The following is a 48524-nucleotide window of genomic DNA, read 5'->3' as shown; positions in this document are numbered from 1 at the left end:
TCCTCCGGCCGCCTGGGCGCGGCTGATTCACAGGCGGTTCTACTACGCCTTGATTTCCGGATTGGAAGGTCGCGTCTACAGCAGAAAGCGGCTGCGGGCGGCCGCCCCGTCGGGGAAGGTGCGTGACGAAATCCAACGTCATTTCCCGGGTGGCGCTGTGGTCAGATTGGTTCGCAACGCGGTGGATGGTGCGGCGTTCCAACCTGAGCTGCGGGAGCGGCGCAGGCTGGAGGCGCGGGAGGCGCTCGGTATTGGGCCAGAAGAGCTGGTGCTTCTGCTCATTGGCAACGGGTGGATGAACAAGGGGGTTCCCTGTCTGTTGCGCGCCGCCTCGCTGCTCCCGGATGTGCCGCTCAAGGTAATGATAGTGGGGCGGGATGATCGGGCGCCGTTTCGCCGCTTGCTGGCGGCTCTCGAGTTGAGTGGGCGCGTCCTGTTCCTCGATCCTTCGCCTGATGTGCTGCGCTTTTATGCCGCGGCGGACGTCTACGTGGGCCCGTCGGTCTATGACGCTGCTGCGTTTCCGCCCCTCGAGGCCATGGCCTGCGGGCTGCCAGTGATCACGTCTTTGGGCAATGGCGGCTCGGAGCTGATCACGCACGAGGTGGACGGTCTCGTCCTGAGCGATCCGACGGATTCCGCGGCCCTCGCGGCGCTAGTGCGCAGGCTGTATCGGGACCCGGGTCTGCGCAGCCGGCTGGGCCGGGCGGGCTGGGAGACGGCTCGGCGCTACGACTGGGACACAAACGCTGCGGAGATGCGCGCGCTGTTCGAGGCGGTGCTGGTGGAATGTTCTACCTGATGGCGAGCTGGCTGCTCCTGCTAGCGCTCTGTGCGCCGGTCGGGCTGGCCATCTTGGCTCTGTGCCAGGCAGGCAGTTTGCTCGACCGCCTCGCGGACCGGCTGGTGCTGGCCGCGTGGCTGGGTGTGGTGGCGCTCTCGAGCCTGCTGCTGGCTGCCGCTCTTGTGGTGCCGCTGACGCCACTGGTGGGTGGCAGCCTGGCGACCGGCCTGGCGGCGCTGAGCCTTGTTGGGGCGCGGACCCGAAGCGCCGCGGCAGAGCTGTTGGCTGCTGCTTCGCCAGGCTTCGTGGTGGGCGGCGCCCTGCTGGCTATGGTACTGGCCGTCCTGGGCAGTCGCGAGCTCAGCTTCCAGGAGATCGCGCTCTACGATACCGGCGTCCACCACTACGGCGCCATCCGCTGGCTGAGCGAATTCGGTGCGGTGCGGGGGTTAGCTCTGACGTACGCCGCGCACGGGTATGGTTCGTCCTGGTTCGCGCTGGCCGCGCCGTTCGATTTTGGCGTTTTCCAGGGCCGCAGCCACGGCGTGACCGGCGGCTTCGTCACCTGGTTGGCAACGCTGCACGCGGCGGTGTTGGTCGCGCGGGTGCTCGGCTCCCGTGCCCGCCCAGCCGACTGGTTCCTGCTGGTCGGCTATGGGATCCTGCTGGCGGTCATGGGCCGCTGGGGTATCCTGGTGACGCCGGTGGCCGACCTTCCGTTTCTGCTGCTGACGGTCGTTGTTGCGTGGAGCTTGCTCGTCTTCTCTCAGCCGGACCCGAAGATCGGCGGGCCGAGCCAGCAGCGGACGTTTGCCTGGCGAGATGGCAGGGTGGTACCGCTGCTGCTGGCCGGAGGCGCGGCCAACTTGAAGCTAAGCGCACTGCCCCTTCTGGGCATTGCTGCCCTCTTCTATGCGTTTCGCCCGCGGGCGTCGCTGCGGCGGTTCTGCCTGGCGGCCCTCGTCTCTGCCCTGCTGCTTTCACCTGTGGCATCATACGGCATGATCAGCTCGGGCTGCGCTCTTTATCCGGCGTCCGTATTCTGCGTGGACGTGCCGTGGGCGGTAGTGCCGGCCGACGCCCATGCGCACGCCAGCGTCATCCGGGACTGGGCGCGCTGGTCCGGTGCCGCACCGGCGGGTGCGAGTGCCTGGAACTGGCTGGGGCCCTGGACCAGCACTCACCCCGGCACGGCGGGTCTATGCCTCGCCGCCCTGCTGGCAGGAGCGGCGCTGCTCGTCATGCCCGGCGCCGAGTCGCCCCGGGGGCGGCTGTGGGTCCTGGCCGTGGCTGGCACTGGCCTGGCCTTCGTTATGGCGCGCGCGCCGGAGGCGCGGTTCGGGCTGCTTTCTTACGGGGCTCTGCCCGTTGCGCTGCTTGCTATCAGATGGCGGTCCACCAGGCGGCGGGCGCTCTTGCCGGCGTGGGCCGCGGCGTCACCAGCTTCAACCTTCGCCGGTGTCGCCGTCCTGGCTGCGGGGCTCAGTGTCCCGGCATTTCTGTTGCCCGGCTTTCCCTTCAATCCTGGGCACGCGCTGCGGGTGATGGCGGCTGCGGTTCAGGGCGATCGCTCGGCGGGGCGGGTCGCCGGCTTCCACTTCTGGCTGCCCTCCTCGATGCCGGCGGCCGTGCCGTTGGAGTACCGGACGATCAACGGCGTGCGCTACGCCCGTCCGGCGCGGGGGGACCAGTGCTGGGGCGTGGAGCTGCTTTGTGCCCCGCACTTCCCCTCCAGTGATGTGCACCTTCGCAACGCTGCTCGCGGATTCAGCGCCGGCTTCATGCGCAGGAGCGCGTCGCCATCCGCTACATCCGACTGAGTCGTCGCGTGGAACCCCGGGGGCCCATGGCCGAATTCGGCTCGGCGACGTCGTTCCCCGCGCTGGTAACGGGGCTGTTTCCGGAGCTGTCATCCGGGGGTGGCGTGCAGCGGGCCAGCCGCCACATCGCTGCCGTCCTGGCCCGATTTGCCGAGCAGGGCCGTATCCCCTACCGCTTCCTCAGCCTGAACGACCCGCGGGGGGGGCGCCGGCTGCAAGTGGGGGGACGGGGGTTTGAGGTCCGAGGCTACGGCCGATCCAAAGTCCAATTCTGCGCTGCTGTGTTAGCGCTGGCGCGGCAGAGGCGGCAGCTCGTGGTGGCAACCCATCCCCACCTGGCGCCGGCGGCGTGGATGATTCAGGTGCTGAGCCGACCCGCTTACTCGATAGTGTTCAGCCACGGGATCGACGTATGGGAAACGCTGCCCTGGTTCCGCCGCTGGACGCTGCGGCGTTCCGACCTCCTGCTTGCTCCCAGCCGCGACACCGCGCGCCGGCTGACCGAGGTGCAGGGAGTGCCGGAGCGACGGGTGCAGCGCCTGCCCTGGGGACTCGATCCGGGGTTCGACAGTTCCACGGCGAAAGGCGGGCGGCTCGCCTTCCGTCTGCCTAGCGGGCGCATTGTTCTGACCGTGGCTAGACTGGCGGCCAAGGAGGTGTACAAGGGGGTGGACACCCTGATCCAGGCCCTTCCCACGGTGTTGCCCGAAGTGTCGGACCTGCAGCTCGTAGTCGTGGGAGACGGCGATGATGGGCCCAGGCTGCGCAGGCTTGCCGCGGAGCTGGGTGTGGCGGAACGGGTTCATTTTCTGGGCAGTGTCGGTCCGGAGGAACTGCTGGCCTGCTATCAGGGCTGCGATCTCTTCGCCCTGCCCAGCCGAGCTGAGGGGTTCGGTCTGGTCTTCCTGGAAGCGATGGGTGTGGGCAAGGCCGTTGTCGGAGGCGCGCACGGCGGCACCCCGGACATAGTGGAGGACGGTGTGACGGGGTGCCTGGTGCACGACGGTGATGTTGGCGAGCTGGCGGGCGTGCTGGGAAACCTGCTGAAGCACGCCGAGCTGCGTTCGGAGCTGGGGCGGCGAGCTCAGGAGCGGGTTCGCAGCCACTACCTGTACGAGCATTTTCAAGCTGACCTGACCCGGATCCTCGAGGAGAAATGCGCGTCCTTAAGGTGACGCAGTTCTATTACCCGTATCTGGAAAAGGGGGGCCCGGCCCTGAAGGTGCGGGCCCTGAGCCGGCATCTGATGCGGCGGGGCCACGCCGTCACGGTGCTGACGGCGGACTTCGGCGCCCGCCGTGCGGCGCCTGCGGATCCGGCCGAGCCGGAGACCATTTACTTGAGCACGCTGGTGCGCTACCGCACGAGTACAGTGAGCCCGAGCGTGGTGGGCTTCTGCCGACGCCGGCTGGCGGAGTTCGACGTTGTGCATCTGTACGGGCTCTATGACCTGCTGGGGCCGGTGGTGGCGGCGTTTTGCCGCGCGCGGGGCACACCCTATGTGCTGGAGCCGCTGGGCATGTACCGCCCCATTGTGCGGAGCCTCTTGAAGAAGCGGCTGTACCAGAGACTCGTGACGCGGCGGCTCGAGGCAGGTGCGGCTCGCCTGATTGCGACCTCGGAGCAAGAGCGCTGGGAGCTGATCGAGGCCGGCGTAGCTGCGGAGAAGCTGCTTGTACGGCGGAACGGCGTGGAGCTGGAGGAGTTCGTCAATCTTCCGCCGCGCGGTGCCTTCCGGCGGGTGCATTCCATCAGTGAGAGCGAGCGGCTGGTGTTGTATCTTGGCCGGCTTTCCCGCAAGAAGGGGCTGGACCTGCTGCTGCGGGCCTTCGCCGGTGTGTCGGCCCACGCTCGACTGGCCATCGCCGGCCCGGATGACCGCGACGGCTGCCTTGCCGGGCTGCACCGGCTAGCGCGCGAGCTGGGCCTGGGTCCGGACCGGTTGTTGTTATGCGGGCCGCACTACGGCCGGGCCAAGCTCGAGGCGCTGGTAGACGCGGATGTCTTCGTGCTCCCTTCCCAAAACGAGAACTTCGGGAACGCCGCCGCGGAAGCGATCGCCTGCGGCACGCCTGCGCTGGTCACTGACCAGTGCGGGATTGCGCCCTGGATCGATGGGCGCGCCGGTCTCGTGGTGGCCCACGATGTCCAGGCGCTGCGGAACGGGTTGGCCTGCCTGCTGGAGGGGGATACGGTGCGGCGCCGGCTGAGGGACGGCTGTGACGAGGTGGCGCGCATGCTCTCCTGGGACGCGCCGGTAACGGAGATGGAGGCATTGTACGCTTCTGTGGCGCGCCAGTCCGGGCCGAGACGCGTCCAAACGGCTGCCGCGGCGCCAGCCGGCCATGCCGGGAAGTCCGAACCCGCGGAAGAGTTCCCGCCTCCCGCCAATTCGGCCTAGCTGCTGACATGTGTGGCATTTGTGGCGTGGTGGACGGCCGCGGATCGGAAGACGGGGCGTGGGGGGTGGGGCGGATGATGGATGCTATGCGGCACCGTGGCCCTGACGACCAGGGCACGCACACAGCGCCGGGCGTCATCCTGGGCATGTGCCGTCTGAGTATTATTGACCTGGAGGGCGGCCGGCAGCCGATGGCCAACGAGGACGGTCGCGTCGTCGTCGTGCAGAACGGTGAAATCTACAACTTCCACGAGTTGAGGCGCGATCTCACGGCGCGCGGGCACGTCTTCCGGACAGAGTCGGATACGGAGGTCATCGCTCACGCCTACGAGGAGTGGGGAGCTGACTGTGTGCACCGGTTGCGCGGCATGTTCGCGTTCGCGGTGCACGACTCACGGCCGACCGGACGGCTGAGCAGCGGTCACGCGGCCGTTCCCGGTTCAGGCACTCGAGTATTTTTGGCCCGCGACCGCTTCGGGATCAAGCCGCTCTATTACTACCATGCGGCAGGCCGGCTGGCGTTCGCTTCGGAGGTGAGGGCGCTGTTGGCCAGCGGGTGCGTGCCCCGGCGTCTTTCGCCGGCGGGGCTGCGCCACTACTTGCTCTTTGGCTCGGCCGGGGAACCTACAACGCTGGTCGAGGGGGTGTACTCGCTGCCGCCCGGTCACAGGATGCTCGTGGAGGTAGGCGAGCTGCAGCGGTCGGTCTCGCCGCAGTGCTACTGGGATGTGCTGAATGCGGCGGGCGACGGAGAAGCAGGCGAGGAGTCGGTGGAGCGGGGTGGCGCCGGGGCCGCCCGGGCCGATGTGGTGGCGCGCATCCGCTCGATCCTGGAAGAGAGTGTGAGACTACACCTGATCGCGGACGTGCCGCTCGGGATCTTCTTGAGCAGCGGCATCGACTCGACGGCGCTTGGCGCGCTTGCGGCACGGCACAGCTCGCAGGTTCGGACGCTGACCGTGGCGTTTCCGGAGCTGGAGTTCAGCGAGTCCAGGCTGGCGAGTCAGACGGCCCGCGTGCTGGGGACGACGCACCAGGAACTGGTGCTGGACGCGGACGAGATGCTGAGCCGGCTGGATGCGGCTGTTGCAGCCCTGGATCAGCCGAGCATGGATGGCGTGAACACCTACTTCGTCTCCTGGATGGCCCGTCAAGCGGGGCTGAAGGTAGCGCTGTCAGGACTGGGTGGGGACGAGTTGTTTGGCGGTTACCCCACCTTCCGGTGGACTCTGCAGTTGGACCGTCTCGCCCGGTTCAGGCGTGCGGTGCCGGCCGTGGCGCAGCCTGCAGTTGGCCATATCCTGGCTGCGGCCGGGGGCCGCATCGGCGCCAGGGGCTCGGGTCGAAAGTTAGCGGAGTTCTGGAGTGAACCTCAGGCGTTGCCGCACCCTTACTTCTTCAACCGGCTGGTGTTTACGCCCCGCCAGGCTGTGCGCTGGCTGGGCCAGGCCGATGGCGAGACCTTGCTCTGGTGGGAGTGGTTGGCTGGCGCCGCGAAGGCCGTGCAGCGCGCGGGGCTGGATGCCTTCACGACTGTCTCCTACCTGGAAAGCCGCTCGTATCTCGTGAACACCCTATTGCGGGACACCGACTCGATGAGCATGGGCCATTCCCTCGAAGTGCGAGTCCCCTTCCTGGATCACGAGCTGGCGGAATTCATGGCGCGGGCGCCGGGCCGGCGGCTGTGGACGCGTCGGGCGGCGGGGAAGAGCCTGCTGATCGAGGCGCTCAGGGACATCCTGCCCCGCGACGTGGTCCGCCAGCGCAAGCGAGGCTTCAACTTGCCATGGGAGCGGTGGCTGCGCGGGCGGTTGCGAGGCAGCGTCGAGGCCGGCTTGCACGATCCGCCCGCTGCGGTCACTGAACTGTTGGATGCAGGGGCCGCGCCCTGGGTCTGGCGCGCATTCCTGGGCGGCCGCACGGGCTGGTCCCGCCCCTGGAGCCTGTACGTCTTGAACGCCTGGACACGCCTGCACCTGGAGGCCGCGCCGGCCAGCGGCGCGGGCCACTTTTACGGCGGCGTGCGCGGGACTGCGAGCCAGGGACACGCTGGCGTATCGACGGGTTAAGAACAGGAAGGCTCGTCCGAACATGCATGTTCTGGGGATTAATGCTTACCATGGCAATGCCTCCGCGGCCCTGTTCTGCGATGGCCAACTGGTCGCCGCGGCGGAGGAGGAGCGCTTCAATCGGGTGAAGTACGCGGCCGGCTTCCCTATCCGCGCCATCCGCTACTGTCTCGCCGAGGCCGGCGTGGGCGTCCACGAGGTCGACCACATCGCGATTCCCCGCGACCCCTGGGCCCGGCTGGGGCGGAAGGCGCTGTACGCGCTGCGCCTGCCGCGGATGGCCTTCGAGCGCTCGAAGGTGCTGGTGCGCTTTGCGGGTATTCGCGAGGAACTGGCCCGCGGACTGGACGTGGACCCGGCACGCGTCACTGCCCGGTTCCATCGCGTCGAGCACCACCTGGCGCACCTGGCCAGCGCGTTCCTGGTTTCGCCGTTCGAGCACGCGGCCGTTTTGTCCGCTGACGGGCTGGGCGATTTTGCCAGCACCATGTGGGGGATGGGTCGTGACCGCCGGATGCTGGTGCTGGGCGTCATCTCTTTTCCCCATTCGCTGGGGTTGTATTATTCTGCGCTGACACAGTACCTGGGCTTCTGGAAGTACGGCGACGAATACAAGGTCATGGGGCTGGCCGCGTACGGCGAGCCGGTGCACCGGGGCGAGTTTCGTCGCATTCTGCGCTCGGGCGACGGGTCCCGCTTTCGGCTCGCTCTGGAGTTTTTCCGGCACCATCGCGAGGGTGCGCCCATGACCTGGCGCGAATCGGACCAGACGCCGGAAATGGGCCCTTTGTTCGGGCCGCGGCTGGAGGCGTTGCTCGGGCCTGCGCGGCGGCCGCGGGAGCCGCTCGAGCAGTGCCATAAGGACGTCGCCGCCACACTGCAGGCCCGGCTCGAGGAGGTGCTCTTCGAGCTGCTCAACGAGCTGCACCGCAAGACGGGCAGGACGGCGTTATGCCTGGCGGGCGGCGTCGCCTTCAACTGCGTGGCCAACGGGAAGATTTTCGAGCACACGCCGTTCCGCGACCTGTACGTACAGCCGGCGGCGGGGGATGCGGGGTTGGCGGTCGGCGCGGCGGCCCAGGTTTATCACCAGGTACTCGGCCAGCCGCGCCAGTTCGCAATGCGGCATGCGTACTGGGGGCCGAGCTTTTCGAATGAGGAAATCCGGCGCGCGCTGGAACGACGCCACCTCCCCTTCCGCGAGTTGCCGGAAGAGGCGCTGTGCAGGGAAACGGCGCGCCACATTGCCGCAGGCCGGATCGTGGGGTGGTTCCAGGGGCGGATGGAGTGGGGGCCGCGCGCGTTGGGGAACAGGAGCATTGTGGTGGACCCGCGCCGCCCCGAGATGAAAGATCTGCTGAACCGGCGAGTGAAACACCGGGAGTCGTTCCGGCCGTTCGCGCCGTCCGTGCTCGAGGAGGCGACGGCCGACTACTTCGAGCGGACGTATCCTTCGCCCTTCATGAACCTGGCGTATGCGGTTCGACCCGCCAAGCGAGATGTGATTCCGGCAGCGACGCACGTAGACGGCACGGGTCGTCTTCAGACGGTGAGTGTTGAGACGAATCCCCAGTATTGGCGCCTGATCGAGGCGTTCCAGCGCGAAACTGGCGTGCCCGTGCTCTTGAATACGTCCTTCAATGACAACGAGCCGATCGTCTGCACGCCGGAGGATGCCTTATCCTGCTTCTCGCGTACCAAGCTGGACGTGCTGGTTTTGGGCAATTACCTGCTCACCCGGGACGGAGCCGCTTGAGGCGCGGCTCGTGGCCCGGGCTGGCGTGGTCGCTCCGGGCGGGCACTGACCCGGGCGACGCCTGAGGGTACGGCATGCACGTACTGCTGCTCAACCAGTATTTCCCGCCGGACACGGCCGCGACGGCCAGGATGGCGCGGCTGGTCGCTGATGCACTGGCTCAGCGACACCGTGTTACTGTCCTGGCTGGCCGTCCGTCCTACGACCCCGCAGAAGAGCACCCCTTTTATGTAAGGCGGCGGCAGGAATCAGGTAACCTGGTGATCGAGCGGCTGGGCTCCACGGCTTTCCCCCGCTACCGCCTCTGGCGCCGGATTTCGAATTACCTTTCCTACCTCGCCCTGGCCGTGCCGCGCGCTCTGATGATCCGGGCCGATCTGGTTCTGGCGATGACGGATCCGCCAATGGCCGGGATTGCCGGCGCCGTGGTGGCCACGCTGCGGCGGCGCCCATTTGTCTACAACATTCGGGACCTCTACCCGGATATGGCCCTGGCCAGCGGAGTGGTGCGCGACGCGTGGTGGGTACGCGTCTGGGACGTGGTACACCGCTGGGCGCTGCGGCGCGCGGATCGCGTCATTGTACTGGGCGAGGACATGCGCGAGCGCGTGGTGCAGAAGGGGGTGCCCGCCGAGCGCGTCCAGGTCGTGCGCGATGGCGTCATCGAGCCGCCGCCTGCGATCCGGCGGGACCACCCCGTAGTGCAGGAGATCCGGAGCGGCTTCCGCTTCGTCGTCCTGCACGCCGGTAACCTGGGGTTTTACGGCGCCTGGGAGACCTTGCTGCGTGCTGTCGAGCTGCTGGAGGGCGATCACGTGGGGGTGGTGTTCATTGGGGATGGCGCGGAGCGTGAGCGCCTCGAGCTGCTCGCCAACGGCTCCAAGCGGGTCCGCTTCCTACCCTACCGGCCGCCCCAGGAGGTACCGTACGTACTGGGCGCCGCGGACCTCCATATCGTGACCGTGCGGCGTGGTTTTGAGGGGGTGGTCGTGCCCAGCAAGCTGTACCCGATCCTTGCCGCCGGGCGCCCGGTGCTGGCGGTAGCGCCCGCGGGTAGTGACCCCGCTCGCATTGTAAGCGAGAGCGGCTGCGGCCTGGTTGCAGATCCGGACGAGCCCGCTTCGGTAGCTGCCGCCATCGGTCAGCTCGCGGCCGACCCCGGGCGACTGGATGAGATGGGGCAGCGCGCGTTCCGCATTGCACCCCATTACGATGGTGCCGCGCAATTGGCCGAGTTCGTACGTGCGCTGGAGGAGGTTCAGAGCCTGTGACGGCCTGGCCTGATTTGCCTCTGGCGCGCAACTCGGGGTAGTCCGACTCTGAACAAAAGAGAAAGCATGATGAGCATGCCCCAGAACGGGCCGCCCGTTGGTGCGGCCGACCGTGGCGGCGCCTCCGCTGAAACAGTCCCGTCCGCCGAGCCGGAGGGGATTTCCCTTCTCACGCTTGTCAATCTGTTGTTGCGGCGACGGCGCATGGTCGTCGGCTTGCCGCTGGTTGCGTTCGTCGCCGGCGCTCTTTTCACGGCAGCGCCGAGCCGGCAGTTTGTGGCCCAGTCGATGTTCGTGACGGGTGAAGGTCAAAGCGCCTCGCGCGTGAGCGGGATCGCTGCCCAGTTGGGCTTCACGGGTGGCGGCCCGAGAGATCAGTCTCCCGACTTCTACAAGTGGCTGCTAAGCTCGCGCGACCTGCTGCGGCAGGTTGCGCTGACCGAGTACACGATACCAATGGTGCGCGAGACAGGTGCCGTCGATACGGTGCGGGGAACGCTGCTCGAGATACTACACGGTCCGGGCGGTCAGTTGTCTCAGGAAGATGAAAAGGCGCAGCTTGCAGGGGCGGCGAAGATGATCGCCGGCGGCGTCGAGATCAAGGTAGATGCGGCCACGGGCTTCCTGGTGCTCATCACCAGGGCGGCCTGGCGGGAGCTGGCCGTGCAGTTGAATCGGCGGCTGCTAGAGCTGGTGCACCAGTTCAATCTGGACCGACGCCGCTCTCAGGTGGGGGTGGAGCGCAAGTTCGTGGAGGAGCGTCTGGAGATTGCGCGGGCTGAGCTGGAGAAGGCGGAGGCAGCGCTGCAGCAGTTCCTGGAGGAGAACCGCGGCTATATCGGCGCGTCCCACCTGGCCTTTGAACAGAAGCGGCTGGAACGGAGGGTGGACCTGCGGTTGCAGATCTATTCCTCGCTGGCGCAAAGCAATGAGCAGATGCGTATCGAGGAGGCGCGCAACACCCCGTTGATAACGGTGATCGAACAGCCGGAGAACACGGTTGAGGCCGAGATCCGTGGCGGGCGCTCTCCCGTTTCCAATGGCGTGTTGGCTGCCCTTGCCGCACTCGTGTTTTCCGTAGGGCTGGCTTTCCTGCTGGAGTTCCTGAAGCGCCAGTTGCAGGCGAACCCGCGCGAGTACTCCGAATTGCAGGAGCTTTCCAGGGAGGCCGTGGGCGATCTCATTCCTGCCCGTCTGTTGGCTTGGGCACGGGGACTGCGCAACGGTGCGGCCCCCCCGGAGGCTGAAGCACCCCCGGTCAGAGTTGCGGCGGGCGTTGGCGAGCCCGAGGATCGCCCGGAGTAGCCCGCGACGCTGGCCGCGCCGCCAGTCTCTTTCCCTGCACCGCCTCATGCTCGACCAGTTGCTGGAGCGGACGCCCGTGTCATGCCGCGCTCGGTCGACGGCGCCGTCAAGGGGCTGACTGGTCGATCCTCGCCTTTGAATGGAAGCACCTGCTTTCTTACAGCGCTTTTTCAACTTCGCCCGATCCCGGGCCTCTGGCTGGCTCGGCAGCCGCTCCCCGCAGCGTGCCGCAGATTCTACGCTGCGCGTGGTGGTGGGCGCGGGTGGCGTCTTCCAGCCGGGCTGGATAGCCACCGATATCGATACCCTGGACGTGCGCAGCGAGTCCGACTGGCGGAGGCATTTCGCGCTCCGCCCGATAGATGCCGTCCTGGCGGAGCACGTCTGGGAGCATCTGGCGCCCGAGGAGGCGCTCGAGGCGGCGCGCAACTGTTACCGCTATCTGCGGCCAGGAGGGTATGTGCGAGCGGCCGTGCCGGACGGGCTGCATCCAGACGCTGGGTATCGGGATTGGGTGCGACCCGGTGGTAGCGGGCCGGGTGCCGACGACCACCAGGTCCTCTACACCTATCGCGGGCTGAGTGACCTCTTCCAGGCGGCGGGGTTCCGGGTCGAGCTATTGGAATATTTCGACGAGAACGGTCACTTCCACTATCGCGATTGGGATCCACAAGACGGGATGATTCGCCGCTCCAGCCGCTTTGACGAGCGCAACCGGGACGGCCGCTTGAACTACACCTCTATCATCCTCGATGCACGGAAGCCCCATCCGGTGCGGCCCAGGGTGGCCGATGCCCGTGCAGCGGATCGCAGCGATCGGCGGTAGTGAACAGCCGGCTGCCAGCCGGGCCAGGTCGGGAAAGCCATGAAGCTCTCCATAATCGTCCCTGTCTATAACGAGGAGACAACGATAGCCGAGGTGCTGGACCGGGTGATAGCTACGGAGATCCCCTTGTTCGAGAAGGAAGTCATTGTCGCGGATGACGGGTCAACAGACGGTACGGCTGGCATTGTGGATGAGTACCGTAAGAGCTACGGTAACGTCATGCGCGTATACACCTCGGACATCAACCTGGGCAAGGGCGCTGCCGTGCGGCTGGGGTTGCATCATGCCAGTGGGGAGGTAATGCTGATTCAGGACGCTGATCTCGAGCTGGACCCAGCCGAGTACGCCCGTCTGCTTGCTCCCATCGCGTCCGGTTCGGCACTGATCGTCTACGGCTCGCGCTTCGCGGCCAAGAATGCGAGCGTGCCCAGGCGGCGAGCGGTGGCCAACCGGTTTCTCACCTGGCTGACCAATCTGTTGTACCGCTCCAGCCTCACGGACATGGAGACGGCCTACAAGGTATTCCGGCGTGAAGCCCTGGCGGGGATCCGGCTGCGTTCGGTGCATTTCGATTTCGAGCCGGAAATCACGGCGAAGCTGCTCAAAGCGGGTCACCGGATCCACGAGGTGCCGATCTCCTATCGACCGCGGACAGCGGAGGAGGGGAAGAAGATCTCTTGGGTTGACGGGCTGGATGCGATCTGGGCGCTTCTCAAGTACCGCTTCTCCGACTAGTCCTTCGTCATGATCACGAACGGCTAGCCGATCTGGCATGGCTCGACCCCCGGCGCTGGCAGTGAGCTGCCGTTCGTGAGATTGATCCCTGCTTTCCTGAGCGCGCTACTCGCGACCCTGATGCTCACGCCTCTGGTGCGTGTGGGTGCGCGGGCGGCAGGGGTCCTGGCGCGACCGTCCAGCGACCGCTGGCACCACCTGCCGACGGCGCTGCTGGGCGGGATCGCCATTTGTGCGGGCGTGAGCCTGGGCGTAGCTGTCTCCGGCATCGAGAGATCCGGTCCCTTGCTCCCGCTAACGCTGAGCCCCGCAGGGCGCATCATGGCGGGCATCTTCGCTGCCGGCCTCATCATGTTCCTGGCCGGCGCAGCGGACGATGTCTTCAAGCTGAGGCCTACCTCGAAGCTCGTGTTCCAGGGGTTCGCCGGGTCGGTGCTGATCAGCTTCGGTGTAGTCTATCCCTTAACCCCGTGGGCGTGGGCGAATGCAGTGTTCACGCTCTTCTGGTTCGTCGCCCTGACCAATGCACTGAACCTTCTGGACAACATGGATGGCGTGGCCGCGGGCATTGCGGCGTTGGGCGCGCTGTGCTTTGCCGGGGTTTTTGCGCTGGAAGGCGCCTGGCCGCCGGCTGCGCTGGCCATGGCTGTGGCCGGCGCGGGCATCGGCTTCCTGCCCTTCAACTTTCGACGGGCCTCGATTTTCATGGGCGATTCCGGGAGCCTTTTCCTCGGTGCGCTGCTGGCCGGGCTGGGCGCGGCTTGCGCGGGCAGCACCTCGATAGGCGGAATCTCCTATCTGCTGGTGCCGATTTGCATTCTGGCGATTCCCATATTCGATACCACACTGGTGGTTTTTACCCGCACTCTGGCGGGGCTTTCCATTTTCCAGGGCGGCCTGGACCACACCACACACCGCCTGGTCTCGCTCGGCCTGCGGGAGCCACAGGTAGCGGCTGTGCTGTATGTGCTGGCGGGTGTGGGGGGCGTGATCGGCCTTTTGATGGCGCAGGCCGCCGGCGGGCTGGGGCTCGGCCTGGCCGGCGTCTACCTGGTCGCTCTGGTGGCGTTGGGGTTCTATCTCAGCCGGCTTCACACCTACACACTGGACGAGGCCAGGGCGTCCGGGCGCCTGCTGGTGCTGCTCTCGAACGTGCTGTCGCGCGGACGTGCACTGGAAGTGCTGCTCGATCTGGTGGTCTTCGCCGTGGCGTATTACGGCGCCTTCCTGCTGCGTTTCGATACTGTGCTGCCGCCCGCGCAGACGGCGCTGTTCGAGCGCACGGTCGCGGTGGCGGTGGCCGGCAAGCTGATGGCTTTTGGACTGTTCGGCGTATATCGCGGTTTCTGGCACCAGAGCAGCATCCCGGACCTGCACCGCCTGGTCAAGGCCACAGTAGTGGGGGCGTTGCTCACGGCGGCGCCGGTGATGCTATTCTTCCAGGGCGGGGAAGTTTCGCCCGCGGTCTTCGTCATCGACGGGATGCTGGTGGTTCTGCTCGCCGCTGGTGCCCGCGCCTCGTTCCGCTGGCTCGATCTGGTTCGGATCTCTCTGGATCACGCGGGCTCTCGAACCTTGATCTATGGCGCAGGCCGAACGGGCGAGCTGGTGTTGCGCGAGCTGCAAGGCAACCCCGAGCTGGGCCTCAAGCCGATCGGCTTCCTGGACGATGATCCCGGCAAGGCGGGGTGCCTGGTGCACGGTGTGCCGGTGCTGGGAACTGGCCGCGACCTGCCCCAGGTTGCGGCACAGCAACGAGTGCAGAAGCTGGTCATCGGCACGAAGAAGCTGGATGCGCAGCGCATGCATTCGGCGCACCTGCTCTCGCGGGGCACGGGCGTGGAGTTGCTGCAAATGGAGCTTGATCTGCGGGCCGTAGAGGTTACAGAGCGGCGGCGGGTCGAGTCCAGCGTCGGCTAGCAGCTAGAGCGGGCGCGCCACGGCCCCCCTTTCCACGACCAACTTCTGAAAATACGGGATGGTTTGCCTTAGCCCCTGCTCGAGCGAAACGGCAGGGCGCCAGTCCAGTTCACGCGTGGCCAGCGTGATGTCGGGGCGGCGAACTTTGGGGTCGTCCACGGGCAGGGGCCGGCGCTCGATGGCCGCTTGCGTGCCAGTGAGCTCCCGGATGCGCTGGGCCAGCTCGAGAATGGTGAATTCGTCGGGGTTCCCGATATTCAGCGGGCCGACGTACGAGGAAAGGAAGAGGCGATAGATGCCCTCCACCTCGTCACTTACGTAGCAGAAGGAGCGGGTCTGGGAACCGTCGCCATAGACGGTCAGCGGCTCCCCGCGCAGCGCCTGCACGATGAGGTTGGAAACGACGCGGCCGTCGGAAGGACGCATGCGGGGGCCGTAGGTGTTAAAGATGCGGACAATGCGCGTGTCCACGCCGTGATAGCGGTGATAGGCCATGGTCATGGCTTCGGCGAAGCGCTTGGCCTCGTCGTACACGCCGCGCGGCCCCACAGGATTGACGTGCCCCCAGTAGGATTCGGGCTGAGGATGGACTTGCGGATCGCCGTATACCTCGGAAGTGGAAGCGAGCAGGTAGCGCGCCCCCTTGGCTTTGGCCAGGCCCAGCGTCTTGTGGGTGCCGAGGCTGCCTACCTTGAGCGTCTGGATGGGCAGTTCCAGATAATCGACGGGGCTGGCCGGGCTGGCGAAGTGGAGGACGCCATCGAGCGGCCGCTCCACGTAGATGAATTCAGTGACGTCGTGCTCGACAAAGCGGAAGGCTCGGTGCCCGATGAGGTGGGCGATATTGTCCGGACTGCCGGTAATGAAGTCGTCCATGCCGACGACTTCGTGTCCGTCGGCCAGGAAACGGTCGCAGAGGTGGGAGCCGAGGAAGCCGGCGGCGCCGGTGATGAGGACGCGCATATCTCTGGCAACGTACGGTGCACGCTGATGCGGCACAACCCTGAAGGGGCCGAGCGGCGGGAGGCAAGGCGGTGCGTGGCCTGAGTAGTCGAATTCGACCACTGAGGGAGAGGCCGGTGCGGGCGCTGGTGGTTCTTTTCCTGGTGACCTTGCCCTTCATCAATCCCTACCTGCGGGGGGATGGCGTGGGTTACTACGCCTATGTGCGTTCGCTGGTGATCGATGGCGACGTGCAGTTCGAGAACGAGTACCGCCGTGGCGACGCGGCGTGGCTGGAGGCCAAGTTCGAGGCGGGCGAGCTGGTGCCCGAGATGTGGACGGCGACGGGGCACGCCGTCAACTTCTGGGCAGTGGGGCCTTCGCTGTTGTGGAGCCCGTTTTTCCTTGCCGGCCACGCCGTTGCCCTGGTTCTGCACCGATTTGTCGGTTCGCCCGAGCCGGACGGGTTTTCCTGGCCCTACCTCTGGCTTTGTGCTGCGGGCACGGCGCTGCTGAGCTTTGTTGGCTTGTTGCTGGCTTATCGCACTGCCCGGCGATTCGTCTCAGCGGGCGCCGCGCTCCTGGGCACTGCGGGAGTCTGGTTCGCCTCCTCACTGCCGGTCTACATGTACCTCCTGCCCTTTCAGGCACACGCTCTGGCCGGCTTCACCGTGTCACTTTTCCTCTGGTACTGGCTGCGGCGGGGCGCGCACTGGGGGGCCCAGCAGTGGCTGCTCTGGGGCGCTGCGGCGGGCCTCATGGTGGGAACCTATCTGGTGAACGGAGTGCTGCTCCTGGTCGCCCTGGCCGAATGGGTGCACGGCGCGCTGCGGCAGGGTTCGGGGCGGCTGCTGGGACACGCAGCCCTGGGCATGACGTTCGCCGCCGGCCTGCTGGTGGCCATGATGCCTCAGTTCCTGATCAAGTGGCGGCTCTACGGCTGGCCCTTCGAGAGCGGCTATGGCCTGGCGCACGGCCAGCTCTTCTTCTGGGGTAGTCCGCGCCTCTGGCAGCTTGGCTTCTCGGCGGAGCACGGCATGTTCCTGTGGACGCCCGTTCTTCTCGCCAGCTTGCTGGGGTTGCCGCTGCTCTGGCGGCGGGAGCGCTGGGTGGGCGGTGTGGTGCTGGCCGTATTCGCCGGGTTCTATTACGTGATCGCTTCGTATCACACCTGGCACGGCCTTTCGGCATTCGGCAGTCGCTTTTTCGTCTCCTGCACCCCTGTCTTCGTGCTCGGCCTGGCGACAACCGTAGAGCATGTCCGGCCCGCCCTGGCCCGGGCGCTTGGCGCAGCAACGCTGGGGCGGTCAGCCGCACGGCTCGCCCCGGCGCCAACGACGCTAGTGGCGGCTCTGCTGCTTTTGCTTGTGAGCTGGAACCTGGGGTTCGTTTTCCAGTGGAGCAGCAACCTGATCCCCAACCGGGGGCCGGTGGATCTCGGGCTGGTCGCACGGAACCAGTTTCAGGCGGTTCCGCGGCAGGCCGGGAGCTTTCTGGTCCGCTACCTGACGAAGCGCGGCGAATTGATTGGGGAGGTGGAGCGGGGCGACTTGCGGGAGCTGCCGGAGTACGAGTTCCGGAGGTAGCGACCACTCAGTCGGCTGATCCACCTGCGCTGGCAATGTCGCGCAATTGGGCTGCACCGGCTGGCTCGCCTCCCGGCCCGGGCTGGGCACGGAGCCAGGCGACAAAGCGGGGAATCCCGGCCTCGACCGGCGTGCCGGGCGCATACCCCAGAAGCTGTCTGGCCTTGCTTACGTCGGCACAGGTGCGGAGTACGTCACCCGGCTGAAAGGGGTGCTGCTCGATGCGTGGCTCGAGCCCGAGTGCGCCGGCAATGAGCTCGATCAACTTGCGCAGGCTGGTGGTCCGACTCTCCCCCAGATTCACGATCTCGAACTCGGCCGGGGCGTTGCGGGTGCGGTCTATCGCCGCGAGCACACCCTGGAGGATGTCCTCGATCCAGGTATAATCCCGCTCCGTGCTCCCGTCCCCGTACATGGGGATCGGCTCTCCTCGCAGCATGAGCGTAGCGAACTTGCGGATCGCGAGGTCGGGGCGCTGCCTGGGGCCGTAGACGGTGAAGAAGCGGAGCGCCAGGACGGAGATACCGTGCAGATGATGGTAGACGTGGCACAGGATCTCGCCCGCCCGCTTGGTCGCGGCGTAGGGAGAGATGGGGCGGTCCACAGGGTCGGCTTCTGAGAAGGGCAGTTTGGGGTTATTGCCGTAGACCGATGAGGACGAGCCGAAGATGAAGCGGGTCACGCCGCGGCGCCGCGCCAGCTCGAGAATGGACTGCGTTCCCAGCACGTTGGCCCGCGTGTAACCTATGGGATCGCGGATGGATGGCCGGACTCCCGCCTTCGCTGCCAGGTGCACGATCACGTCGATGGTTTCGCCTGCGAGCTCCCGATCCAGAGTCTCGAGGTCGGCGCAGTCGGCTTCGACGAGCCGGAACTCATTGTGTCCCAGGGGTGCGGACAGGTTCCTGCGCTTCTCGGCGGGGGAGTAGAAGGCATCGAGGTTGTCGACGCCGATCACGCGTTCCCCGCGCTCCAGCAGTTTTTCTACCAGGTGGCTCCCAATGAAGCCGGCGGCGCCGGTCACCAGGATGGCGCGGGGGCTGGCCTTCATCGCGTGTTGCGCTCTCCATGCTGCAGGTTGGGGTTCGACCTCGGCCAGCTGGGCATTCTAGTATCGGGGCAAGGCGGGCGAAAGACGGGAGCTCATGGGCGCGAGTGCCGTTCCGTCGGAGGGGTGATGCTCCATGGCATTACGCGTTTGGTAAAGGGAGCCGCCGAGCGTTTCGGTTTCTTCCTTGATCGGTACCCGCCAGCGAATTCGCTGGAGCGGCGGCTCCGAGCCGTGCTGAAGGGAAACGAGATCAACTGCGTGCTAGATGTGGGCGCACATTGCGGCGAGTTCGGGCTGAAGCTGCGCCGACTTGGCTATGATGGAGACATTATCTCGTTCGAGCCAGTTCCCGAGAGCTTTCGCGAGCTTTGTCGGAGGTGCGCTCGGGATCCCAGGTGGCATGCCCGACAGGTTGCGCTGGGTGCTACCAACGGCAGCGTGCTCATAAATGTCATGGGGGGAACCAATTTCTCCTCTATTCTGGAACCCACGGAATACGCCTTGACCCAATTTGGAGACAGAGCCGGCGTGGTGCGAACGACAATCGTACCGATGCGTCGTGTTGAAGTCATTCTGAATGAATGCGCCGCGCGCTTTGACCCCTTGTCGCTCTTCCTGAAGATCGACACCCAGGGATACGACTTCCAGGTTCTGGAGGGGGCGGGCTCCCGAATCGAGGCGATTCAATTGTTGCAGATCGAGATTTCGGTGAAGCCGCTTTACAAGGGCGTGAAGGGGTTTCTCGAGTCGATCGGCTACTTGAACCAGCTCGGATTCGAGATTAGCGGCTTTTTCCCCGCTGTGGAGGATGATCGGCATCGCGTGATTGAATTCGATTGTCTTTTGCAGCGTATCGCCTGATGAATGAATAGAATGACGCGGATCACTTTCCTGAACCCGCCGGGCGCCTGCTGCGTGCGTTGGCAGAGCTCGCGACTCCCCCGCTCCTGGCAGGTCGCTCGGCGTCACTGGCGGACCGAGGGGTGGCGGATGCTGCCGCTGACCATCAGGAAGCTTGGTTACTTCTGGCTGAGCACCGCCCAGCTTTTCTCGACGCAAGGGTTGACCCGGGCGGTACGCGCGGGGCGCGCCCTGGCGGTGCTTGCCTACTGGCTGCTCCTGGTGCTGGCTGTGGCTGGCGGATGGGCGCTATGGCGGCGGAATCAGAAGATCGCCGGCCTGTTGGGGACTTATGTCGTCCTGCTCACGCTCATGCATGTTCCCTTCGTCATGAACGCCCGCTACCGCGCGCCCTTGATGGACCCGCTGCTGGTCACGCTGGCGGGCGGCGGGCTGCTCGGAGTCTGCGGGTTGTGGCGGGGCCGCGGGCAACAGGCGTTGGCGACAGGCGGTGGCCGCCTGCCGCGATAAGGAGCGAATGAGGAGGACGGGCAGCTTCCTGGCGGCCGTGGGCGTGGCCCTGCTGCTGCGGGCGCTGGTTGTGGCCGTGCCGGGAACGCGACTTTACGCCCCGTGGAGCGGCGGCAGCGACACGCCTGCGTACCTCACACTGGCGCAGAATCTGAATGAAGGGAAGGGGTATACGTACGCCGGACAGCCGACTGCGTACCGCCCGCCGGGCTACCCGCTGATCCTGGCCACGGCCATGCGGCTCTTCCCCGTGCGCTACATGGCGGCCGTGCGCTGGCTGCAATTCCTGCTGGGGCTCGTCACCGTGGTGGTTTGCGCTGGTCTCGCCGCTCGGCTGTTTGGCGGGGTGGCGGGCCGGGCCGCGTTGCTGATCGGGCTGTTCACGCCCACACTCGTCTATGTCACGGGCGAGGTCCATTCCGAGACCATTGCGGCACTGATCACGGCGGCCTTCCTGTTCGGGGTGGTGGCGCAACTGGAGCGGCCGGGCTGGCACTCCGCGGCCGGCCTTGGATTGCTGGTGGGAGTGGGTGCGCTCTTCCGCTTCAACAGCGCTGGCTTCGCAGGTGTCGGTCTGCTGGCGGCCGCGCGGCCCGGAACGGGGCGTGCAGGCGTGGGGCGGGGGTTGCTTCTGCTGGCACTGGTGGCGTTGCCGCTCGTGCCCTGGGTGGTGCGCAACGTGCGCGTGTTCGACGGGAAAGTGCTCTACTCGACGCAGAGCGGCCCGAACGCGGCGATCGCATTGATCACGCCCGGGGGCCGGACCCAGTTTGATGGGCCGGCCAAGATCGTGGACGCGCTGGGCTGGACGGCGCTGCACCTGGAGACCAACCGGCCCGAGCACCGCCTGTCCTTGCCCTCGGAGTCCGAGCTGCAGGAGCACGCCTGGGCGGTGGCCAGGCAACTCTGGCGGGAGAATGGGTGGGGCATGGCTTCTCTTAGCTTGAAGAAGCTGAGCGATTTCTGGCTGAGCACGGACCAGCTCCTGGCGACGCAATCCTTCCCACCTGCGCAGCGCGCACTCCGCGCGGCCGGCGTGCTGCTACACTGGCTGCTGCTCGCCCTGGCGGCGGCAGGCGGTTGGGCGCTCTGGCACAGCAAGCAGACCGCCGTGCGACTGCTGATCATCTACGCCGTGCTTCTCACGCTCGTGCACCTTCCGTTCATCATGATCACCCGGTACCGCGTCCCGCTGATCGACCCCTTGCTGGTGACGCTGGCTGGCGGCGGCGTAGTCGCGCTGGCCCAGGCACGGGGCCGGCGTGCGCGAGGCTCCTCGGCCTTGCCTGCCCTGGAGCCGGCCCCTACCTTCGCCGGCCGCTCTGACGGGTCCTGATCAAGTTACGTGGGGCTGGCGATTGATGCGTTACCTGGTCACAGGCGGGGCCGGCTTCATCGGCTCGCATCTGGCGGAAGAGCTGGTGAACGCGGGGCACCGGGTGGTGGTGCTGGACGATTTCTCGACCGGCACCCGGGAGAACCTGGCCACTGTGCTGGAGGCCCTCGAGCTGGTCGAGGGAAGCATCGTGGATCCGGAGGTGTGCGCCCGCGCGAGCGCAGGTGCGGACGTGGTGTTCCACCAGGCGGCACTGCCCTCGGTGCCGCGTTCCGTTCGGGAGCCGCACACGACCCACGAGGTGAATGCCACGGGCACGCTGAATCTTCTGGTCGCCGCCCGGGACGCCGGCGTGCGCCGGGTGGTATACGCCGGGTCCTCGTCCGCGTACGGCAATGCGCCCGAGCTGCCCAAACGCGAGGACATGGAGGCCGCCCCCCTTTCCCCCTACGCGGCGTCCAAGTTGGCCGGTGAGATGTACTGCCGGGCGTTCTATGAGGCCTACGGCCTGGAGACGGTCGTGCTACGCTACTTCAACGTCTTCGGGCCGCGGCAGGACCCGGCGTCGCAATACGCGGCCGTGGTACCTCGCTTCGTCAGTGCGGCGCTGGCGGGCGCGCCGCCCGTGATCTACGGCGATGGCGAGCAGACGCGCGACTTCACATTTGTGGCCAATGTGGTGCGTGCGAACCTGCAGGCGGCGGCCGCCGCTGGCGTAGGGGGCGAGATATTCAACATCGCGTCCGGCGAGCGGATCAGCGTGAACGAGCTGTGGCGGCGGATCCGCGAGCTGACAGGTGCTGAGCTGGAGCCGGTGCACGAGCCGCCGCGGGCCGGTGATGTGCGCGACTCGCTTGCCTCGCTGGACAAGGCGGAGCGCCTCGATTACCAGCCCGCGGTCGGGCTTTCGGAGGGCCTCGAGCGCACCATCGAATTCTTCGCTGCGGCGCCGGCGCGCGGTTGACTGCGCGGACCCCAGCCGCCTAGCCGCATGCCCGTTCCGCTGCTGGATCTCGAGGCACAATATGCGGCCCTGCGCGACCCGCTCGAGGAAGCCATCGCCGAGCTTCTGGCTTCCCAGAGCTTTATCCTGGGGCCGGCGGTGCAGCGCTTCGAGCGCGGAGTGGCCGCTTTCGTCGGTGTTCCACACGCCATCGGCTGCGCCAGCGGGACGGACGCGCTACTGCTCACGCTTCGGGCGCTGCAGCTCGATCCAGGCGACGAAGTCATCGTTCCCGCGTTCACCTTTTTTGCCACCGCCGGCGCGGTATGGAATTGCGGATTGCGCCCGGTCTTCGCCGACATCGATCCGGAGACGTTCAGCCTCGACCCGGCGGATGTTGAGGCCCGGCTCACGGATCGGACCCGTGCCATGGTAGCCGTCCATCTCTTCGGGCAGATGGCTCCCATGGAGCCGCTGCTCGAGCTGGCGGCGCGGCACAGCATGACGGTGATCGAGGATGCCGCGCAAGCTTTCGGCGCCCGCCAGCAGATCCAGGGCGAGTGGCGGCACGCCGGCACGGCTGGCGCGGCCGGCTGCTTTTCCTTCTACCCCAGCAAGACACTGGGCGGGTTCGGCGACGGCGGCATGGTGGTCACGCGGGACGGCGCGCTGGCGGACCGGCTGCGCAAGCTGCGAGTGCACGGCGGCCACAAGATGTACCACCACGAGCTGGTAGGCACGAACTCCCGTTTAGACGCGCTGCAGGCCGCCGTGCTGAGCGTCAAACTGCCCCGCCTCGCGGGCTGGCTCGAGCTGCGGCGGCGGCACGCCTCGGCCTACCACGATCGGCTCGCCGGGCTGGCTCCCGAGCTGACGGTGCCGGCGTGCCGCGCGGGCACCGAGCACGTCTACAGCGTCTACACTGTGCGGGTCCAGCGGCGCGATGAGCTGAAGCGATTTCTGGACGCGCACGGCATCGGCAACGCGGTGTACTACCCGATGCCGCTGCACCTTCAGCCCTGCTTCGCGGCATTGGGCTACCGGGCAGGGGACCTGCCGGCCAGTGAACAAGCTGCGGCGGAAGTTATCAGCCTGCCGCTTTATCCCGAGTTGACGCGGGCGCAGTTGGAGGAGGTGGCACTGCGGGTGGAACAGTTTTATTCTATTTCTTGATGGCGCGCTGTCGCAGGCCATTTCGCGGGGCTGGCCAGGGCCGCGATCGGCACTCGCGCTTGTTGCTTGCCCTGCGATCGGCGGGCGCGTGGCGGCCGCCTGGCGGGTAACCCGGTAGAGAGAATGTTGCCATGCATGTCGGAGTGATCGGGAGCGGCTACGTCGGTCTGGTAGTGGGAGCCGGCCTGGCCGAGACGGGCAATGACGTGATCTGCGCCGATATCGATGCGGCCAAGATCGAGCGTCTGGGCAAGGGCGAGATCCCCATCTATGAGCCGGGCCTCGAGCCGCTGGTGCAGCGGAACCTGGAGGAGGGGCGGCTGCGCTTCACCACGGATGTGGGGCTGGCTGTGCGCGAGTCGGCGATCATCTTCATAGCTGTAGGGACTCCGCCGGACGAGGACGGCAGCGCGGATCTGCAGCACGTGCTCGCGGTCGCCGAAGCCATCGGCGAGAACATGAACGGCGAGAAGGTGATCGTCACCAAGAGCACGGTTCCGGTGGGCACGGCGCGGCGCGTGCGCGAGACCATCGAACAACGCACCAGGTTCCGGGTCCACATCTGCTCGAACCCCGAGTTCCTGAAGGAAGGCGCGGCGGTCGACGACTTCATGAAGCCGGACCGCGTGGTAGTCGGGGTGGATTCCGAGTACGCGCAGGAGGTGCTGGAAGAGCTGTATGCGCCCTTCGTGCGCACGGGGAATCCGATCCTGTTCATGGACATCGCTTCCGCCGAAATCACGAAGTACGCCGCGAACGCCATGCTGGCCACCCGCATCTCGTTCATGAACATGATCGCCCGGCTGTGTGCAGAGGTAGGCGCTGACGTCGACCTGGTGCGCAAAGGCATGGGCACCGACGCGCGCATCGGGCCGGCATTCCTGTTCGCGGGGTGCGGGTACGGCGGGAGCTGCTTCCCCAAGGATGTGAGGGCGCTGACCCGCACACTGCAGGAGTACGGCGTGGAGGCCGGCATCCTGGAATCGGTGGAGCGGGTGAACGAGCTGCAGAAGCGGTGGGCACTCGAGGCGGTGAACCAGCGCTTGGGTCGCGATCTCTCGGGGCTGACCGTGGCGGTGTGGGGGCTCAGCTTCAAGCCGGACACAGACGACGTGCGCGAGGCGCCGTCTCTGCTGGTCGTAGCAGGGTTGCTCGAGCGGGGCGCGCGCGTTCAGGTGCACGACCCGCAGGCGCTGAGCGCCGCCAGGCAGCACTTCGGGCCCCGCCTGGTCTACGCCGAGCATAACTACGACGCCATTGACGGCGCCGATGCGCTTGTGATTCTGACCGAGTGGAAGCCGTACCGCCGGCCAGACTTCCAGCGCATGCGGGCGCTCATGCGCCAGCCCGTCATTTTCGACGGACGCAACCTGTTCGAACCTTTGCGGATGCAGGAGCTGGGCTTCGAGTACTCCAGCATCGGGCGGCGCAACGCGACGCCGCGTCGGGCCGTGGCGGTTGCGGACTGAGTGCTGGCGAGGCTCCGCCTCCCAGCAACGAGTTGTAGGCCAACGGACGTGTACGTGCATGAGCAGGGCTATGTGCACGTGCACGTTTCCGGCTTAGCGGTTTCTTGCGTGACCGGACTCGTGCACGTCTGTTGCGACGGCGGCTGTGGCCTGAAACTTGACTCAAACGCTGCAACTTTTTCGGCCCTAGTCTGACCTTCCTGTTCTCCCCAGCCCAAGAGAGTTCCCCATGAAAGGCGTCGTGCTGGCCGGAGGCCTGGGCACACGGATGTATCCGCTGACCCGGGTGACCAACAAGCACCTGCTGCCCGTGTATGATCGCCCGATGGTCTTCTATCCCATCGAGAAGCTGGTCGAGGCGGGGATCGAGGATATCCTGGTGATCACGGGCGGGAATCACGCGGGGGAATTCTTGCGCCTGCTGGGTAACGGCAATGAGTTCGGGTTGAAGCACCTGAACTACGCGTATCAGGAAGGGGAGGGCGGGATTGCGGCGGCGCTCTCGCTGGCGGAGCATTTTGCCGACGGCGAACCGATTGTCGTTATCCTGGGGGACAACCTGTTCCAGGACTCGATAGCTGGGGCGGTGCGCCGATTCCGGGAAGAGGGGGGCGGCGCCCTGGTCGTGCTCAAGGAGGTGGACGATCCGGAACGGTTTGGCGTGCCCGTGCTGGACGGCGGGCGTGTGGTGCGCATCGTCGAGAAGCCTGCGGTCGCGCCCTCGCGCTACGCCGTGACCGGCGTGTACCTGTATGACGCCAGGGTGTTCGAGATCATTGGTACGCTCGAGCCTTCACGGCGGGGCGAGCTCGAGATCACGGATGTAAACAACCGCTACATTGAATGGGGCAGCCTGAGCTACGAGGTGCTGGAAGGCTGGTGGACGGATGCCGGCACGTTCGAGAGCCTGTACCGTGCCAGCAGCCTGGTTCGGCAGCATCGGCTGGAGCAGGCGGCTGGCGCGGGCAGCATCGAGTCAGCGGGGGCAGCCGCGGGTATTGCCGTGCCCGCCAAGGGGGGAGCATGAGCGAGGCTGTCGTGGACGCCCGCGGGACTCAGCTCGGCGAGCGCGGCGCCGAGGAGAATCTGCCGCCGGCGCTCGAGCGCGGCGCGGCGCGCCGCATCGCGGGGGTCGAAATCAAGCCCTTGCGCGTGATCCCCGACGAGCGGGGGCGGCTCATGGAGATGCTGCGCTGCGACGACTCCATGTTCCGCAAGTTCGGACAGGTCTACATGACCACGGCGTATCCTGGTGTAGTCAAGGGGTGGCACTACCACGGGGTCCAGTGGGACTACTTTGTCTGTGTGCGCGGCATGATCAAGCTGGTGCTGTACGACGCCCGGGAGGGCTCGGCCACGCGGGGAGTGGTGAATGAATTCTACATGGGCGAGCACAACCCCGTGCTGGTGCAGATCCCGCCCTACGTGTATCACGGATTCAAGTGCATATCGGAGACAGAAGCGATCGTGATCAACACGCCCACGGAGCCGTACGACCGGGAGCAGCCGGACGAGTACCGCGTGTCGGCGCGTTCGCCTGAAATCCCCTACGACTGGAACCGGCACGATGGCTGAGGCGCGCGTGTCGCGGAGTGTCTCGGATTCGGCCAGCGCGGCGGCATTGCGTGTGCTATCGAGAAGCGGCTGCGGGGCATGCGGACCGCTGCCCGGGAGCCGCCGTTGAACGTTTTGGTGACGGGCGGCTGCGGGTTCGTTGGCAGCAACCTGATCCACCTGATCCGCGTGGAGCGCCCCGGATGGCGTGTGGTCAACCTGGACGCGCTCACCTACGCGGCCAACCCGGCCAACCTCTCCGGGGTGGAGGAGGGCGCGCACTACCGCTTCGTGCACGGCGACGTGGCGGACCGCGCGCTGGCGGCCAGGCTGTACGGGGAGGAGCGCTTCGAGGCGGTCGTGCACTGCGCGGCCGAGACTCACGTGGATCGGTCCATTGAAGACGGCAGCGACTTCCTGCGCACCAACGTAGAGGGCACGCTGGTGCTGCTCGAGGCGGCGCTCGAGCTGGGGCGCGTCCGACACCTGCAGATGGGGACGGACGAGGTCTACGGCGCACTGGGCCCCGACGACCCGCCCTTCACCGAACAGACGCCCCTCGCCCCCCGCTCCCCCTACAGTGCGAGCAAAGCGGCAGCCGACCAGATGGCGCTGGCTTTCCACCATACCCACGCCCTGGACGTGGTCGTGACCCGCTGCTCGAACAACTACGGCCCGTACCAGCACCCCGAGAAGCTGATTCCGCTCATGATCACATCGGCGGCGCGGGGGCTGCCCCTGCCGGTCTACGGCGATGGCGGCCAGCGTCGGGACTGGATTCACGTGGAGGACCATTGCCGGGGTGTGCTACTGGCGTTAGAGCGTGGCCGATCGGGGGAGGTGTACAACTTCGGCGGCGGCGCGGAGCGGGCGAATATGGCGGTGGTCGAGGGCATTATCGAGCTGTTGGGCGCGGCGCCCGAGCTGCTGATCCTGGTGGCGGACCGGCCGGGGCACGACCGGCGGTACGCCATGAGCTTCGCCAAGGCCAGTCGGGAGCTGGGCTGGGCGCCGCAGCGCAGCTTCGAGGAGGGGCTGCGCCACACCGTGGCCTGGTACCTTGCCCATGCCGGGTGGTGGGGGGAAGCGGCGGAGCGGGCGTACGAGTTGAGCCGGAAATGGATCGAGAGCTGGGCGGCTCGAGTGTGAGGCGCAAGCGGCTGGGCCTGGATGGATGGGCCCGGCCTGCTCCAGTGCAGCGGCCAGGCCGCGAGCGGCGGCCTGGCCGCTGCGCGTTTCGGGACCCGGGCGGGGTGGGCTGGGGGGACGCCGGTGGCGGCTGTGAACACGACGAATAGCGGTCGGATAGCGCTGCCGCCGGTGACTGACTTCCTGGTGATCGGTGGCGGCGTGATCGGGCTCACGCTGGCGCTCGAATGCCGGCGTCGCCACCCGGACTGCCGGGTCACCCTGATCGAGAAGGAAAGCGGCTGGGGCCGGCACGCCACGGGCCGGAGCAGTGGTGTGCTGCACGCGGGCTTCTACTACACGGCGGACAGTCTGAAGGCGCGGTTCACGCGCCGGGGCAACCAGCGCTGGACGGAGTACTGCCGGGAGCGCGGGCTGTTGCTGCACTGCTGCGGCAAGCTGGTGGTGGCACGCAGCCGCGCCGAGTTGGACGCCATGGAGGAGCTGGTCCGGCGTGCCCGGCGGAGCGGCGTGGCGCTCGAGGAGCTGAGCGCGGCGGACGCCCGCAAGATCGAGCCTCGGGTGCGCACCTTCGAACGCGCACTCTTCTCCCCGACCACGGCCGTAGTGAATCCCCGCCAGATCGTCGAGGCGCTGGTCGCAGATGCGCGCCTGGCCGGCGTCGAGCTCGTCGGGGCCACGGCTTACCGGGGCAGGCGCGGCGCGCAGATCGAGACGACGGCAGGGCCGATCTCGGCCGGCTACGTCATTAACGCGGCCGGGCTATACGCAGACACGGTGGCCCGCGACTTCGGCTTCTCGGAACGCTACCGGATTCTGCCCTTCAAGGGGCTTTACCTGCATTCGGCAGCGGGCGCGCCGCCGCTGCGCACCAACATTTACCCCGTGCCCCGACTCGACAACCCGTTCCTGGGTGTGCACCTCACCGTGACGCCGGCCGGGGGGAGCAAGGTGGGGCCCACGGCCATCCCGGCGTTCTGGCGGGAGCACTACCGCGGGGGGACGAACTTCCGGTGGCGCGAGTTCGCCGAGATCGTAGGGCGCGAAGGCGTGCTGTTCCTGCGCAACGATTCTGGTTTTCGCGGGCTGGCCTTGCGCGAGCTCCCCAAGTACTGGAAGCCACACCTGCTTCGCCTGGCGGCCGGCCTGGCCACGGGGATAGAGCGGGCGCACTACCCGAGCTGGGGGCCGGCCGGGATCCGCGCCCAGCTCTTCGATGTCCGGCGCCGCACGCTGGAAATGGACTTTTGCCTGGAGGGCGACGACCGCTCCTTTCACGTGCTGAACGCGGTCTCGCCGGCCTTCACCTGCGCGATTCCCTTCAGCGAGTTCGTGCTCCAGGAAATCGGGCGCCGTGTGAGCTGAAGCCCTCTCCCTACCTTCTGTCCCGCCTGAACTCCTTGTAGGCGCGCCTCACCTCGGAAAGCTGGTCGCGCGGCTCGCGCAGCTCGCGGCCACCATTGCCGGCGCTGGGTAGGCCGGCCGGCAGCGGTTCCGGAGCCGGTCGGGTCAATGCGGGTGCGCCGGCGCCCAGACCCGGAATCACTCCCGTGCCCGCCGCCTCCGCCGTCGGCTCCGCGACATGCAGCGGCGCCCTGGGGCGGATGATCAGCTCGATCACCACCCGCACCACCTGTCCCTCCGCAACCTCCACGGGCACCTCTACAGAATGGACGGCTGACTGGCCCACGATCCTGCGGCGCCGGCGCCGGCGTGCGGCGAAGCCGGGGGCGGGCCTGGCTACGTCGCCCGGGCCGACCAGGGCGGCCACGGTCGTGCCATAGGCATCGGCAAGCAGGCGCAGCGTCTTGCCGTACGGCCGGCGCTCCCCTTCCTCGTACATGCGGATCCGCTCGGCCGGGATCCCGGTGCGCTCGGTCGCCTCGGCCAAACTCGTGGCGCCACGTGCCTGCCGCAGTCGGACGGGCAGCGATTCTGGTGACATGAAACGATCACTCCTGCACAATGGGGGCTGGCGAGGATTTCAGTCTCTTCCTCTTGCGCATTAAACATGCCTGGCGCTCAGAATGTTCCGTGCGCTGGCGGCTGGGGGGGCGAGCCAGCGCCGGGCAGCCGGGCAGCGGGAGAGTAGCGGCGGTGCCCGGCATCCAGTAATTTGCGGGTCATGGATCCGGAGATTCGGCAGCTCATCGAGCGGGGGCGGGACTCCTTCGAGCGCCGGGACTACGTGGCGGCGCTCGCCGACTTCCGCGAGGTGCTAAGGAGCCATCCGAATTTTGCGGACATCCACCACCTGACGGCGCTCTGCCTGAGTTTTCTGGGTCAACCGGAGGCGGCTCTGGATGAATTTGACCGCGCACTCGAGCTGAACGAGCAGTACGTCGAGGCTCACTTGAACCGCGCGATCACGCTGAATGAGCTGGGCCGCTACGAGGAGGCGCAGGAATCCTTCGAGCGGGCGGGCATGTACGAGGCCGATCCGTTCGGCCGTTTCCCGGCTGGCGTTGCCGGCCGGCTCGCCAATGCGCACGCGGGGTTGGGCGACCTGTACCTGGAGGCGTACGCACTGGCCGAGGCGGCGGAGGAGTACCGGCGCGCCCTCGAGCTGCGCCCCCGCTTCCTGGACATCCGGAACAAGCTGGCGCAGACGCTCCTACAACTGGGCGAGCTCGAGGCCGCGGAGGCGGAGCTGACCACGGTGCTGGAAGGCAACGGGCGCTTTCTGGCCGCGCGCCTGAACCTGGGGCTGGTGTATTATCGGCGCGGCGAGCGGGAGCACGCGGCCCGGGAATGGGAGCATTGCCGGGAGCAGTCACCCAGCAACCCTCAGGTCCGGGCATATCTCGCCTTGCTGGGCGGCGAGGTCACGCCGGCGGAACCTGGCCGGGATGCCGGCTGAGTCCCTCCACCATTGCATTGGTTCCGCCCGCCGCGCAGTGGTCATCGCGACACTGCTCTGCACGCCGGCGCTCGCCGGTTGCCGGCGTGGCGAGCCTGCCCTGGCCCGCGGCGACCGGCTGTGGGCCGATTCCGCCTACCGGGCCGCCCTGGCCGAATACCGGCTGGCCGAACGGCAGCGCGGCGCCGGCGAGGCGGTGCTCGCTCGCCTGGCCCACGCCTACAGTCAGACCGATCAGTGGGACCGCGCGCGCGAAGTCTACCAGCGTCTGCTGAGCCGGGCGCCCGAGTATAGCGATCAGGCGATCTTCGACTACATCACACTGGCGCAGCGGGCGCTGCGCCGGGGCGATGTCTACGGCGCTGCGGGCGCGACGGAAGCGGCCCTGGAGCTGAGGCCGGAGCTCGAAGTTGCCGAGTTGCTTGTGCCGCTGGCCCGCTACTACGTGCAAACGGGTGATGCGCGACGAGCAACTGATTTCTACCAGCGGGCGCTGGCGCAGGCGGCGCCAGATTCGGTGCCCGATCTGCTGTACGAGATGGCTGAAGTGCAGCGCGCGCAGGGGAACTGCAGGGAGGCGGTTTCTTACTTCGAGGCCTTCCAGCAACGTGCGCAAGGGGGTTTCACGGCAGCGACGCCGGCGGCGGGCCGGACCCGTGCAGGAGAGGCGCGCTGGCATATCGGCCGTTGCAGCTTCGAGCTGGCGCGCGAAGCGCGCGCGGGAGGTCAGCTCGGACCGGCGCTGCAATACCTGGATCGCGTGCTGCAGCTCGGTGTGCCCGAGAACCTGCAGGATCAGGCCTGGTTCGAGCGCGGCGAGATCCTTCTGACCGTGGGCCGGCCGGACGAGGCGCTGGTCGCGTTCCGGAAAGTTCTGGAGCTGAATCCGGCCCGCACCGGCCAGCTCGTCGAGCGAGCCCAGCGCCGCATTGATGAAATCCGCTTCGGCCCGTGAGCGGCTGTCCTCTCGAGCCATGGCGCTGGCGCGCGGCATGCACCATCCTGGACCAGCGCGGAAGGGAAACCCAGTGGTGGTGGGGAGGGTAGCAGGGCCGGATGATGACCAACCGACGCCTTAACGAGAGCTCGATTCTGCTGCTGCTGGGGGCGGCGCTGTGGGCCGGGTGTGCCTCCGGCGGCGCGGGCGCGGGGCAGCTGGCGGCGGAGGCGCTGTTCGAGCGGGGGCTGAAGGAGTATCAGGCCCGCGACTGGACGGACGCCATCCGCCTTTTGGAGCGGCTGACGCTCGAGTATCCCACGCACCCACGGCTGCAGGAGGCCCGCTTCTACCTGGCGGATTCGTATTTCCACAAGAAGGAGTATGTTACGGCGGCCACGGAGTTCGTGCGGGTGGCCACCGACTTCCCGACCGGTGCCTACGCGGACGATGCCCGCTTCAAGGTGTGCGATGCCTACCGGCTGCTCTCGCCAGATGTCCAACGCGACCAGCAGTACACGCGGGCCGCGATCGAACATTGCCGCTCGCTCGTCGCCTACTTCCCCAGCAGCGAGTACGTGCCCCGTGCGCAGGAGATCATCCGCGGCATGGAGGAGAAACTCGCCGAGAAGGTGTTGATTGGCGGCGAATTCTACTACCGTCGCCGGGCCTACGACTCGGCCATCATTTACTTCGAGGACCTGGTTCGGCAGTACCCGCGCGCCGCGGCTGCGCCGCGCGCGCTGCTCCGGCTGGTGCAGGCGTACCGGCAGATCGGGTATCTGGATGAAGCGGAAGCGGCGCGGCAACGGCTGCTGAAGGAGTACCCGGGTAGCGCCGAGGCGAAGCAGGTCGAGCAAATCTCGCTCGCCAGCAGCCCGTGAGGTTGGGGATCCTGGGGGGCACGTTCGACCCTCCCCATATCGGCCACCTGATCGCGGCCCAGGATGCCTGGTCGGCGCTGGAGCTGGATCGGGTGGTCTTCGTGCCCGCGGGTCGGCCGCCACACAAGCCGGGCCGGGCGATCAGCCCAGCAGCGGTCCGGCTGGCCATGCTGCGGGTGGCCACGGCGGGGGACGCTCGCTTCGAGGTGAGCGATCTCGAGCTGCGCCGGAGCGGGCCATCGTACAGCGTGGATACTCTGCGCGAGCTGCGAGAGCGCTACCCGGGGGTGGCGCTCTTTTTTCTGGTGGGGGCGGACCAACTGCGAGAGATGCATAGCTGGCGCGCGCCGGAGGAGATCGCCCGCCTGGCCACGGTAGTCATGCTTGCGCGTGGGGGCGTGCGCCGGGCAGAGCCCGCCGTTGCGGTGCCGTACACCGTGCTGCCGGTCACCAGGGTGGATGTCTCGGCTACGGAGATCCGGCGGCGGGTAGCCGCGGGCGAGTCGATCCGCTACCTGGTGCCGCTCGAGGTGGTCACGCTCATTGAGCAGAACGGTCTCTACCGGCCCGCAGCCGGGAGGTAAGGGCGGACCGCTGACGATCGCGTAGGGGTAGCATAATGGATGCGCGTTTTGCCTGCCCCTGAGGATGTGATGGGCCCATGTTGCGCAATCTGATCACCACTGTCTTCGGCACACGGCACGCGCGGGAGGCGAAGAAGCTCCAGCCGCTGGTTGACGAGATCAACCGGATTGCGGAGGCGCTTCAGCAATGCTCCGAGGCGGAGCTGCAGCAGCAGACCGAGAAGCTGCGCGGCATCGTCCGGGAGCGGACGGCCGTGCTGGAGGCGCGGCTGGCGGAGCTGCGCGAGACCAAGCGGCACACGGAGGACGCCGCGGGGCGGGAATCGCTGACGCTCGAGATTCGGGAGCTGGAGGATGCTCTCAAGTCGGAAATCGATGGGGTGCTCGAGGAGCTCCTGCCCGAAGCCTTCGCCACCGTCAAGGAAGCCTGCCGCCGGCTGCTGGGCAGGGACATTGTGGTGACCGGCCAGAACATGGTCTGGGACATGGTGCCCTATGACGTGCAGCTCGTTGGCGCCGTTGCGCTGCACCGCGGCATGGTGGCAGAAATGGCCACGGGTGAGGGGAAGACGTTGGTTGCGACCATGCCGCTGTACCTCAACGCCCTGGCCGGTCGCGGCGCGCACCTGGTCACGGTGAACTCATACCTGGCGCAGCGCGACAGTGAGTGGATGGGCACGATCTACCGCTACCTGGGACTTGGCGTCGATTGCATTGACCTGCACGAGCCGGGCTCGCCGCAGCGGCGGCAGGCCTACCTGGCGGACATCACATACGGCACCAACAACGAGTTCGGCTTCGACTACCTGCGCGACAACATGGTGCACGCGTTCGAGCAGCGGGTGCAGCGCGGGCATTACTACGCGATCATCGACGAGGTCGACTCGATCCTTATCGATGAGGCGCGGACGCCGCTGATCATCAGCGGGCCCGTGGGTGAGGAGCAGTCGGAGATCTATCGCCGCTACAACCCGGCGGTATCCAATCTTTTCCGCAAGCAGATGCGCATTGCGACGGACCTGGTTGGCGAGGCGGAGCGGGATCTGGAAGCGGCGAACGAGCAGGCCGCAGGTGAGAAGCTGCTGGCGGCGAAGCGGGGCGCGCCGAAGCACAAGCGGTTGCTCAAGATGTTCGCGGATGATCCCGGTCTGCAGAAGCTGGTGAACCAGGTCGAGGGCGTGTACATGCGGGACAAGCGGCTGCACGAGATCGACGAGCTGTTGCTTTTCGCGATGGACGAGAAAGGGCACAACGTGCACCTCTCGGATCAGGGGCTGGACGAGCTATCGCCCGGGGACGGGCAGGCGTTCGTGGTTCCGGATCTGTCGGAGGCGGTGGGTCGGATCGAGCACGACCCGGATCTATCGCTCGAGGAGAAGCGGGCGCAGATCGGGGTGCTGGAGCGCGAGTTCGCGGAGAAGAGCGAGAGGATTCATGCCATCCATCAGTTGCTGAAGGCGTACACGCTTTTCAACAAGGACGAGCAGTACATCATCGAGGACGGCCAGGTGATCATCGTGGACGAGTTCACGGGCCGGAAGATGGTGGGCCGGCGCTGGTCCGATGGGCTGCACCAGGCGGTGGAGGCGAAGGAGGGGGTGAGCGTGCGTGGGGAGACGCAGACGCTGGCCACGATCACGATTCAGAACTACTTCCGCATGTATGACAAGCTGGCGGGGATGACGGGCACCGCCGAGACGGAGGAAGCGGAGTTCCACCAGATCTATGGCCTGGATGTGACGGTGATCCCGACGAACCGCGCCGTCATCCGTGAGGACCGTCACGATCTGATCTACCGGACGAAGCGGGAGAAGTTCAATGCCATCCTGGATGAGATCGAGCGGCTGCACCGCATGGAGCTGCCCGTGCTGGTGGGCACGGTGTCCGTGGATGTATCGGAGACGCTGTCGCGGATGCTGAAGCGGCGGGGCATCCCGCACAGCGTACTGAATGCCAAGTACCACAAGCAGGAGGCGGAGATCGTGGCGGGAGCGGGGCAGCCGCGGGCGGTGACGATCGCGACGAACATGGCCGGGCGGGGCACGGACATCAAGCTGGGCCCCGGCGTAACGGAAGCGCGCAACCTGGGGTGGCTGCGCTCGCGGGGGGTCGACGTAGCGGAACTGGTCCCTGCCGATCCGGCGCAGGCGGCGGACCTGAGCGAAGAGCCGGACGACACTCCGGTCGAGTGGGGAGGGTTGCACATCCTGGGGTCGGAGCGGCACGAGTCGCGGCGCATTGACCGTCAGCTCCGGGGGCGTGCCGGTCGGCAGGGTGATCCGGGGGCTTCCCAGTTCTTCCTCTCGCTGGAAGACGACCTGATGCGGCTGTTTGGCTCGGAGCGCATTGCCGGGATCATGGAGCGCATGGGTGCGCAGGAAGGGGAGGTCATCACGCATCCGCTGGTGACGCGGTCGATCGGACGGGCGCAGAAGCGGGTCGAGATGCAGAACTTCGAGGCGCGCAAGCGGCTGCTGGATTACGACGACGTCATGAACCAGCAGCGCGAGGTGATCTATGACCTACGCCTGTTCGCACTCGAGGGCGGCGAGGACCTGAAGGGCGAGATCTGGGAGATGGCACAGCGCGCCCTGCAGGATGTGGTTGCCGAGTATGTGGACGGCGGGCTCCGCCCCGAGGAGTGGGACCTGGCGGGGCTGCGGTCGCGACTCGTGCTGGACTACTTCGTGGTCGTCGAGGACCTGCCGGGGCAGAACACGCCGGAGCAAGGCTTCGACACGGCGGACGCCGTGCTCGAGCGGGTGCTGGGCCGGGTGCACGAGGCGTACCGGCGCAAGCTCTCGAGCTTCGGCGTTCATCAGGAGCGGATCCTGTCGTGGATCCTGCTGGGCATCATCGACGAGAAGTGGCGCGACCACCTGTATGACCTGGACCACCTCAAGGCGTCCATTGGCTTCCGCGGCTGGGGGCAGAAGGATCCGCTCATCGAGTACAAGAAGGAAGCCTACGACATGTTCGTGGACTTCATGACGGATATCCGCAAGTCCGTCGCCTCGCTGGTGTTCCGGACGCAGCTCGCGGTGCCGGAGCCGCCACCGCCGCCCAGGCCACGGGGCAGGCTGCTGCTGAGCGGCCCGAGCGATACCCCCAGCACGCGCCCGCTCGCGGCCCAGCCGGCCGCCCAGGAGATGGAGGAGATGGACACGATCGAGCTGGCCGCCGCCGCCGGGGGCGGCCGCAGCGGACGCGGCGCCTTGATGCGCGGCCTGAGGCCGCGCGGGCCGGACCTGCGACAGTTGCAGACGAACCGGGGGGAGGGAGGCGCGCTACCCCGGCCAGTGACGGCGGAGGAGAAGGTGGGGCGGAACGATCCCTGCCCGTGTGGATCGGGGAAGAAGTACAAGAAGTGCTGCGGCGTGGGCGCGGTCTAGCTTAATGGTCGAATTCGACCATTAAGGCTGCTATGGTGCACTACCGGATCAAGGAGTGGCCGGCGCCGGAGCGGCCGCGCGAGCGGCTGCAGGCGGCAGGGCCGGCATCCCTGTCCGCACGCGAGCTCCTGGCGATCCTGGTGGGGAGCGGCGTTACGGGTCGATCGGCCCTGGAAGTCGCGGGCGACTTGCTGCACCAGGCGCGGGGCTCTCTGCGGCGGCTGGCGTCCTGCCCCGCGACCGAGCTGGAGCAGGTCGCGGGCGTGGGCCCGGCAGTAGCGGCTCGGGTGGCAGCGGGGCTCGAGCTGGGCCGGCGTCTGGCCCGCGAGGGGCCGGTCGAGCGAGGGCGCATTCGCGGCCCCGCCGACGTCTTCGAGTGGTGCGCGCCCGCACTGCGGGACCTGCTGCAGGAGGAGTTCCGGGTCCTGGTGCTGAATACGCAAAACGCGGTGATCCGCGAGCTGGTGGTGACCCGCGGGACGCTCGACACCTCGGTGGTCCACCCCCGCGAGGTGTTCCGCGCCGCGATTGTCGAGAACGCGGCGGCCGTCATTCTGGTGCACAACCATCCCTCCGGCGATGCTTCGCCCTCGCCCGAAGACCGGGACGTGACGCGGAAGCTGGTCGAAGCCGGAGAGGTGGTGGGGATCCCCATTCTGGACCACATCATCATCGGCGACGCCCACTACGTTTCCTTCGCGGAAGCAGGCTTTCTCGCCCCCGTCTGACCCCGGTTGGCACGGTTGGCACTGGACACTCCCGCAGCCGCGCCCCTAGCCGTATCTTTAGGCATGCGCTCCGTAGCCACAGCCCAAGTCCAGAGAGACTCCATCGAGAGCCTGCCACCGCGGCTCCAGGCGTCGGTCGCGCCCTTCGCCGACCGGCTGGATGTCGGACTGCTGGGGCGGGCGTACCGGTTCAGCGAGGCGGCGCACGCGGGGCAGAAGCGTGCCTCCGGCGAGGGGTACATCATCCATTGCGTCGAGGTGGCGAAGATTCTAGCGGACCTGCACCTGGACAGCATGTCGCTTGCGGCCGGGCTGATCCACGACGTGGTCGAGGACACGGCCACGACGCTGGAGCAGGTGCGGGCGGAATTCGGGAAGGAGATCGCGGCCATCGTAGATGGCGTTACCAAGATCGGCAAGGTGCAGTTCCCTTCCACGGCCGAGCAGCAGGTGGAGAATTACCGCAAGCTGCTGCTCTCGATGGCGCAGGACGCGCGCGTCATCCTGATCAAGCTGGCGGACCGGCTGCACAACATGCGCACGCTGGATCATCTGCGGGCGGACAAGCGGCGGCGGATCGCGCTGGAGACCCGGGAGATCTATGCGCCGCTGGCGCACCGGCTGGGAATGGCGCAGATCCGGTGGGAGCTCGAGGATCTGGCTTTCAAGCACCTGGAGCCGGAGGCATACCGCACACTGGCCAAGGGCGTGGCGGAGCGGCGCAAGGAGCGGGAGCAGCAGATCGAGGCGCTGCGCAAGCCGCTGGAGGCGGAGCTGAAGAAGGTTGGTATCCCGTGCGAGGTGTACGGCCGTCCCAAGCACCTCTGGTCGATCCACCGCAAGATGGTCAAGCGCGGGAAGCCTTACGAGGAGATCTATGATCTCATGGCGATCCGCGTGATCACGGACACGATTGGCAACTGCTACCACGCCCTGGGTGTGATCCACAACAAGTGGACGCCGCTGCAGGAGCGGTTTCACGACTACATCGCCACGCCCAAGTCGAACATGTACCGCTCGCTGCACACGACGATTTTCGGGCCGGGCGGGCGGCTGTACGAGATTCAGATCCGGACGAATGAGATGCATCGGACGGCGGAGCACGGGATTGCGGCGCACTGGCGCTACAAGGAGGGGCCGAAGTCGAGGGCGGACGAGGTGGACGAGCGGCTGACCTGGTTCCGGCAGGTGCTGGAATGGCAGCAGGAGACACGGGAGCCGGAAGAGTTCATGGAGTTCCTGCGGATCGATCTTTTCCAGGACGAGATCTTCGTTTTCACGCCCAAGGGGGACGTGAAGCAGTTGCCGAAGGGGGCGACGCCGATTGACTTTGCCTTCGCCGTGCACACGGAAGTGGGGCTCCACTGCGCGGGTGCGAAGGTCAACGGCCGGATCGCGCCGCTCTCGCGCGAGCTAGCTAACGGCGACACGGTCGAGGTCCTGAGGGATCCGCGCCAGCGGCCGTCCCGCGACTGGTTGGCCTTTGTGAAGACGGCGCGGGCGCGACAGAAGATCCGGCAATGGATCCGGCAGGAGGAGTTCTCCGCTTCGCTGGCGCTGGGGAAGGAGCTGCTGGAGCGGGAGCTGAAGAAGGCGCGCAAGGAGCGGCCGACGGAGGAGCATCTCCAGGGTGCGGCGGGCTCGCTGAGCCTGCCCAGCGTGGACCACCTGTACGCGGCGCTGGGGCGGGGCGAGGTGGGGCCGTCCGCGATCCTGAAGGAGCTGTTCCCCGACGAGGCTGGCGCGCTGCCGCAGCGGCCGTCCACGGCATTCGAGCGGCTGGTGGATCGGGTGCGAGGCGCGCGGGGCGTGCGCATCCAGGGGCTGGAGAACCTGATGGTCCGTTACTCGCAGTGCTGCCAGCCCGTCCCCGGCGACGAGGTGATCGGCTACATCACGCGAGGCCGGGGCATCTCGATCCACCGGGTGGACTGCCCCAACGTGCTGAACCTGGCAGATCATCCGGAGCGGCGCATCGAGATCGAGTGGCAGGCCGAGGCGGGGGACCGCTTCTTCGTGCGGCTGGTAGTCGAGGGCAACGACCGGCGGGGGCTGCTCTCGGACATTGCCTCCGCGATCACGGCCACGGGCACGAACATCCAGTCGGCCGAGATCAATGCGGTGGAGGGCGGGATGACGGGGTCGTTCGTGGTCGAGGTGCATGACCTGACGCACTTGAAGAAGGTGATGAAGGCCATACGGCGGGTCACCGGAGTGCTGGGAGTACAGCGGCGGGAGCACTTCGCCGAGGCGGATCTCGAGGTCTAGCCCGGCGGCCGCCCGGACCGCGGAGGCTAAGCAGGGCCGCACCGTTCGCATTACCCCTCGACTTGATCCAAGCTTGATCACGAGGTGTCGCTCGTGAGAGCTAGCTCGCAGGAACGTCGGGGGTAGTAGAGCACATGTCGAGGTTCGATCTTCAGCTCCCCTTCCCGCTGCGGGGTGACCAGCCGCAGGCCATAGCCGAGCTGGTGGAGGGGCTGCGGCGCGGGCAGTGCTGGCAGACGCTGCTGGGCGTGACCGGTTCCGGGAAGACGGTGACCATGGCCTCGGTCATCGCGGCGCACGGCCGGCCGGCGCTGGTCATGAGCCACAACAAGACGCTGGCGGCACAGCTTTACGGCGAGCTGAAGCAGTTTTTCCCCACGAACGCGGTCGAGTACTTCATTTCGTATTACGACTATTACCAGCCGGAGGCATACGTGCCGGCGACGGACACGTACATCGAGAAGGACGCCTCGATCAACGAGGACATCGACCGGCTGCGGCTGCGGGCGACGTCGTCGCTGATGGAGCGGGAGGACGTGATCATCGTGGCCTCGGTCTCGTGCATCTACGGTTTGGGCGATCCCCGGGAGTACCGGGAGCTCATGCTGATGCTGGAGGTGGGGCAGCGCATCGGGCGGCGGGAGCTGCTGCAAGGGCTGGTGCGGATCCAGTACTCGCGCAACGACTACGAGTTCGTCCGCGGCGCGTTCCGCGCGCGCGGCGACGTGATCGAGGTCTACCCGGCCTACGAGGAGCAGGCGATCCGGATCGAGCTCTGGGGGGACGAGATCGAGCGCATCAGCCGCTTCGACCCGGTCACGGGGGAGACCATTGTGCGGCTGCCACGCGCGGCGATCTATCCGGCGACGCACTTCGTGACCCAGCGGCCGACGGTCGAGCGGGCGGCCGGATTGATCCGCGCGGAGCTGGAGGCGCGGCTGCTCGAGCTGCGCGCGCAGGGGAAGCTGCTCGAGGCCCAGCGGCTGGAACAGCGGACAAACTTCGATCTCGAGATGCTGCTCGAGCTGGGGACGTGCCACGGCATCGAGAACTACTCGAGGCACCTGACGGGGCGGCGCACTGGAGAGCGCCCCGCTTGCCTCTTCGACTACTTCCCCGAGGATTTGCTGGTCATTGTGGACGAGTCGCACCAGACGGTGCCGCAGCTCAGGGGCATGTACAACGGCGACCGCTCGCGTAAGCTGACGCTGGTGGAGCACGGCTTCCGCCTGCCCAGCGCGCTGGACAACCGGCCGCTGACATTCGAGGAGTGGGAGGGCATGGCGCAACACGCGATCTTGGTCTCCGCCACGCCCGGGGATTACGAGCTCGAGCGGTCAGGCGGCGTGGTCGTCGAGCAGCTCATCCGCCCCACCGGTCTGCTGGATCCGCAGGTCGAGGTGCGGCCGGTCCGGGGGCAAGTGGACGATCTGATCGCGGAGATCCGGGAGCGGGAAGCACGCGGGGAACGGGTGCTCGTGACGACGCTGACCAAGCGCATGGCCGAGGACCTGACGGAGTACCTGCAGCAGGTGGGCATCCGCGTGCGCTACATGCACTCCGACATCGACGCTATCGAGCGCATGGAGATCCTGCGCGAGCTGCGGCTGGGCCGTTTCGATGTGCTGGTCGGCATCAACCTGCTGCGCGAGGGGCTGGACCTGCCCGAGGTTTCGCTGGTTGCCATCCTGGACGCGGACAAGGAGGGATTCTTGCGCGATGGGCGGTCGCTGATCCAGACGATCGGGCGTGCCGCGCGCAATGTGTCGGGCACGGCGATCATGTACGCGGACGCTGTGACGGGGTCGATGCGGCAGTGCATCGAGGAAACGGACCGGCGCCGGGAAGTGCAGCGCCGCTACAACGAGGAGCAGGGGATCACGCCGCGGAGCATTGTGAAGAGCGTAGAGGAGCGGCTGCTGGCGACACGGGTGGCGGATGCGCGTGCGCCGGCCGGGCACCGCGGGATGAAGGTATCGGAGCGGCGGGCCAGTTACGCCGACGAGGTCAACCTGGAGGAATGGGCCAAGATCCTGGAGCTGGAGATGCGGGAAGCGGCCGTGGCGCTGCATTTCGAGCGGGCGGCGCTGCTGCGGGACGAGCTGCTGGAAGTGCAGGCGAGACTGGGGCGCGCCAGCCGGGGGGCGGCGCCATAGCCGTCCTGAGCGAAGCGCAGCTGGTCGCCTGGGGCGAGCGTATCGGGGCCAGCGTGCAGGTGCCGGCGGTGCTGGCGCTGCGTGGCGAGCTGGGCGCGGGCAAATCGGTGCTGGCCCGGGCCGTGGCGCGCGGCGCGGGTGTGAGCGGCCCCATGCCCTCGCCTAGCTTCAACCTCGTCTTCCGATACCAGGGCAGCCGCAGCGTCGATGTGTACCACTACGACCTGTATCGGCTCGAGGAGCCGCAGGAGGTCTGGGAACTGGGGTGGCAGGAGCTCGGTGAGGACGGGCAGATCGTGTTGATCGAGTGGCCGGAGCGGGCCGAGGCGCTGCTGCCGCCCGACCGCTGGGACATCCAGCTCGAGATCCCCGAGCCGGGCGCGGACGTTCGCATGGTGTGGGCCATGCGGCGGAGGAAGGCGCCCGAGCTGCCGGAGCTGCCCGTCGCTTGACAAGGGGGCGTTCCGCGTACGGGTACGGGTACGGGGTCGGGAACGGGAACGGGGACGAGAACTATGGGGGTGGGGCCGTACCTGGCCATTGAGACGTCGACGCCGCTCGGGAGCGTCGCGGTGGGCCGGGGCGACAAGCTGCTTGCCGCCGCGGTCATGGGGGTGGTCGTGCGCCACTCGGAGTCGCTGCTGCCGGCCGTGGATTTCGTGCTGCGATCGGCCAGCATGCGGCCGAAGGATATCGCTGGCGTGGTGGTAGGTGGGGGACCGGGATCCTTCACGGGAGTTCGCATTGCGGCTGCAACGGCGAAGGCGCTGGTCCGGGTGCTGGGCGTGCCGCTGTTCGCGTTCTCCGGGCTGGCTGCGCTGGCGGCGGTGGTGGGAGCCGAGGGCAGACCCGTGTGCGGGCTGTTCGACGCCCGTCGCGGAGAGGTTTACGCGGGATGCTACCGGTTTCCGGGTTTCGCGAGCATCGAGACGGTGCTCCCGCCCGGGGGGTGGCGCATGCCCGAGCTGCTGGAGGAGCTGGGCGCGCGGGTGGCCGAGCCGGCCATCTTTGCCGGGAGCGCTGCGCTCTCGCACCAGCGCCGGATCCAGGCGGCGGGTGGCAGCGTCGCGCCGGCGCACCTCAGCGTGCCCAGCGCGACAGCGCTCCTCTGGCTGGCGGACGTGGCCCCGGAGCAGGGGCGCGTGGCCGCCCCGGCGGAGTGGCAGCCGCTGTACGTGCGGGGGTGGAGCGCGGAACGAGGCGTCGAGGGGTGACGGAAGTCATGATCAGGACGATGCAGGACCCCGACCTGCCACGGGTCATGGAAGTGGAGCAAGCGTCCTTTTCCATGCCCTGGACCGAGGCGACGTTCCGCGGACTCTTGCGCCGGACGGATGCCGAGCTGCTGGTGGCCGAAGTCGATGGCGAGCTGGTGGGCCACGCGGTGCTGTGGGCAGTGACGGACCAGGGCGAGCTGGGGAATATTGCCGTGGCGCCGGCGTGGCGAGGACAGGGGATCGGCACCAGGCTGCTGGTCGCGGCCCTGGCGAGTGCGCGGGGGCGCGGCGTGCACGAGCTGTATCTCGAGGTCCGGGCGTCCAACGCACGCGCGCAACAGCTCTACGAGCGGCACGGGTTCCACGCCGTCGGGCGCCGCCCCAACTATTACGTCGATCCGGTGGAGGACGCGCTCGTGATGTGCAAGGTGCTGGCTGTGGCGAACCACAGTTGATGCGCTGCCGGTTGATGCAGCCGCTGGCAGCCCCGCCCATACGAGGAGTTCACCGCTCGCAGGAATGAGGCATTCTATGTCCAGCTTCCCGGAATACCGTCCCCGCCGGCTGCGCCGCACGCCGAACTTGCGAAACATGATCCGGGAGACGCGGGTCGGAGTCGAGGACCTCATCCTCCCGCTCTTCGTGGTGCCGGGCGGCGGCGTCCGCCGACCGGTGCAGTCCATGCCCGGCGTGCACCAGACCTCGGTGGACGAACTGGTAAGGGATGCGGTCGAGGCCGCGGAGCTGGGAGTGCCGGCCATCCTGCTGTTCGGCATTCCGAGCGGAAAGGACGAGCGGGGTAGCGAGGCGTACGCGGAAGAGGGCATTGTTCAGCGCGCGGTGGCGGCAGTGAAGCGGGAGGTCCCGGAGCTGGTGGTCATCACGGACGTGTGCCTCTGCGAATATACGTCTCATGGGCACTGCGGCATTGTACGCGATGGCGAAGTCGCGAACGACGAAACCCTCGAGCTGCTCGCGGCGCAGGCTCTGAGCCACGCTCGCGCAGGTGCCGACCTGGTCGCGCCCAGCGACATGATGGACGGCCGCGTGGCAGCCATCCGCCGGACACTGGATGCCGAGGGGCTGGGCCGGGTCGCCATTTTGTCCTATGCAGCCAAGTTCGCTTCGGCCTTCTACGGCCCGTTCCGCGAGGCGGCCGAAAGCGCGCCGCAGTTCGGCGATCGACAGGGGTACCAGATGGACCCGGCCAATGTAGAAGAGGCGTTGCGCGAGGTGCGCCAGGACATCGAGGAAGGCGCGGACATTGTCATGGTGAAGCCGGCCCATGGCTACCTGGATGTCGTATGGCGCGTCAAGCAGGCGACGGGATACCCGGTCTGCGCGTACCACGTCTCGGGCGAGTACGCGGCCATCCTGGCCGCCGGCGAGCGGGGGTGGCTCGATGCAGAACGCGCGATGCGTGAGGCGCTGGTATCGATCAAGCGGGCCGGTGCGGACCTGATCGTGAGCTACTGGGCGCGCGAGTTCGCACGTCGGTAGTGGGTGACCCACTACCCGCACGCCCGCACGTCCGCACGTCTATTCGATTGACACAGGCCAACCTGCGCCCTAAGTTGAGAGGGTTCCCGCCTTGTCTCAGCGGCCCGGGCTCGAGGGGTTGGGCGCCTCCTGCCGGGTGCGCGCCTGGCCGAGCCCGCGTGGCCAGATGTGTCCGGCCTGCCGGGAGGAATTTTCCGTGAACCGAGCGATCCGAAATCAGTCCAGCCTGGCGACGCCGCAACATGACGGTAGCACTTGGCGTATTGGCGGAGGCGTGGCAGCGGCTCTGCTTGCGGCGCTCTTCGCCACGGCGCCGGCAGCAGCACAGGAACCGGCAGCGGCGGCCGGGGAGCGGCCGGCGGGGCGGGGGCACGTGGTCCGCCCGGGCGAGACGCTCTGGGAGCTGGCCCGGCAGTACTACAACGACCCCTACCGCTGGCCGGTCATCTACGAAGCCAATCGCTGGATGCTGCGCAGTCCGCACCTGATCTATCCGGACGAGCGCCTGGTGATCCCCGGGCTCGGGCCGGAGACGGGCGTGGAGGTGGCGCTGGAGGGGGAGTTGCCCATCGCGCAGGTGGGCTTCGGCCGCGCCATTCAGCGGGAGGAGCTGGCAGGGGAGGCGGCGGCACAGGCGCGCACCCGTTTCTACCGTACGGGTGCCGACCAGGGCGCCGGCCCCACGCTGCTCATCGCGGCGCCCGAGGTGGCACCGCCAGTACAGGCGGACGAGTTTCAGGCGACGGCCTGGCTGGCCGATTCTGCGGCGCTCGAGGTGGTCGGGCAGGTGATCGGCGTGCTCGACCCGCGGGCCGGGAAAAGCAAGCTCTCGGAGTCGGCCCACCCCTTCGACCGCCTGGCCCTGAGCTACGGCGCGGCGCCAGCGCCGCAAGTGGGTGATCGACTGGTGCTGGTGCGTGTGGGGCGCGAGATCCCGGGGTGGGGCCGCATCATCCATCCCCAGGCCATTCTGACCGTCGCGTCACGCCAGGCCCAGGCCATGGGAGCCGTCGTGAGCAAGCAATTCGGCGAGGTCAAGGCGGGGAGCCTGGCGCTGAGCCCGGAGCCGTTCCCCGAGTTGCCTAACGCGGCGCCGCAGCCGGTGGAGGATGGTGCGCAGGGTGAGGTCGTGGGCTTCGTTGTCGAGCAGCCATTGTACGGCCCCTCGGACGCCGCCTTCATTTCCCTGGGTCGCGCGCACGGCCTGGCTATTGGCGACGAGCTGATTGCCTACATCCCGGAGCGGCCGGTGGAGGCGGACGGCTCGCATCTCATGCCGCCGGAGCCCGTGGCCCGACTGCGGGTCATTCGGGTGGGCGAGCGGACGGGCACCGTCCGGATCCTGAGAGTGACGAGCGCGGCCCTTGCCGTGGGGCTACCGGTCCGCGTGATCCGCAAGATGCCGTGACACGTCGGCTCCTCCTCATCGAGCCAGGAGCGACGGCTCCGCTGACGGGGCACGGGCGCCGCGAGGCGCCCGTCACTATGTAGCCGCCTTATGGTCATCGCCCTCCATGGCCTGGCGCTGGTCCTGTACGTTTGCTCTGGCGGGATCCTGGTCGCTTCGCTCGCCGGCGGCCGCAGTGCCGCGCCGCTGGCCGGCGTTCTGGGCGCGTGGGGTGCGGTGCTGGCACACGCGGCCGGGCTGGCGGCATACGGGGCCGCGTTCGGCGAACTGCCGCTCGTCGGGCTCGGCCCCTCGCTCTCGACGCTGGGCTTCCTGATCGGCGCCTTTCTGCTTGCCGCCGCCGCGTTGCGCAAGGAGGGACGGCCGCTGGGGCTGGTGCTGCTGCCGCTCATCGCCTTCCTGCTCGTGCCGGGCATGGCGCTCGGGCTCGAGCCGGCGGGCGAGCCGCCCGCCTTCCGCGGCGCATGGTTCGCCCTGCATGTGGTGCTGGCGTTCCTGGGGTACGCGGCGCTGGCCCTCTCCTTCGCGGCCGGGCTCATGTATCTGCTGCAGTTCCGCGCGCTCAAGGGGAAGAACTTTGGCAGGACGTTCCGCTTCTTCCCTTCCCTGGACACCCTGGACCGCACGGGGCGGCAGGCCCTGGGCATCGGGTTCCCCGCGCTGAGCCTGGCCCTGGTGCTGGGCTGGGCCTGGACCGTACGCTTCCGCGGCTCGGTCGCCGGCGTGCAGTCCCAGGTGATCTGGGGCGTGTTCACCTGGATCGTTTTCGTGGTGGCGCTGGCTGCCCGGGCGGGCGGCGCCGATCGGCGCCGCCGCGGCGCAGTGGCCAGCGTGCTGGGATTCGTGCTGGTCGTGCTGGCGTACTTGATTCTGCGACTCGCGCTGGCGGAGGGACGCGTTTTCCTGTAGTGAGGGCTAACGAGGCTCTGCCTCAGACCCGACCTACAACTTTTTCGGGCCAAGGATTCTAGGGCCAGGGGAAATCTGGGGACCGCTCGGTAGGAGCGGCAGCGTTTCGGAGATGCGGCCGGACCCATGCCCATCGGGGTTGTAGGCATAAGCCATCACACGGCGCCGCTAGCCGTGCGCGAGCGCTTCGTCTTCCCGCCGGAGGACAGCGCGCCGGCCTTGCTGCGCTTTGCCGGCGCGAGGGGTGGGATCGAGGCGGTGCTGCTATCGACGTGCAACCGCACGGAGCTCTACTTCCACGCTGCGGATGGCGCTGCTGCGGCGGAGGCGGCGGCCGCGTCGCTGCTGGCCGGGCAGGCGGGGCTCGAGCTCGAGCGCGCGATGCCATACCTGTATCGCCGGGAAGGTCTGGCGGGGGTGGAGCACCTGTTCCGCGTGGTGACCAGTCTGGACTCGATGGTGGTGGGCGAGGCGGAGATCCAGGGGCAGGTCCGCTCGGCGTACGAACAGGCGGCCAGCATCGCGGCTCAGCCCGGGGTGGTGGGCCCTGTGCTGTCCAGGCTGTTCCAGAGCGCCCTGGGCGTAGGCGGCCGGGTGCGCAGCGAGACGGCATTGGCGGTGGGCGCGGCCTCCATCCCTTCTGCCGCCGTCGAGCTGGCCAGGAAGATCTTCGGCTCGCTCCGTGGCCGCCGGGCCATCGTGCTGGGCGCCGGCGAGATGGCCGAGCTGGCCTTGCAGTGCCTGAGTAGTGAGGGTGTGAAAAGCGTAGTCGCCGCGCGCCGGCCGGGGGCGCGGGCGCAGGAGCTGGCGCAACGCGTTGGGGGCCGCGCGATCAGCTTCGATGATCTCGTCCAGTGGCTCCCGCAGGCCGACATTGTCGCAGCGGCTACTTCCGCGCCGCACGTGGTGCTCGGCCGCGAACTGGTCGAGCGCGCCTTGCCGGGCGGGCCGCGCCGGCCCCTGCTGGTTGTGGATATTGCCGTGCCCAGGGATGTCGATCCTGCGGTGGGCGGCGTGCCCAACCTGTTCCTCTATGATCTGGACGACCTCCGCCAGATTGTCGAGGAGAACCTGGGTCGTCGCCGGGCGGAGATCCCTGCGGCCGAGCGGCTGGTTGCCGAGGCCGCGACCGAGTACTGGAACTGGTACTTGTCTCTGGATGTAATTCCGCTGATCCGCACTCTGCGCGGGCAGGCGGAGCAGCTCCGCCGCGCAGAGGTGGAGAAAGCGCTGGGCAAGCTGCGTCACCTCGCCCCGGAGGACCGCGAGAGGATCGAATCGCTGACGCAGCAGCTCCTGAACAAGCTGTTACACGTTCCCACCGTGCGGCTGCGGGAGGCGGCGGCAAACGGTCGTGGCGCCAGTCTGCTGGATGCGGCACGCTACCTCTTCGAGCTGGACTCATCGGATACGACCTCCACGAACACATGAGAGCAGGCCGGGTGCTGGTGACGGGTGGAGCGGGTTTCATTGGCAGCCATGTGGCGCAAGGCTACCTGGCGCGCGGTCACGAGGTATGGGTGGTGGATGACCTTTCGCGCGGGCGGGCGGAGAACGTGCCCAGCGGCGCGCGGCTGATTCGCCTGGATATCGGCGATCCCGGAGTGGACGACCTTTTTCGAGAGGCGGGCGGTTTCGAGGTCGTCAATCACCACGCCGCCCAGGTGGATGTTCGGCAGTCCGTGGCAGATCCGCGCGAAGATGCGCGGGTGAACGTGGACGGGCTGCTCAACGTGCTGGAATGTGCGAAGCGCCATCATGCCCGGCGATTCCTGTTCGTCTCGTCGGGCGGCGTGGTCTACGGCGAGGCAGAGGCGCGCCCCACGCCGGAGACGGCGCCGAAGCGGCCGCTTTCGCCCTATGGCGTGAGCAAGCTATGCGGCGAGTACTACGTGCATTACTATCACGTGGTCCACGGCCTGGACACGGTGGCGCTGCGCTACTCGAACGTCTACGGTCCGCGCCAGGACCCGCACGGTGAGGCCGGCGTGGTGGCCATCTTCTGCAGCCGGCTGCGCACGGATCAGGCCCTGCGCGTTTACGGCGACGGGGATCAAACCCGTGACTATGTCTACGTGGGCGACGTCGTCGATGCGAATCTGCTGCTCACGAAAGCTGCGCTTGCGCCGGCCGCCCACCCCGATGACCGGTGCTTCAATGTCGGCGCCGGCGCGGAGACGAGCGTGAACCAGCTCGCGCGACTGCTCATGGATGTGGCGG

Annotated in this window: 41 protein-coding genes and 1 pseudogene; 39 read left to right on the top strand and 3 right to left on the bottom strand. The window is 67.5% G+C overall.

Annotation, left to right across the window (positions count from 1 at the left end; translation table 11 throughout):
- The 11 genes from HY703_01575 to HY703_01525 form a co-directional block, all read left to right on the top strand.
- Window positions 1-802: glycosyltransferase family 4 protein (locus HY703_01575; GenBank protein ID MBI4543868.1), on the top strand; the 802-nt coding region annotated here is incomplete at its 5' end.
- Complete coding sequence (locus HY703_01570) at window positions 790-2604, top strand: hypothetical protein (protein ID MBI4543867.1); 1815 nt, start codon at window positions 790-792, stop codon at window positions 2602-2604. The genes HY703_01575 and HY703_01570, both read left to right, overlap by 13 nt.
- A 26-nt stretch (window positions 2605-2630) precedes the next feature.
- Window positions 2631-3779 carry a glycosyltransferase family 4 protein gene (locus tag HY703_01565; protein ID MBI4543866.1) on the top strand — a complete coding sequence of 383 codons (1149 nt, stop codon included), beginning with the start codon at window positions 2631-2633 and terminating at the stop codon, window positions 3777-3779.
- Window positions 3761-5005, top strand: coding sequence for a glycosyltransferase (locus tag HY703_01560; GenBank protein ID MBI4543865.1), 1245 nt, complete (start codon window positions 3761-3763; stop codon window positions 5003-5005). The genes HY703_01565 and HY703_01560 overlap by 19 nt, the downstream gene beginning before the upstream one ends.
- A gap of 8 nt (window positions 5006-5013) precedes the next feature.
- Window positions 5014-7074 (top strand): asparagine synthase (glutamine-hydrolyzing), encoded by a 2061-nt coding sequence (asnB, locus tag HY703_01555; protein ID MBI4543864.1) that lies wholly within the window; start codon window positions 5014-5016, stop codon window positions 7072-7074.
- A 22-nt stretch (window positions 7075-7096) separates the two neighbouring features.
- Window positions 7097-8830 carry a carbamoyltransferase gene (locus tag HY703_01550; protein ID MBI4543863.1) on the top strand — a complete coding sequence of 578 codons (1734 nt, stop codon included), beginning with the start codon at window positions 7097-7099 and terminating at the stop codon, window positions 8828-8830.
- 74 nt (window positions 8831-8904) lie between these two features.
- Window positions 8905-10101 carry a glycosyltransferase family 4 protein gene (locus tag HY703_01545; protein ID MBI4543862.1) on the top strand — a complete coding sequence of 399 codons (1197 nt, stop codon included), beginning with the start codon at window positions 8905-8907 and terminating at the stop codon, window positions 10099-10101.
- A gap of 66 nt (window positions 10102-10167) precedes the next feature.
- Complete coding sequence (locus HY703_01540) at window positions 10168-11406, top strand: hypothetical protein (protein MBI4543861.1); 1239 nt, start codon at window positions 10168-10170, stop codon at window positions 11404-11406.
- A 139-nt stretch (window positions 11407-11545) separates the two neighbouring features.
- Window positions 11546-12232: a methyltransferase domain-containing protein gene (locus tag HY703_01535; protein MBI4543860.1), complete on the top strand. Its 687-nt coding sequence runs from the start codon at window positions 11546-11548 to the stop codon at window positions 12230-12232.
- Window positions 12233-12271: 39 nt separating this feature from the next.
- Window positions 12272-12967 carry a glycosyltransferase family 2 protein gene (locus tag HY703_01530; protein ID MBI4543859.1) on the top strand — a complete coding sequence of 232 codons (696 nt, stop codon included), beginning with the start codon at window positions 12272-12274 and terminating at the stop codon, window positions 12965-12967.
- Window positions 12968-13042: 75 nt separating this feature from the next.
- Window positions 13043-14887 (top strand): hypothetical protein, encoded by a 1845-nt coding sequence (locus HY703_01525; GenBank protein ID MBI4543858.1) that lies wholly within the window; start codon window positions 13043-13045, stop codon window positions 14885-14887.
- A gap of 3 nt (window positions 14888-14890) precedes the next feature.
- Here the strand turns inward: HY703_01525 and HY703_01520 are convergent, their stop codons facing one another.
- Window positions 14891-15850 carry an SDR family oxidoreductase gene (locus HY703_01520; GenBank protein MBI4543857.1) on the bottom strand — a complete coding sequence of 320 codons (960 nt, stop codon included), beginning with the start codon at window positions 15848-15850 and terminating at the stop codon, window positions 14891-14893.
- 116 nt (window positions 15851-15966) lie between these two features.
- Between HY703_01520 and HY703_01515 the strand changes: the two genes are divergently transcribed.
- Window positions 15967-17415, top strand: coding sequence for a hypothetical protein (locus HY703_01515; protein MBI4543856.1), 1449 nt, complete (start codon window positions 15967-15969; stop codon window positions 17413-17415).
- A gap of 7 nt (window positions 17416-17422) precedes the next feature.
- On the opposite strand, the gene HY703_01510 is transcribed toward HY703_01515, so the two are convergent.
- Complete coding sequence (locus HY703_01510; protein MBI4543855.1) at window positions 17423-18466, bottom strand: GDP-mannose 4,6-dehydratase; 1044 nt, start codon at window positions 18464-18466, stop codon at window positions 17423-17425.
- A gap of 126 nt (window positions 18467-18592) precedes the next feature.
- On the opposite strand from HY703_01510, the gene HY703_01505 reads away from it, so the two are divergent.
- The 10 genes from HY703_01505 (at window position 18593) to HY703_01460 (ending at window position 28826) form a co-directional block, all read left to right on the top strand.
- The gene (locus tag HY703_01505; GenBank protein ID MBI4543854.1) at window positions 18593-19327 is read left to right on the top strand and encodes an FkbM family methyltransferase; all 735 of its coding nucleotides are present in this window, start codon (window positions 18593-18595) and stop codon (window positions 19325-19327) included.
- A 12-nt stretch (window positions 19328-19339) separates the two neighbouring features.
- Window positions 19340-19837, top strand: a complete 498-nt coding sequence (locus HY703_01500; protein ID MBI4543853.1) for a hypothetical protein — start codon at window positions 19340-19342, stop codon at window positions 19835-19837.
- Window positions 19838-19844: 7 nt separating this feature from the next.
- The gene (locus HY703_01495) at window positions 19845-21173 is read left to right on the top strand and encodes a glycosyltransferase family 39 protein (GenBank protein ID MBI4543852.1); all 1329 of its coding nucleotides are present in this window, start codon (window positions 19845-19847) and stop codon (window positions 21171-21173) included.
- A gap of 25 nt (window positions 21174-21198) precedes the next feature.
- Window positions 21199-22137, top strand: a complete 939-nt coding sequence (locus HY703_01490; protein MBI4543851.1) for an SDR family oxidoreductase — start codon at window positions 21199-21201, stop codon at window positions 22135-22137.
- A gap of 27 nt (window positions 22138-22164) precedes the next feature.
- Window positions 22165-23289, top strand: coding sequence for a DegT/DnrJ/EryC1/StrS family aminotransferase (locus HY703_01485; GenBank protein MBI4543850.1), 1125 nt, complete (start codon window positions 22165-22167; stop codon window positions 23287-23289).
- Window positions 23290-23420: 131 nt separating this feature from the next.
- Entirely contained in the window at window positions 23421-24758 is a 1338-nt protein-coding gene (locus tag HY703_01480) for a UDP-glucose/GDP-mannose dehydrogenase family protein (GenBank protein ID MBI4543849.1), read from the top strand.
- 229 nt (window positions 24759-24987) lie between these two features.
- Entirely contained in the window at window positions 24988-25785 is a 798-nt protein-coding gene (locus HY703_01475; GenBank protein ID MBI4543848.1) for an NTP transferase domain-containing protein, read from the top strand.
- Window positions 25782-26333 carry a dTDP-4-dehydrorhamnose 3,5-epimerase family protein gene (locus HY703_01470; protein ID MBI4543847.1) on the top strand — a complete coding sequence of 184 codons (552 nt, stop codon included), beginning with the start codon at window positions 25782-25784 and terminating at the stop codon, window positions 26331-26333. The genes HY703_01475 and HY703_01470 overlap by 4 nt, the downstream gene beginning before the upstream one ends.
- Window positions 26334-26438: 105 nt before the next feature.
- Window positions 26439-27461 carry a dTDP-glucose 4,6-dehydratase gene (rfbB, locus tag HY703_01465; protein ID MBI4543846.1) on the top strand — a complete coding sequence of 341 codons (1023 nt, stop codon included), beginning with the start codon at window positions 26439-26441 and terminating at the stop codon, window positions 27459-27461.
- Between the two features lie 21 nt (window positions 27462-27482).
- Window positions 27483-28826 (top strand): FAD-dependent oxidoreductase, encoded by a 1344-nt coding sequence (locus tag HY703_01460; protein MBI4543845.1) that lies wholly within the window; start codon window positions 27483-27485, stop codon window positions 28824-28826.
- A 10-nt stretch (window positions 28827-28836) separates the two neighbouring features.
- On the opposite strand, the gene HY703_01455 is transcribed toward HY703_01460, so the two are convergent.
- On the bottom strand, window positions 28837-29406 hold the full coding sequence (locus HY703_01455) for a helix-turn-helix transcriptional regulator (GenBank protein MBI4543844.1): 570 nt from the start codon (window positions 29404-29406) through the stop codon (window positions 28837-28839).
- A gap of 180 nt (window positions 29407-29586) precedes the next feature.
- Here HY703_01455 and HY703_01450 point away from each other — a divergent pair, with 180 nt between their 5' ends.
- The 17 genes and pseudogenes from HY703_01450 to HY703_01370 form a co-directional block, all read left to right on the top strand.
- Window positions 29587-30321 carry a tetratricopeptide repeat protein gene (locus HY703_01450; GenBank protein MBI4543843.1) on the top strand — a complete coding sequence of 245 codons (735 nt, stop codon included), beginning with the start codon at window positions 29587-29589 and terminating at the stop codon, window positions 30319-30321.
- Window positions 30311-31276 (top strand): tetratricopeptide repeat protein, encoded by a 966-nt coding sequence (locus HY703_01445; protein MBI4543842.1) that lies wholly within the window; start codon window positions 30311-30313, stop codon window positions 31274-31276. Before HY703_01450 ends, HY703_01445 begins: the two co-directional genes overlap by 11 nt.
- A 101-nt stretch (window positions 31277-31377) precedes the next feature.
- Window positions 31378-32142, top strand: coding sequence for an outer membrane protein assembly factor BamD (bamD, locus tag HY703_01440; protein MBI4543841.1), 765 nt, complete (start codon window positions 31378-31380; stop codon window positions 32140-32142).
- On the top strand, window positions 32139-32726 hold the full coding sequence (locus HY703_01435) for a nicotinate-nucleotide adenylyltransferase (GenBank protein MBI4543840.1): 588 nt from the start codon (window positions 32139-32141) through the stop codon (window positions 32724-32726). Before bamD ends, HY703_01435 begins: the two co-directional genes overlap by 4 nt.
- A gap of 77 nt (window positions 32727-32803) precedes the next feature.
- Window positions 32804-35071 (top strand): annotated as a pseudogene (gene secA / locus HY703_01430) (preprotein translocase subunit SecA).
- 627 nt (window positions 35072-35698) lie between these two features.
- Entirely contained in the window at window positions 35699-36118 is a 420-nt protein-coding gene (locus HY703_01425; protein MBI4543839.1) for an SEC-C domain-containing protein, read from the top strand.
- A 32-nt stretch (window positions 36119-36150) separates the two neighbouring features.
- A complete protein-coding gene (gene radC / locus HY703_01420; protein MBI4543838.1) occupies window positions 36151-36846 on the top strand; it encodes a DNA repair protein RadC in 696 nt (231 codons plus the stop codon).
- A gap of 63 nt (window positions 36847-36909) precedes the next feature.
- Window positions 36910-39114 (top strand): bifunctional (p)ppGpp synthetase/guanosine-3',5'-bis(diphosphate) 3'-pyrophosphohydrolase, encoded by a 2205-nt coding sequence (locus tag HY703_01415; GenBank protein MBI4543837.1) that lies wholly within the window; start codon window positions 36910-36912, stop codon window positions 39112-39114.
- A gap of 134 nt (window positions 39115-39248) precedes the next feature.
- Complete coding sequence (gene uvrB / locus HY703_01410; protein ID MBI4543836.1) at window positions 39249-41270, top strand: excinuclease ABC subunit UvrB; 2022 nt, start codon at window positions 39249-39251, stop codon at window positions 41268-41270.
- A 53-nt stretch (window positions 41271-41323) separates the two neighbouring features.
- Window positions 41324-41722, top strand: a complete 399-nt coding sequence (gene tsaE / locus HY703_01405; protein MBI4543835.1) for a tRNA (adenosine(37)-N6)-threonylcarbamoyltransferase complex ATPase subunit type 1 TsaE — start codon at window positions 41324-41326, stop codon at window positions 41720-41722.
- Window positions 41723-41785: 63 nt separating this feature from the next.
- Window positions 41786-42484, top strand: coding sequence for a tRNA (adenosine(37)-N6)-threonylcarbamoyltransferase complex dimerization subunit type 1 TsaB (tsaB, locus tag HY703_01400; GenBank protein MBI4543834.1), 699 nt, complete (start codon window positions 41786-41788; stop codon window positions 42482-42484).
- Window positions 42485-42492: 8 nt separating this feature from the next.
- Entirely contained in the window at window positions 42493-42942 is a 450-nt protein-coding gene (rimI, locus tag HY703_01395) for a ribosomal protein S18-alanine N-acetyltransferase (protein MBI4543833.1), read from the top strand.
- A gap of 76 nt (window positions 42943-43018) precedes the next feature.
- A complete protein-coding gene (hemB, locus tag HY703_01390) occupies window positions 43019-43987 on the top strand; it encodes a porphobilinogen synthase (protein MBI4543832.1) in 969 nt (322 codons plus the stop codon).
- Window positions 43988-44261: 274 nt separating this feature from the next.
- A complete protein-coding gene (locus tag HY703_01385; GenBank protein ID MBI4543831.1) occupies window positions 44262-45395 on the top strand; it encodes a LysM peptidoglycan-binding domain-containing protein in 1134 nt (377 codons plus the stop codon).
- Between the two features lie 90 nt (window positions 45396-45485).
- Window positions 45486-46304 (top strand): cytochrome c biogenesis protein CcsA, encoded by an 819-nt coding sequence (ccsA, locus tag HY703_01380; GenBank protein ID MBI4543830.1) that lies wholly within the window; start codon window positions 45486-45488, stop codon window positions 46302-46304.
- Window positions 46305-46430: 126 nt separating this feature from the next.
- Window positions 46431-47735 carry a glutamyl-tRNA reductase gene (locus HY703_01375; GenBank protein MBI4543829.1) on the top strand — a complete coding sequence of 435 codons (1305 nt, stop codon included), beginning with the start codon at window positions 46431-46433 and terminating at the stop codon, window positions 47733-47735.
- The coding region (locus HY703_01370) for an NAD-dependent epimerase/dehydratase family protein (protein ID MBI4543828.1) at window positions 47732-48524 on the top strand (793 nt) is incomplete at its 3' end. The genes HY703_01375 and HY703_01370, both read left to right, overlap by 4 nt.

Source organism: Gemmatimonadota bacterium, from assembly GCA_016209965.1.
Taxonomy (GTDB): Bacteria; Gemmatimonadota; Gemmatimonadetes; order Longimicrobiales; family RSA9; genus JACQVE01.
Note: the sequence above shows the minus strand (reverse complement) of the source record. Positions and strands in the feature narration are given on the sequence as shown.

What these genes read in the sequence shown, in the direction of transcription:
- HY703_01570 (MBI4543867.1), top strand. Translation starts at nt 790, where the DNA reads ATGTTCTACCTGATGGCGAGCTGGCTGCTCCTGCTAGCGCTCTGTGCG.
- HY703_01565 (MBI4543866.1), top strand. Translation starts at nt 2,631, where the DNA reads ATGGCCGAATTCGGCTCGGCGACGTCGTTCCCCGCGCTGGTAACGGGG.
- HY703_01560 (MBI4543865.1), top strand. Translation starts at nt 3,761, where the DNA reads ATGCGCGTCCTTAAGGTGACGCAGTTCTATTACCCGTATCTGGAAAAG.
- asnB (MBI4543864.1), top strand. Translation starts at nt 5,014, where the DNA reads ATGTGTGGCATTTGTGGCGTGGTGGACGGCCGCGGATCGGAAGACGGG.
- HY703_01550 (MBI4543863.1), top strand. Translation starts at nt 7,097, where the DNA reads ATGCATGTTCTGGGGATTAATGCTTACCATGGCAATGCCTCCGCGGCC.
- HY703_01545 (MBI4543862.1), top strand. Translation starts at nt 8,905, where the DNA reads ATGCACGTACTGCTGCTCAACCAGTATTTCCCGCCGGACACGGCCGCG.
- HY703_01540 (MBI4543861.1), top strand. Translation starts at nt 10,168, where the DNA reads ATGATGAGCATGCCCCAGAACGGGCCGCCCGTTGGTGCGGCCGACCGT.
- HY703_01535 (MBI4543860.1), top strand. Translation starts at nt 11,546, where the DNA reads ATGGAAGCACCTGCTTTCTTACAGCGCTTTTTCAACTTCGCCCGATCC.
- HY703_01530 (MBI4543859.1), top strand. Translation starts at nt 12,272, where the DNA reads ATGAAGCTCTCCATAATCGTCCCTGTCTATAACGAGGAGACAACGATA.
- HY703_01520 (MBI4543857.1), bottom strand. Translation starts at nt 15,850, where the DNA reads ATGCGCGTCCTCATCACCGGCGCCGCCGGCTTCCTCGGCTCCCACCTC.
- HY703_01510 (MBI4543855.1), bottom strand. Translation starts at nt 18,466, where the DNA reads ATGAAGGCCAGCCCCCGCGCCATCCTGGTGACCGGCGCCGCCGGCTTC.
- HY703_01505 (MBI4543854.1), top strand. Translation starts at nt 18,593, where the DNA reads ATGCTCCATGGCATTACGCGTTTGGTAAAGGGAGCCGCCGAGCGTTTC.
- HY703_01500 (MBI4543853.1), top strand. Translation starts at nt 19,340, where the DNA reads ATGACGCGGATCACTTTCCTGAACCCGCCGGGCGCCTGCTGCGTGCGT.
- HY703_01495 (MBI4543852.1), top strand. Translation starts at nt 19,845, where the DNA reads ATGAGGAGGACGGGCAGCTTCCTGGCGGCCGTGGGCGTGGCCCTGCTG.
- HY703_01490 (MBI4543851.1), top strand. Translation starts at nt 21,199, where the DNA reads ATGCGTTACCTGGTCACAGGCGGGGCCGGCTTCATCGGCTCGCATCTG.
- HY703_01485 (MBI4543850.1), top strand. Translation starts at nt 22,165, where the DNA reads ATGCCCGTTCCGCTGCTGGATCTCGAGGCACAATATGCGGCCCTGCGC.
- HY703_01480 (MBI4543849.1), top strand. Translation starts at nt 23,421, where the DNA reads ATGCATGTCGGAGTGATCGGGAGCGGCTACGTCGGTCTGGTAGTGGGA.
- HY703_01475 (MBI4543848.1), top strand. Translation starts at nt 24,988, where the DNA reads ATGAAAGGCGTCGTGCTGGCCGGAGGCCTGGGCACACGGATGTATCCG.
- HY703_01470 (MBI4543847.1), top strand. Translation starts at nt 25,782, where the DNA reads ATGAGCGAGGCTGTCGTGGACGCCCGCGGGACTCAGCTCGGCGAGCGC.
- HY703_01460 (MBI4543845.1), top strand. Translation starts at nt 27,483, where the DNA reads ATGGATGGGCCCGGCCTGCTCCAGTGCAGCGGCCAGGCCGCGAGCGGC.
- HY703_01455 (MBI4543844.1), bottom strand. Translation starts at nt 29,406, where the DNA reads ATGTCACCAGAATCGCTGCCCGTCCGACTGCGGCAGGCACGTGGCGCC.
- HY703_01450 (MBI4543843.1), top strand. Translation starts at nt 29,587, where the DNA reads ATGGATCCGGAGATTCGGCAGCTCATCGAGCGGGGGCGGGACTCCTTC.
- HY703_01445 (MBI4543842.1), top strand. Translation starts at nt 30,311, where the DNA reads ATGCCGGCTGAGTCCCTCCACCATTGCATTGGTTCCGCCCGCCGCGCA.
- bamD (MBI4543841.1), top strand. Translation starts at nt 31,378, where the DNA reads ATGATGACCAACCGACGCCTTAACGAGAGCTCGATTCTGCTGCTGCTG.
- HY703_01425 (MBI4543839.1), top strand. Translation starts at nt 35,699, where the DNA reads ATGTTCGTGGACTTCATGACGGATATCCGCAAGTCCGTCGCCTCGCTG.
- radC (MBI4543838.1), top strand. Translation starts at nt 36,151, where the DNA reads ATGGTGCACTACCGGATCAAGGAGTGGCCGGCGCCGGAGCGGCCGCGC.
- HY703_01415 (MBI4543837.1), top strand. Translation starts at nt 36,910, where the DNA reads ATGCGCTCCGTAGCCACAGCCCAAGTCCAGAGAGACTCCATCGAGAGC.
- uvrB (MBI4543836.1), top strand. Translation starts at nt 39,249, where the DNA reads ATGTCGAGGTTCGATCTTCAGCTCCCCTTCCCGCTGCGGGGTGACCAG.
- tsaB (MBI4543834.1), top strand. Translation starts at nt 41,786, where the DNA reads ATGGGGGTGGGGCCGTACCTGGCCATTGAGACGTCGACGCCGCTCGGG.
- rimI (MBI4543833.1), top strand. Translation starts at nt 42,493, where the DNA reads ATGATCAGGACGATGCAGGACCCCGACCTGCCACGGGTCATGGAAGTG.
- hemB (MBI4543832.1), top strand. Translation starts at nt 43,019, where the DNA reads ATGTCCAGCTTCCCGGAATACCGTCCCCGCCGGCTGCGCCGCACGCCG.
- ccsA (MBI4543830.1), top strand. Translation starts at nt 45,486, where the DNA reads ATGGTCATCGCCCTCCATGGCCTGGCGCTGGTCCTGTACGTTTGCTCT.
- HY703_01375 (MBI4543829.1), top strand. Translation starts at nt 46,431, where the DNA reads ATGCCCATCGGGGTTGTAGGCATAAGCCATCACACGGCGCCGCTAGCC.